This window comes from Blautia sp. AM42-2 (assembly GCF_003480245.1).
In the GTDB taxonomy this organism is placed as follows: Bacteria; Bacillota; Clostridia; order Lachnospirales; family Lachnospiraceae; genus Fusicatenibacter; species Fusicatenibacter saccharivorans.
Genome location: NZ_QUIM01000010.1, coordinates 1 through 55591, shown reverse-complemented (window position 1 = coordinate 55591; position 55591 = coordinate 1). Strand labels below are relative to the sequence as shown.

Genomic DNA, 55591 nt, shown 5'->3' with positions numbered 1-55591 from the left:
AGAAAGAAACACATACCGATATGGAGGAAGTGTAATGGCGGGGGGGGGATGAGTTTTTCATTCCCTTCATTGCTTTTTCATGAAGGGCGCACTTATGGACAACCAGAGGTCGTCCCAATAAGTTTGCCACAAGTGGCAACCGGTCTTCGCTCACGCTTGCCGGGCTCGTTCCGTCGGCGGGGCTTTCAGCCAGACCTGCTCATGCCGCAGGAGGCACTCTTCGCCAGAGGGGCGCATTCCATGCAGGCTGCTATGCGCAGGGCACTCTTACGCAGAGGGCGTTCCGGCAATACTGCTTTTTCTAAAACTGAAAGCAATGTTGCCGGAAATCTATGCCGGATGTGCAGAAAGGGGGAATCCAGACATGGCGATTTTTCATTACACAATCAAAATAGTCGGACGAAGTAAAGGGAAATCTGTTATCTCCGCTTCCGCATATCTCAATGGGGATGTGATGAAAAACGAGGAAACCGGGCGAATCAGTTATTACACTTCTAAAAAAGAAGTGGTCTACACCAGTCTGATGATGTGCGAAAACGCACCTCCTGAATGGCAGATAGTACCAGAAGAAAATATAAAACGCTTTCAAAAATCTGTCCGATACAAAAGGTCAGAAGATAAAGAAGCTGCTTTAGAAAAATTTAAAATCACATTTCAGAAACAACGGTTATGGAATGAGGTATTGAAGATTGAAAAAAGTGCAGATGCCCAACTTGGCAGGTCATTTGAATTTGCCCTCCCCAAAGAATGGAGCAGACAGGAACAGATTCAATATACAGCCGACTATATCAAAAAAACATTTGTGGATAAGGGAATGTGTGCTGATTGGAGTATCCACGACAAAGGGGATGGCAATCCTCATGTCCATCTGCTTCTGACAATGCGCCCTTTTAACCCGGATCATTCTTGGGGGAAGAAAGAAGTCAAAGATTGGGATTTTGTCAGAGATAAAAGCGGAAATATCGTGATTGATGAATCCCATCCGAACTGGTGGCAGGATAAGAAAAACCCTGACCGTCATGGAATCCGTATCCCTGTATTAGATGAAAACGGAATCCAGAAGATTGGTGCAAGAAACCGCCTGCAATGGAAACGGGTACTGACCGATGCTACGGGATGGAACAATCCAAAAAACTGTGAACTGTGGCGGAGCGAGTGGGCAAAGGTGTGTAATGAACATCTGCCTTTGCATAATCAGGTCGATCACCGTTCTTACGAAAAGCAGGGAAAACTCCAGATTCCTACCATCCATGAAGGTGCTGACGCAAGAAAGATTGAACAAAAGTTTCTTGCCGGGCAGGAAATAAAAGGTTCGTGGAAAGTAGCGGAAAATCAAATCATAAAACAACAAAACACGTTATTGCAAAAGATACTGGACACCTTTGGGAAAGTATCAGGTGCATTATCATTATGGAAGGAGCGATTAAATGACATTAGAAGAAAGCCGGGAAATTATACCCTTAATGGAGTCCATGATTGGGCAAATCGAAGAACAGCAGACCTTAATGGCAGAAATGCTTCTGGAAATGCAGAACCGGGACACCCAACTCTCTCTTATGCAGGAACAGAATCAGAAATTGCAAAAATTAAACAGCGAGTTATCCGAGCTGCTCAACATTTTGCCAAATACCGAGGAACTACTTTCCAAGATGGAAGAACAGAAAACGAAGATAGAACTTTTGGAAAACGAAAATCAGCAATGGCAGATATTGGCACAGAAGCTGAACAGCGAAAACAGTTTATTACTGAAACAGAACACCGAATTGCTGAACTGGAACAGCAGGTAGAGAAAGGACGTGATATAGATGAACGAATCCAGAGAATTAAAGAACGCCGAACAGTTGGAAGAACTTCTGCTCTTGACCGAGGAGATACAAGAAGAGTTGGAACAGAAAGACCAGCTTATCGTGGAACTGAAGACGCAGCTCAACGAATCTCTGACCTTGAACGAGAAATTAAACAAAGAGAACAGAGCCGGGAATATTCAAGCATTAAAGAACGACTTGAAGCTGGCAGACAGAGCATTGCGGAGCGAGAAAGAGAAGCTGCGAAGCGCAAACGTCACGATAGAGGAATGTCAAGATAAAATACGATGCTTAACACAACAACGGGATTATGCCCGGACACATCAGAAAATCGTAGAGATACCGGTAGAAAAGCCGGTACTCTATAAAAAATGCGAAGCCTGTGACCGGACAGCCTATCAGAATGCAAAAGCAAGATACGAAACACAAAAAGAGCAACTTGCAGGACAATATAAAGCAAAAACGGTAATGTTCCAAACAACCTTGTTCCTTCTTGCATGGTATTCGCTGACAACCACTCTTTTTCAGGCAGTACAGTCAGATGTGTTCCTTTCCGATTGCAAATCATTCTTCCATGATGCAGCATCATTCATACAAACTTTTATCGGTTGGACGATTGATGCCGGGCAATCTGTGGCACAAATCAGCACAAAAATTCCAAATGAGATTATAGCCGGAATCATATATTGGTTATTGATGATATTGGTTGTTGGAATATGTGTGGCAGGGACAGGGATACTGGCAATACTGATAGAAATAAAGGTTATAGAATTATATAAGAAAAACTGTTGGGATGTTATTACCCTACTGATGATACTGACAAGTGCGGCTGTCATCATTTATTTTGGAGAAGTAATTAAAAAAGCATTATCAATAAATCTGTTGTTCTTTTGGTTAATTTTACAAGGAATATATCTTACAATTCGACGCTATATAAGTCAAGATACTGATTGACTTGATACAAAATATTTGATAAAATATAAATAGAAATACAGCAGATCAAAGTAGGTAAAACTTATGAGAGCAAAGAAAGTGATTGTAGGGGTAGCTATTAGTGCAATGTTAATTTCTTCATCAATTCCAGTAATGGCATTTTCTGTTACAAACGGGAATAAGACATTTGATAAAAAGTGGGAATTGAGCACTACATCTGATGACGGAAAAGGTGTTTTGACTTATGGTTATAATACTCTTGCTATTAATGAAGATTATGCACACGCATATCATTCAACTAAAGATCATTACGCATATGTCAAGAATGGAAATGGTTCTTTTTCGGGTTCAAATGTTGGTAAAGGTAATTGGTCTAAAATTGAGGTTGCTCATAAAGGAAATAGTATTACCTACGGTAATAGCTACTAAACAAAGGTTCGGGATAATGGCTGAGTGGTTGGAATTCCAACCACTCTTTTTTGTGGAGTGTATATAAATGAAGAAAAAAATAAAATATATAGGAATTGTTTTGGTTATTTTGTTCTGTTGCTATAATTTATTTTGGTACTTCGGGAGTTATAAACCATATAACGAATTTCAGAAAGACTTCCCTGAAATAGAAGAATCTGGAGTAAAAATTTACACAGATAAAGATGGATTCCAGTATAGTGTGTCTGTCCCTGATTATTTGCTTTGGAATGGAAATCTTGCGATAGCTGAGTCAGATGTTCGATATGCACTAATTATTTGGATAAAACCATTTCACCAAGGAATAAGTCAAGGCGTGCTATTTAATGACTATAAGGATTTGAATACTCAAATTATGTTGTCAAGTAGCAAAAAAGCTGAAGATCAAGAAGATCAATGGATTGTTGATGAAAATAGCACAATATTGACTACGATATTTGAAAAAGCAAATAAAGTATGGAATCTGGGGTTGAAATAAATGAAAGCAATTAAAAACTTATGTTTGTTTTGTTTCCTGATTTTTGGAATACTTATGCAATCTGAAATATTTCAAGATCAGCTTTGGAACTTTTCTACAGCATATTTTACGTCATCACGCTATGAAGTTGCTAGTGAAGATATGTCGCAGTTTCTGAAAGATGTATCAGAAACTGCAACGGAGAATGATGTACATATTTTTTCTCAGTACAATGAAATCAATAATAAATACCTTTCAACACTTCATATTTATGGCGATGATAAAGTAATCAGACAAACATTAAAAAATACTGCAAACATAGAAGAATCAGAATATACCGCTTTAGTTTCCGGAATTACGAAAGTAAAATTTCATAATCTCTCAGAATTGCAAAGTACCTCTGTGGGTTATGAAAACTTTATCTCATACATAGGAAATGAGGACAATATTATCTCTGCATATCAGAAATTATCAGAAAAATATAGCTTAACTTATCCAGAATATTGGAATTCTACGGAAAAGGACATGATTTTTATTATATGGGGTATGATTATTGCATTGATGATTGTTCTAAATGTAATTGAAGTGGTTAGGCGAAAAAAAGAGGTTGTTGTACGAGTTTCCTTAGGAGAAAGTGCTGGTTTCATAGCATTTAAGGCTGCTTTATTCGATGTAACTTTTGACATTGCATTATTTATTGTTGCAAAAATATTGCTGTCAAATTATATATCGGGAGCATATGAGAATAGACTCGTCACAATTTTATATTCCATTGGAATTATTCTTTCCACTATTCCATATTGTTCTTTTTGCTTTTTTGATATTAGAAAGGCATTCGCAAATGCAACACACAAAAGAGGAGTGGATTTTTTAATTTATTCGTTAAAATTTATAGCAGGGGTAGCCGCTGTTTTTACAATTACCACTAATATTAGTAGTATTCATAATAACCTATTTACAAATGAACATTTGTTAGAAGAATATTATGATGCAAATTATTTTACCGTAAAGACTACTGATTTTAATGCTGAAAAAGAAGAAGCTTTTTGGAATAAACTATACAAGAATGAATATAACACATTAAAGCCTGTAATATGCTTGAATATTTTAAATGATAAAAATGATGTGATATATGTAAATAATCATGCAAAAGATATGTTACAAGGTTTTACGAAGCAGATAAATGCAGTAGAGAATGAATCTTCTGATTTGATTATTTTCATTCCAAAGAATAGATATTTTGCTAAAAACAAGCAATTAGCCTATGACTCCTTGAGCCATGTTTTAAATCATGATAATTTACAACAATTAAATATTCAGTACATAGAGTATAGCGAAACAGAATACTTTTCCTATTTAGATACAAGTAGAATAAATGGTATCGAAAAAAGCAAAAATCCGATAATTATTTATCAGGCAAACAAAGATTTAGCAGTCAATGGTGGGTATCTTGAAAGCTATAAAGCAGGAGCAGTTTTATTTCAATGTGATGAAAAACAGCTAAGAAATATCAGCAAAAAGTATGAAGATATGCTTGGAAATTATCAGCTAGTAATTACAAACGTACATGAACAGTATTTATATAATCACACATTTTTAATAAAACTCGTGGGATTTTTAAGTTCTCTTTGTACGATTGTATTGCTTTTAAATATTATGATTATTGTTACAGTAAGTAGACTAGAGTTCCGAGAAAATGCAATGAAAATTTCCTTGATGAAAATCTTTGGATATAGTTTATTTGAACGGCACAAAACACTTCTTAAAATGATTGTAGTGGAAAATTTTGTGATATTAGTAGGTATGCTTATCTATTCTTTATTATCGGTACAGACTGAAGTAGGAATTAGCATTCTTGTTAGTTCATTTATGGCACTAATAGAATTTACAATTATTTTCTTTAATATCACAATTGTTGAAAAAACAAACATACCGAAATCATTAAAAGGAGGTTGCTTATGATAACAATTGAAAATCTATGCAAAGCATATAATGATAAAATTTTGTTCAAAAATTTTCATTTGGAAATTCCAGATAGCCGTTTTTTGGTAATTAGTGGCGAAAGTGGATGCGGAAAAAGTACTTTACTTAATATGATTGGAGGTATTGAAACTCCTGACAAAGGTTCTATTATTGTGAATGGTTTTGATGTGGCAAAAAAAGGAAAAAAGCAGAAATATTTCAAAGAAGTTGTTGGATTTTTATTTCAAAATTTTGCCCTTTTGGAAAACAAAACAGTAAAAGAAAATCTAGAAATAATAAAAAAATCAGGTAGAACGGATATTTCAATAAATGAAGCTCTTGAAAAAGTTGGTTTACAGAAAGTAATTAACAAAAAAGTCTATCAATTATCTGGTGGCGAACAGCAGAGAGTTGCGTTAGCTCGTTTAATGCTAAAGAAATGTTCGATTGTATTAGCAGACGAACCAACTGGTTCCTTAGACAAAAAAAATAGTGAGATTGTTATGAATATATTGCATGAGTTAAGTGAACAGGGAAAAACAGTTATTGTTGTAACTCATAGTGAAGAAATTGTAGCACAAGAAAAGCATGTTCTATATTTATAATTACCCATAATAGAAGAATATGTTCTTTCGGGAGACACCTCCTCTAAGAACATATTCTTTTGGTTAAAATTGATTATAAAGATACTTTTATTTCAGTATATTCGCTATATTGATGGGATATATATTTGCATATTATTTATATGGATAAGGATTATAACTCTAGTGAGTCTTCTGCATCTACCCACATCTGTAAATTACCCTCAAGATATAATCTTGCATATTCCAAAGGCTCATCCACAGCCAATGAAGTAAGCGCACATTCTGATCCGTATGTGGTTTTTAGATTTTTTTCAGCTTTCCAGCAATCAATGCGAAGCATATATCCGGCACTTGTGTAAACATCAATACTATCGTGATTTATGTTGTATTCTGCATAAATTGTTCTCATCGTATCTTATCTCCATTTTCTTTTAATAATCAGTTATAGAGTTAAATATCGAAAACATTTCAATCAGTTCACCATGTCGTTATTGTTATACTGTGTTATGAAATTTTCTTTCCCTTATTTTTTCCCATATTAAGGTTCATGAAAACCAATGTGAGAATATAACACAAGGGAAAGAGTAAGGGAAAGCTCACTTGCTACAAACTTAGTATTTTCAAGGGTTTGCGAAGAATTTGATAATTAAATATAACAGTTATTAAATTTCCTAAAATATGTGAAATATCAACTGAAATATTTATTTTCATACATCTGTCCATATTCGTCAAAGCCATAATACGCATTACCGATTTTCTCAACGCATTCTTTTAAAACGGTTCCATCTTTCTGATAAAACCATTTTCCATTTGCTTTCACCCAGGTATCATTTTGCATTTCACGCAGGGTTCCATCATCTTGTGCGATATAATTTGTCTCCCCGTCGTTTACAACTTTTCCAGCAGCCATTAAACCTGCATTAAAATAATACATCTTTCCTGCGATCGTATGCACGCCTTCATATCCAGCACCATCTTCTCCAAAATAATACCAGTCACCAGAATATTTTACCCAGCTATTTGTTTTCAGGCTGCCATCCTGACCTGCATAGTACCTGGCAAGTTCGCCTTCATCCGAATACGCCCAAACAATTGTATCAACCTGCATTTTTCCTTCATGATCAAATCCATAATACTTCCCTTCAATTTCCGCCACACACTCTGTCAGTAAATCTCCATTTTCATCCCGATAGCTGTAGCTTCCATCCTCATTGGTGATCCATCCGGCTTCTGTTTCCTCTTCACTCACATCCCCATTTTCATCCTGTTCCGCTGAACTCTCTGAAACAGGATCTTCTGCTTTTTCTGTCTCTGAAACATCGTCTGTTGCTTCTGTTTCTTCTCCGGCTGCCTCTTCTGTTGTTTCTTCTTCGGATGCCTCCTGCTGCTCTTCTTCTGTCTGAAGTTCAGACGACGCTTCTGTCACTTTCTCCGCATCAGCGGCATCTTCCTCCGCGCTCTGTACGGCTGCCGTATCTGCGTTTCCTCCGGTTTCTGCGGACTGTTCCACTGCCTGGGTCAGATTACTTTCTGCCCCCCTCGATGCTGCCTGTACCGCACTCGGATCCATCAGGGCTGCTGCAAGCACAACGGCTGCTACTGCTGAAGATTTCTGTAATAATTCTTTTTTCTTCATTTGTAAAATTCCTCCTCATTCTGGTTTTTCTTACATATTTTTGAATTTTGTAAGTGAACTTATCGGTATGTAATGCATTATACTACGCTTTCTTTGAAATTACTATTTTTATTTGCGCAGATGGTAAAAAAGCCGGCAGCGATCCTTTCCATCCAGGAACACTGCCGGCTTTTCAGCTGTCTTTTTAGTTTTTAAACGAATGAATCGGTGCCGGGATTCTTCCGGTGCGGTTGACGAATGCCTCGCAGGAGAAGTTGTTGACCGGCATGATCGGTGCATAGCCGAGGAGGCCGCCGAATTCTACGGTCTCGCCCACGCCTTTTCCGATGACCGGGATCAGGCGGACTGCCGTTGTTTTCTGGTTGACCATACCAATGGCAAGCTCATCTGCGATGATTCCGGAGATGGTCGATGCTTTCGTGTCTCCCGGGATGGCGATCATGTCAAGGCCTACAGAGCAGACACAAGTCATAGCTTCCAGCTTCTCGATGGTCAACGCACCGTCGTTGACTGCGTTGATCATACCCTGGTCCTCAGAAACCGGGATGAATGCGCCGGAGAGACCGCCGACATAGGAAGATGCCATAACACCGCCCTTTTTCACCTGATCGTTCAGAAGTGCCAGCGCCGCTGTCGTTCCCGGTGCACCTGCGTGCTCGAGGCCGATCTCCTCAAGGATATCCGCAACGGAATCTCCGATCGCCGGAGTCGGTGCCAGGGAAAGGTCAATGATACCAAACGGAATGTTCAGCCGCTTGGAAGCCTCCTGTGCAACGAGCTGGCCGACACGCGTTACCTTAAATGCGGTCTTCTTGATCGTCTCGCAGAGTACCTCAAAGTTCTCGCCGCGTACTTTTTCCAGAGCATGTTTGACAACACCAGGGCCGGAAACGCCGACATTGATGATGGCATCCGCCTCGGTTACGCCGTGGAAAGCGCCTGCCATGAACGGGTTGTCGTCCGGTGCATTGCAGAAAACAACGAGTTTTGCGCATCCAAGGCAGTTGTTCTCTTTGCTTGCCTCCGCCGTCTTCTTGATGATCTCACCCATCAGTTTGACAGCATCCATGTTGATACCGGTTTTGGTAGAGCCAAGGTTGATGGAGCTGCAGACAAAATCCGTAACAGCCAGTGCCTGCGGGATAGAACGGATCAGAAGCTCATCTGCTGTCGTCATACCTTTGCTTACCAGAGCAGAATAGCCGCCGAGGAAATTGACGCCGACTTCTTTTGCCGCACGGTCCAGAGTCTGTGCAATCGTCACGAAATCCTCCGGCGTTCTGCAGGCTGCTGCGCCGACTAAGGCAATCGGGGTAACGGAAATTCTCTTGTTTACAATCGGAATACCGAACTCGCCCTCGATCTCCTCACCTACGGAAACCAGATTTCTGGCAGTCGTCGTGATTTTATCGTAGATTTTACGGTTCAGCTTGTCAAGATTGGAGTCGATACAGTCCATAAGACTGATTCCAAGGGTAATGGTACGAACGTCCAGATTCTCTTTTTCGATCATCTCGTTCGTTTCCTTTACTTCAAACAGATTTATCATGTCGTTTTTCTCCTTCGCTTTAGATACGGTGCATCATATTGAAAATATCTTCATGCTGGCAGCGGATGACAACGCCGATGGAACTTCCAAGCTCCTCCAGATCTTTTGCAAGCTCTGCGTTGGATTTCTCGCTCTTGGAGACGTCCGTTACCATCATCATGTTGAAATATCCCTGCACAATCGTCTGAGAAATGTCTTCGATGTTTACCTGGTTCTCTGCCAGATAATTACATACCTTTGCGATAATGCCCACGGTGTCCTTGCCTACGACAGTGATAATTGTCTTCTTCATGTTTCCATTCTCCTTTTTCTGGTTTTATGTCAAAGCCCCGGAAAAACCGGTAATGGCGGCCTTGCGAAAAACATGGTATGTAGCTCTAAAAATGTATATTTAAACCTCAATTAACGGTGATACTTCGCTTCTTTTAGCGACAGCGAGATGAAAATCACCCGAGTGATACGGATTATCACCCGTTGTGACCTCGCAGGCCACGGTTTCAAAGGCCAGTGCCTCATAATTATTTTCCTTGCTCAGATGGCCGAGCAGCACTTCCTGCAGATTGTCGTGCAGAATCTCGCAGAGGAGATGGCCTGCCGCCAGGTTCGATAAATGGCCTTTCGCCCCGGCGATCCGCTGTTTTAACGGATACGGGTACGGTCCGACCGCAAGCATGTTCTCGTCATGATTTGCCTCTAACAAAACGGCATCCAGCCCGGTCAGATTCTGAACCGTGTAATCGCTGTAAACGCCAAGATCCGTCGCAATCGCAATCGATTTCCCGCCGGATTCCATGCGGTAGCCGACCGGCTCTGCCGCATCGTGGGAGATCGTAAACGGATGTACGGCGATGTCTCCCAGTGTAAACGTGTCATCCGCGTGAATCGTGTGGAAAATCCCCTCCGGAAACTTTCCAAGGCTCTTCGTCTGCTGCATCGCCTGAATTGTTCCATCCGTTGCGTAAATCGGAATACCATACCGGCGCGCCAGCACGCCAAGGCCCTGGATATGATCGGAATGCTCATGTGTCACGAGAATGCCGTCCAGCTCCTTCGCGCTGCGGTCGAGAACAGCCAGCCCCGCCTCCACGCGTTTTCCGCTGATGCCCGCATCGATCAGAAGGCTTGTGGTCTCGCTTCCCGCGAAAATGCAGTTTCCGCTCGAACCACTTGCAATACTACAAAGTTTCATATTTTTTCATCCTATGGTCTAACTGTTTTTTTGTTTCCTCAAAATCGCCGCTGTTGTCGATTTCAAAATCGCAGTGGCTGCTGAATTCATCCTCGGAAAGCTGATTTGCCATGATTTCGCGAACTTTCTTCTCGGAATAGCCGCGTCCTTCGATCAATCGCTCCTTCCGGACTTCTTCATCCGCATAAATATACCACAGTTCATCACAAATTTCATCATATTTTTCTTCGATTAAGAGTGCGGCCTCCACAAAGACGTATTCCGTCCCTGCTTTTTCCGCGGCTGCAATGGCTTTTTTGATATACCGTTTTACCGCCGGATGAACGATCGAATTCAGGGCTTTTAACTTTTCTTCGTCCTGAAAAACGATCTCAGCAATCCGTTTCCGGTCAAGTTCGCCGGTCTCTGTGGTGATCTGTCTGCCGAACAGCTTCACAATCTCTCCATAGCATTCGCCGCCCGGCAGCATCACAAGGTAACCTGCCTCGTCCGCCTGGATCACCGTTGCATCATAATTCTGTCCAAGGTACGTGAGCACTTCGCTTTTTCCAGCGCCCACGCCGCCTGTAATTCCAAAAACTTTCATTCTTTTGTATCCTTTCGCTCCTGGTATGAGTGCGCTATTTCGCCTCGTACCAGTTGTTTCCTGTGTGCATATCGATCTCGAGTTTGACAGCCAGATGTGCCGCCCCGGTCATCTCCTCTTCCAGGATCTGTTCTGCCTTTTCGAGCTCGTCTTCCGGCACTTCCAGCAGCAGCTCATCGTGTACCTGAAGAAGAAGTCTGGTCTTTAACTGCTCCTCTTTCAACCGTTTCGCCACGCGGATCATCGCTATTTTAATAATATCCGCCGCCGTTCCCTGGATCGGCGCATTCATCGCAACGCGCTCGCCGAATGACCGCTGCATAAAGTTGCTCGATTTCAGTTCCGGCATCGGCCGTCTGCGTCCGAACATCGTCACGGAATAGCCTTTCTCTTTGGCATCCTCCACGCAGCGGTTCAAAAACTCATGGATACCCGGATACGTCTCGAAATACTGCTGGATATAGGCCTCTGCCTCTTTCCGGCTGATGCCGAGATCCTGGCCCAGACCGAACGAACTGATGCCGTATACGATACCGAAGTTGACCGCCTTCGCATTTCTTCTCTGCAGCGGTGTTACCTCTTCAAGCGGCACATGGAACACTTTCGATGCCGTCATGCGGTGGATATCCTCCGCCTCGCGGTACGCCTCGATCAGGTTTTCATCGCCCGACATATGGGCCAGCACGCGGAGCTCAATCTGGGAATAGTCGGCATCCAGAAAGACACAGCCAGGCTTTGGCACGAAGGCTTTCCGGATCAGACGGCCAAGCTCCATCCGCACCGGAATGTTCTGCAGATTCGGATCGGTACTGCTGATGCGGCCGGTCGCGGTGATGGTCTGGTTAAATGTCGAATGGATTCTTCCATCTTTCCCGATCACGGCCTGCAGACCGTCGGCGTACGTCGATTTCAGTTTGGCAAGCTGGCGGTACTCCAGAATATCGGCAACAAGTTTGTGATCCGGTGCGAGCTTTTCGAGCACATCGGCGGCAGTGGAATAACCCGTCTTGGTCTTTTTGCCGCCCGGAAGCTGCAGCTTTTCAAACAGAATCACGCCAAGCTGCTTCGGGGAATTGATGTTGAACTCCTCGCCGGCCTCCTCGTAGATCTGTGCCTCCAGCTCTCCGATCCGCTCCGCCAGCTCAGCTCCGTAAACGGAAAGTGCTTCTTTTTCTGCGGCGATTCCATCCGCTTCCATCTGACGGAGCGTAAACACCAGCGGAATCTCCACATTCCGGTACAGATCCCACATGCCCTGCTCCTTCAGCAGCTTTTCCATGTTTTCCTGTGCGGCAAATACAGCATACGCCTGATGACCTGCATACGACTCCTGCTGTTCCGGCGTCATCTTTCCTGCGGTCGGAATCTTGCTTCCGCCGAAGATCTCTTCCACTGCCGGCACATAGCGGTGTACGTACTCTTTTACGATATCATCGTACGAATACTGTGATTTCAATGGATTTAATAAATACGCGGCAATTCCGGCATCAAACAGATGGGCTTCATCGGCGTCCGGCATATCCTTCAGAAATTCTTTTCCGTCCATGACGCAGAAAAGCGGAATCTGCTTCTGCAGCTCAGTCAATTTTTCTTTTAAATAATCTCCGGTCAGGAAACCTTCTGCTGGGAAGTAAACAACATCCGGCTCTCCGCTTCCATACGCAACTGCCATACCGACAAGTGAACGGCTCCGATCTGCCATCGGTCCGTCCTTAGGGGTTTCTTCTGTCAGAAGAGCGGCTCCTGCCTTCTCCTCCTTCGCGATGGTTCCAAAGAGTTCTTCCGCCTCGGAAAAATCCGTTACGGTGCGCAGAAAGACGGCATCCTCTGGTTCTGCATTCGTCTCCTCAAAGCGGCCCAGCAGGTTTTTAAACTCCAGACGTTTGAACATCTCATACGCTTTTGGTGTATAAAAATTCGAGAGTGCCGCTTTTTCACGGTCGAGCTCCACCGGCGCATCGGTATCAATCGTTGCAAGTTTTTTGCTTAATTCCGCCAGATCATAATGATCACGCATCGCCTCTTTTGCCTTGTTCGGTTTGATCTCCTCGAAATGTGCATACGCATTTTCCAGTGTCTCGTACTGCAGCAGGATTTTCGTCGCGGTTTTCTCGCCGACACCCGGCAGACCCGGGATATTGTCTGCGGTATCGCCCATCAGCGCTTTCAGATCGATGATCTGTTTCGGGAGAAGACTGTATTTTTCCAACACCTCTGCCGTGTGGTAATTTTCGATCGTCGTCACACGCTTTACGGTCTTTGGAATCCGGATCAGAATGTGGTCCGTTGCAAGCTGCAGCAGATCGCGGTCTCCGGATACGATCGTAACTTCCATCCCTTCCGCTTCGCATTTGCGGCCGAGCGTTCCTAAGATATCATCCGCCTCATAGCCCTCTCTTGTGACAATCTCAATGTCCATTGCTGCGAGCACTTCCTGGATCACCGGGACCTGTTCGCGCAATTCCTGCGGCATCGGCTTTCTCGTTCCCTTGTACTGGTCATACATTTTGTGGCGGAATGTCGGTGCATGGAGGTCAAACGCCACGGCAAGATACTGCGGCTGCTCCTCATCGAGAATTTTAAACAGAATATTCAGGAATCCATATACGGCGTTCGTGTGCAGTCCTTCTGCATTGGACAGATCCGGTACGCCGTAAAAAGCCCGGTTCAGAATACTGTGTCCGTCCAGTAATACGATTTTATCACTCATAATAATCCTTTCAGCCAGGGTAATTCTATCACTTCAAAATAGTGCAGAGCCAGGAGCACCAGAAACAGAACGAGAATCAGCATCAGCACCCGGAAAAACGTATCTTTGTACCGGCGGTGTCTCGCTTCTTCCTCTTTTTTCTCCAGATCGCGTTCCAGAAGTCCTGTCAGATTGTAGGAATCGGGCGCGTCATCCTCAAAATATGCCATCGCACGGTTCACAATAAAATATGTCTCCAGTTCCTCGTGGCATGTATGGCATTTCCGGATATGGGAAATAAACGGTTCCATCTCTTTCTCCGGCATATTTCCCTGCACGTATGGCTGTATTAATTTTTCTGCTTCTTTACAGTCCATAAAATCCTGCTCTCCTTTTGTATCCGGCCAGTGTTTTTCTCTGGCCGTTTTTTCTGCTATCTACCATCATACACTATTTTCTCATAATTTAAAAGAGACAACCCGCCGAAAATGGGTTGTCTCTTGTTCTCTTATAAGATAACTGTTTTCTAGTGGATTTCCATTATGCACGGACAATGTTCGGGGTCTCTTTTCCTGCCTCGAAATCCAGCGCATTCTGCAGTGTGGTCTCTGCAATCGCACGCAGTGCTTCCTCGGTGAAGAATCCCTGATGTGAAGTGATCATAACGTTCGGGAAGGACAGGAGACGTGCTGTGGTGGAGTGCTCCAGAATCTCATCGGAACGGTCCTCGAATACGTTCGGGGTTTCCTCCTCGTATACGTCAAGGCCGACGCCGAAGAATTTTCTTGCACGGATTCCCTCGATCAGGTCGTCTGTCTTTACCAGACCTCCGCGGGACGTATTGACCAGGATCACGCCGTCTTTCATCTTTTTGATGCTCTCGCGGTTGATCATGTGGTATGTGCTGTCCATCAGCGGGCAGTGCAGGGAGATCAGATCACTCTGTGCCAGCAGTTCATCAAGAGTTACGTACGTAACAAAATCTTTTAAGGATTCATTCTGGTATACATCGTAAGCAATGACTTTCATGCCGAAACCGCGGCAGATTCTTGCCATAGCCGCACCGATTTTTCCGGTTCCGACGATTCCGGCGGTCTTCTGATAGAAGTTAAATCCCATCAGTCCGCCCAGGCTGAAGTCGTTTTCTCTTACTTTCGTATATGCTTTGTGCATGTGGCGGTTGACCGTCATGGCCAGTGTCATCGCATGCTCAGCTACAGCCTCCGGGGAATAACCCGGTACACGGCGTACATCAATGCCGTATTTTGCAGCTGTCTTTAAATCTACGTTGTTGAAGCCTGCGCAGCGCATCAGGATCAGCTTGACGCCTGCCTCATGCAGTGCTTCTACGGTTTTTGTTCCGACATCGGAGTTTACGAAGGCGCACACGGCATCGTAGCCCTTTGCCAGGGAAGCGGTTCTTGCAGCAAGGCCGGTTTTTAAATATTCCACTTCAATTTCTGGAAACTGCTCTTTGGTTCGGTCGAAAGATTCTCTGTCGTAGCTCTGGGTATCGTAAAATAAAATTTTCATAATGTTTTTCCTCCTCGCTTTGCGGTCATCTTATTGTTCCCGCTTACAGGTATTACTATACTTCATTGTTAAAACTTTGTCAATGTATTATTTGTTAAAATTTTATCAATTAGTAAATTTATTTTCAACATCTTTCACAACAGTACAAATTTACTGGATCACCTCGTCCAGGAACCGGGACGGCTCGACTTTTTTTTCAAACCGTTCCTCCACGTAACAGAGCGTCAGCTCTTTCCGGGCGCGCGTCATTCCGACGTAGAACATCCGCCGCTCCTCCTCGATCGCCTCCGCAAGGACTGCTTTCTGATACGGCATTACACCCTCGTTGACGTCAAGAAGATAGACCTTGTCGTACTCGAGTCCCTTGACGCTGTGCAGGGTGGAAACCATAACTCCTTCCGCACTCTCTGCGCGCTGCTTCTGTTTTTCCTTCATCTTCTGCTGGTATTCCTCAATATGTGCAAACCAGCCCTCGATGCTTTTCTGGGTCTTTGCCGCCTCCTGCAGCTCGTCCAAAACGGAAATCAGATCATCCTCTTTCAGATGGCGGTATGCAGCATATTCCTTCACATACTGTTCATAGCCGATCGCATAGCGGATGTAATTGACCGCGCCGAACGGCGATAAATGCGTCAGTGTCGTGATATCCTGCTCCAGTTTGCGGATCCGCTGGCACATCCAGTCTTTTTCTTCGTAATATTCCAGAAGTGCATCGAACGAAACAGTCGCCTCCTCAAAGGCATCCCGCGACAAATAACGGTTCGGGCGGTTGGCAATCTTTAAAAACTCGCCGCGCTTCCGGCTTCCCATCGCAAGATTCAGATACGTCAGCAGATCTTTCGCAATCCAGTGGTCATAGAGATCCGGCAGGGCATCCCGCATCTGGAACGGGATCTGTGCTTCCATCAGTTCCTCTACTGCTGTCCGGCAGCCAAGATTCGTGCGGAACAAAAGCGCCATCTCTTCATACGGACAGCCGTTTTTCTCCGCCTCCCGCAGCTCCTCGGCAACGGCACGCATCTCCTCGCGCGGGTTCTTATATCCCCGGATTACAACCGGAGCGCCTTTCTCGTTGTCGGTGGAAATCGCCTTTTCATACCGCTTTTTGTTGTGGTGGATCAGGCATTGGGACCGCTTCACGATAAATTCCGTACTACGGTAATTTTTATCGAGCACTACCTGCGCCGCGCCCGGGTAATCTTTCGGAAAATTCAGCATGATCTCCGGCTTGGCCCCGCGGAACTGATAAATCGACTGATCGTCATCCCCGACAATAAAGAGGTTATTTTCCGGCAGCGCCAGCATCCGCACAATCTCATACTGCACGGGGCTGATGTCCTGAAACTCGTCAATCAGGATATACTGAAATTTCTGCTGCCAGGCGCAAAGGACCTCCGGCCGCTCCAGAAAGAGACGTTTGCACTGCACCATCAGATCGTCGAAATCGAGTTTTTTGTTCTCCTTCCGCCATTTCTCATACGCCTCATAGATTTCGCGGAACTTTTCCTGCGGCATACAGGCGGAATAGTAATGTTCCAGCGGGATCTGATTGTTCTTCACAGTGCTGATTTCGCGCGCCAGATTTTCCTCGAGATCCTCTTCCTCCAGGTCTCTGGCATAGTGGTTGACCAGCTCGCGCATCAGCCGCCTTTTCTCTTCCTCGCTTAAAATATTGTTGCCGGACATGCGGTACGTATGGCGCAGAATCGCGTAGAATACCCCGTGGAACGTTCCAAAGGTGACCTGGGTACTCGTCTTTCCCATCGCCTTCAAATACCGCTCCTTCATCTCTTTTGCCGCCGCACGCGTAAATGTTACGACAAGAATACGAGAGGCGGAAATGCCGCTCGTTACAAGCTGGCAGGTCCGCCCCGTAATCACTGCGGTTTTCCCCGACCCCGGTCCGGCAAGGACCATCATGGGGCCGGTGGTATGCATCACCGCTTTTTTCTGTGAATTATTATATATCATTTGGATAATTTCTCAATCGCTTTGTCGATGCGGGCAAGAGACTCCTCTTTTCCCAGAACCTCAAGGATTTCCGTTGCGCCGGCCGGTGTCATCTGTTTTCCGGAAAGAGCGGTACGGATCGGCCACATAATATAACCGGTCTTGTATCCTTTTTCTTTTCCGAATGCGCTGAGCATCTCAAAGAGAGCATCATTGCTGAAATCTTCCTGCGCTGCCAGCAGCGGTTTTACTTCCTGAAGAAGTGCAAGGGAGGTCTCCTCGTTTGTCTTCATCTTTTTGTGAGTGTACATCGAAGCGTCGTACTCCGGAACTTCCTCGAAGAAGTCGATGAGGTCTGCAATATCCGGGAATACTTCGATTCTTGTTTTTACCATGGCTGCAATTTTCTTAAAATCGAGCGGACGGTGGATTGTCTTCTGGATATACGGAAGCGCCATCTCATAGAACTTCTCGTCGTCCATTGCCTTCATGTACTCGCCGTTCATCCAGCGGAGTTTTGTCATATCGAAAACGGCCGGAGATTTGCTGATGTGGTGGTAATCGAAGATTTTTACCAGCTCCTCGAGAGAATAGATCTCGCGGTTTCCTTCCGGGCTCCATCCAAGAAGGGCTACGAAGTTGACAATGGCATCTTTTAAGAAGCCCTGATCGATCAGGTCTTCATAAGAAGAATGGCCGCAGCGTTTGGACAACTTCTGATGCTCCTCGTTGGTGATCAGCGGACAGTGTACGTAAACCGGAACTTCCCAGCCGAATGCCTCGTAAATACGGTTGTATTTCGGGGATGAGGACAGATACTCATTACCGCGGACAACGTGGGTTACACCCATCAGATGGTCGTCGATGACGTTTGCGAAGTTGTAGGTCGGATATCCGTCGGATTTGATCAGGATCAGGTCTTCCAGCTCCTCGTTGTTTACGGTGATGTCTCCGTAGATCTCATCGTGGAAGGTTGTGGTTCCTTCGGTCGGCATATTGAAACGGATGACGTACGGTTTGCCGGCTGCCAGATTGGCCTCTACTTCCTCTTTGGAAAGACCAAGGCAGTGTTTGTCGTAGATCGAGATTTCTTTTCCGCCTACGTTACGCTTGCACTGGCTCAGGCGCTCTGCGTCACAGAAGCAGTAATAAGCGTCACCCTGCTCTACCAGCTGTTTTGCGTATTTCAGGTACAGACCTGCTGCATTACGCTCGCTCTGTACGTACGGGCCGCAGCCGCCGTCTTTGTCCGGTCCCTCGTCGTGTACCAGGCCGGTCTCTTTTAAGGTACGGTAGATGATATCAAGTGCGCCTTCCTGGAAACGCTCCTGGTCGGTATCCTCGATACGGAGCATAAAGGTTCCGTCATCGTGTTTTGCGATCAGATACGCATACAGGGCAGTACGCAGATTTCCTACATGCATCCGGCCTGTCGGGCTCGGTGCAAATCTTGTTTTTACATTGCTCATTTTTCTTTTCTCCTGATTTCTGGTTTTTCTGGAACAATCCTTTTGTCTGTTCCCTTCCACCATTTATTTAGAATGGAAAACAGCCCGGCGTTTCTTCCGAGCTGCACCATCCTTCCACTTTTGCCAGCGGCAATGCTCTTTTTCAGACCTCTACGCCGTGCTGTTTCAAATATTCCATAAAGTCGCCGACGGTAGAAAGGTCTGTCAGTTCGTCGGTGTCGATTTCAATTCCGTACTCGTCTTCTAATGCCATAACCATCTCGTAGAGATCCAGGGAATCTGCACCCAGGTCATCTTTAAAAGAGGTATCTTCGTTGATGCTGTCTGCATCACAGTTGAGCTGTTCTACTAAAATTTCTTTTATCTTTTCTAACATTGTTCTGCTCCTTCCTGCCTCTACCCGGCAGCCAGTATTTCTTTCGAAAAAAGTGTATCTGTTATTCCGGCATTTGTCAATAGATTTTTCTACTTTTACTGTTCTTCCGCCTGTGCCTCTCCTTCTCCGCTCTTTCCATCCTGGAACACAATAAAGCGGGAGACGCACAGGGCAATGCCGATTTCCGTCAGGATAAAGAGCACCGATGTTCCTCCGTAACTGATAAATGGAAGGGTAATTCCCGTTGCCGGCATCAGTTTCAGAACAACGCACAGGTTCAGAATAACCTGAATGGAAATATGTGCAAAAACGCCGCTCACCATCAGCATTCCATACGCGTCCGGCGCATTCTGTGCAACCACAAACAGACGGTACAGCAAGTAGCCAAACAGCAGCAATACAAGAAGCGCGCCAAATATTCCAAGCTCCTCGCAGATGATCGAGAAGATCATATCGTTCTGTGCTTCCGGAATTGTTGTAATCTTCTGCGTACTGTTGCCAAGTCCTTTTCCGAGAAATCCACCGGATCCAATCGCATAAAGTCCCTGCAGAATCTGATAGCTGCCTCCAGAAAGCCATTCATAGATACGATTCGACCGGAAGTCACCGCCTATTCTTTCAAAGATCTGCAGATTATTTTTTAAAATGATAATCGCAAGAACGCCAATTACCGCCGCGCCCGGAATCACACGCGCATAAAATTTTACCTCCGGGTCCGCCAGAAACAAAATGACGCAGGCGATGAGTCCCAGAATAATGGCGGTACTCAGGTTGTCCGTCAGAATCCACGCAGCCAGCGCCTGCAGCACGCCAAGTCCAAGGACAATCGCTTTGGCGCGGCTGGTACGCATATTTTTTCCCATCTTCAGGATAATGTATGGCAAATACAGAATCAGCCCCAGCTTTCCAATCTCCGCAGGCTGAAGACTGACACCGCCGATCCGGAGCCATCTTCTCGCCCCGTAGGCTTCATAACCAAGCGGCGTAAACCTTACCGCCGCCATCAGAAGGAGACTTCCCCAGTATACCAGTGCTGCAATCCGCTGGAACCATACACTATGATAATCTACAAACTTCGACAATATCACAATCCCCACCAGAACAATAGCAGAAAGCCCCGCCTGATGCGTGAAATAATACATATCATTTCCTTTGAATGTGCTGGCCGCCTCGTAGGCGCTCGCGCTGTACAGCATAATCAGTCCGAAGCTGACCAGCAAAATAGTGCAGGCCAGCAGGTTATAATCATAAAAATCCGAAGGAAGTTTTTTCTTCCTCTTTTTCTTCTTTTCTTTCTTCTGGGATGGCATGTTTACTTTCTCTGCCATGAAGTTTCCACCTCCATTGTTTTACTCCATTTATTTCAGTGCATAGCCAAGCAGACTGACAAAGCCCGGATTTCGGTCGGTTGTTCCGAGGATAACCTTACGCACCAGCTCCGGATCGTCCGTGATAATGTTGTCCACGCCGCAGTTGACCATCCGCTGCATATCTCCCTGATAATTCAGCGTCCAGGCACAGACTTCTTTACCAAGACTGTGCGCATGCTCTACAAAGCTTTCTGTGATGTACGTATATTTTACAGAAAAGAAGTCCGCCGCGTCCATATCCTCCAGGCCTCCGTACGACATTTTCATCGTATACCCGGTCTTGATATCCGGATTGATTTTCTTTGCCTGCCTGAGGAAATTGTAGTTCATGGAAGTCAGCACACACTGATCCACAAAGTCATTGTCCTCGATGATTTTCACCACTTTTTTGACAATATTCTGGTTGTGGCCGTTGTATTTTACTTCGATATTCAGGTTGATTTTTCCTTTCGCGTACGCGATGACTTCTTCCAGCTTCGGAATCTGCTCGCCGCGGAATTTTTTGTTGAATCGTACACCGGCATCGAGCTGGCTGATTTCATCGTAGGTCAGGGTCCAGATGCTGGCATTCAGACCGGTTGTCCGCTTCAGATTTGTGTCGTGCATAAGGACAATCTCACCATCACTCGTCTCCTGTACATCGATCTCCGCGTAATCCGACATGCTGTCCACTGCATATTTGATCGCGCTCATCGTATTTTCCGGTGCTTTTCTGGCTCCGCCCCGGTGCGCTGACACCGAAATATACTGGGAGGAAGCCGTTGCCTCTGCACGTGTTGCGCGCATGGCATATACAAGATAAACCGTTTCTCCCGCCAGCATGGCGATCGTGAGAACCACCGCTGTTACCGGACCACAGAAGGTGCGTACCAGCTTCGAACTCGGCTTTTTCGTTGTCCGGCTCTTCTGGTAGCCCTTTCGGGAGGAACGGATAAAAATCAGATACAGATACGTAATGCTTCCGACAAGGCCGAACGCTCCGCCGATCAGACTCATCGTCGATTTGACCCAGTCACCGTAGACGATGACGGTACTGACAACGGTAGACGGCGTTTTCACCAGCTTTGCATAGGCAACGACAGCCGTTCCGAAAATCAGATACAGAACCCACGTAATCAGAAAAATCATCACCTGGAAAGAGACGTTGATGCCAAGCTCACGCAGCACGCGTTTTTCCAGTGTCTGGCGCACCCGCAGATGAGTATTTTTCTCTTTTTCCGTCATCATGCACCGGAAAGGGATGGTGTAGGAAAACGCAAACGAGAACGCGACAAGCAGAATCGTCAGCACCAGCGGGATCCAGTATGCCGGGAAGGCATTGAAAATCTTCGTCAGGGAAACCTGAAGCAGTTTCATACTGCGGATGGCGCTGTAGCTGCTGTGCAGCCAAAGGTACGGGAAGCTCGCTGCCATGTAGAAAAACCAGGTCCACGGGCGGGCGCGCACAAACTGTGCGGCTCCTCTTCCGCCGGCAAGCATCATGACAGGAACGGAAATCCGTTTTCGTTTCCAGGAGGCCTCCAGAGCCGCCATGACAGCATAGATTTCAAACAGCATACAGAAAAAGAAAACAAGCAGAATTCCAAAAATCAGCAGAAGGGTCAGCGGATGCAGCATGATCTTGTTGAAGTTTTCCGATGTCATATAACTCGTTCCCAGCTGTTTTAAGGAAAAGTTGATCGCCGCATTGGCGAGTCTTGAAACCAGCTGGTTGGAAAACAGGCGGTAGACCGTCTCAAATATCACGATGCTAAGCAGGTTTTTCTGCAAAAGTTTCCATGCCATATTCAGATAAATTCGTATCATTCCTGCATTTTTTACTGCCTTTTTTCTCATCTGCTGTTGTTCTCTCCTGTCAGCCGCAATTCCCCCCGATGAATCTGTATGCAAAAATTACCTTTATTTTTTCTCTTTTGTATTTTACATTTGACACTTCGAGTCTTTTTTGAAGCTCTTTTTCTTTCTGTTCATTTTAAACTATCTTCCAGTATAACACAAAACCGGGTCTTTGAGTATTCTTTTTTCTATTTCTGGTTGCACCACTTCTGTAGTTTTTTTACCATGGCGGATGGGCTGCTTACTGTGCCGTCGATCGGCGTGCCGAGTTTTTTCTGCCAGGCGAGGATTGTCTGCGGACCGATATAGCCGTCCATGCCGGCCGATGCCCATTTCTGCATTTCTTTTACAAGGGCCGATCCGCCTTTTGGCGTACTGTCCCACTCGGCGGCTGTGATGCCATCACAGAATTTCCGGTTGACGGCCAGCTGATTGCTGATTTTTCCATCCTGCGGTGTGCCGAAAAGTTCCTGCAGACGGCGCGTCAGATTTTCGCCCCAGATTCCGTCCTCTGCGACTGTCTTTCCGGATGACTTTGCTGTCTCTGCCGATTTTTCTTTTGCGGGACCGGCATAACGGCAATACGCTGTATGGCAGTTGACCCAGCCTGCCCCTGAGAGAAGCCGTCCCCAGCTTGTGTTCTGGATTTCCGTCACCGTGTAGCTTCCCTGATCCCGGATCGTTCCGGCAATCCTGCTGTCCGCATCCGGTGCCTGACGGATGTTGAGGGCCGCTGTCTGCACCTGATAGATCCCGGGCGCATACGTTTTTCCTGTTCCGCTGCCTGCTGTTCCCGTTCCTGTGCTCCCTGCACCGCTTCCGATCATCCGCTTCATGCGGTCCCAGTCACCGCGGTTCATGATCTGGCTCGGACAGTATTTGCTGCAGATGTCATAATGACGATAGACTCTTTCCAGCGGAATCCCCGTCTCCCGCATGATCTCCCGCACCAGTGCCGCAGTATTCTCAAATGCTTTTTCATAATTATACCCGGCCTGCACACACATCTCCACACCGATGCTGTTCTTGTTGCCGTACTGCTGAAACAGATTTTTTCCGCCGTAATTAATGCCGACATGCCAGCACCCCCGGCTGTGCGGTGCCGCCTGGTAGGCTGTGTCACCGTCATCGACGTAATAGTGTGCGGAAATGTTCTGGAAATTCCCGTCATGCTGTGCTCTCGCATGTGCCCGCGCATCGGCACCTGCTGCGAAGTTGTCGGTGTTGTGGACTACGATACATTTGGGATTGTTTTCCGCATACGTATTCTGATTGCCAAGATACGACCGATCAATTCTCATATTCTCCCCTTTCTGACGGTTCCGACTGCTCCGGCATAACACAGATTTTTTGAAGCGCCGTTCACTCCGGCTTATGGATCTGCTTGATAATCTGATTCACATAATTGCTCAGCCCCGCCACCAGAATCCCCTGTGTGACCGCCGTAAAAACCGCCATCGCCCCTTCCTTCGCCGTCTCAATCTCACTCGTCGCCATCACCCAAACCGCACACAGCACCATGCTGATGCCGCCTAAGATCAGCGGAATGTACTTATTCTTCACCGCCTGCGCCTGCCGCAAAGCAACACCGAAAAAATACAGCACGAACGCAACGACGATGAGTTCGGGCTTTACATAATTCATTGCTTCCATGGAACATCCTTTCTGACTTTTCTGTTTTTGAAAGTCTTTTTTCTATATTATGATGGGATAATGATTTACGACTGGATAAGATTTTCTTACTGTAAACCCAAAAAATCCCACCTGTTTTTCAGATGGGATTTTCCAGTGGTGTGCTGTTCTTTGATTTTTAATTTACTATCTTGTGCAGCAATTCCCCTGACCTGCCCCTGGCTGCGGTGCCGCACAGAAAGTCTTTGCATCAAACGACGGATTAAACGCATAAAAGTTCTTCGAATTCAATTCATCCTGTACAGAACGCAGTGCTTCACCAAAACGCTGGAAATGCACAACCTCACGTGCCCGCAGGAAACGAATCGGATCTGCAACTTCAGGATCTTTTACCAAACGAAGGATGTTATCATACGTTGACCGGGCTTTCTGCTCCGCAGCGAGGTCTTCGAACAAATCTGTCAAAGGATCACCTTTCGACTGGAACTCACAAGAATTAAACGGAACTCCGCCAGCCGCCTGCGGCCAGATGCCAGTTGTGTGGTCTACATAGTAATTGGCAAAACCAGAGTTCTGAATTTCTTCCAGAGAAAGATTGCAGGTGAGCTGATGAACGATCGTTGAAACCATCTCAAGGTGTGCGAGTTCTTCTGTCCCGATGTCATTTAAAACACCTGCTACAATCCGATTTGGTGCCGTAAAACGTTGAGACAGATACCGCATGGAAGCTCCCATCTCTCCGTCGGGGCCACCGTATTGACTCATGATAATTTGGGCGATTTTGGGGTTTGGTGTCGTGATGTTTACAGGATACTCGAGGCGTTTTTCATAATTCCACATCCGTCAGCACCCTCCTTTCCGGTTGACTTCCCACGGCCATGGCTGCATAACCCATTCGAAAGAACGGCTCATGCGGTCGTTGGCGGTATCGATCGTGAGCGGGCCGTACTGTTCGGCGTACTGTTTCAGTGCTTCTTTTCGAAGCTCCACTTTTTCCCGGAAAAAGGCAAGTGCATCTTCATCCTCCGGGTGGGTGTCGAGGTAAAGGTTCATTTCAACAACAGCAAAGCTGACCTGATCAATCCATGCGAGCAGCTTTTCACGGGATGGCATCTGCGGCATCATAGGCACTCTCCTCCTCCCTTTCCACAGAATGGTTTACAGAGTTCCGGAAATAAGGTTCCATTTTTTAATGCAGCGGAAAGATCATAGATCTGTTCAAACCGCTGCATCGGAACGTACGCCATTGCAGGTATCATATGATCTACATGCTGCATTTTCCGCGGGAAATTCCTTGGTTCCATCTTCAGTTCCATATTGTTTGAAGCGGCGCGGCGGTTCTGCATATTGTTCGCACCGCAGCAGCCGCGATTCATACGGGATGAATCCATACCATGTTCCTCTTTCATTTTCTGTTCTTTATAGAGTATGAAGAAAATAAGAAAGTGTCAAAAAAGGCAGCGGTTTCTCTTCCGCTGCCTTTCTGTCATACTAATGAAATTTTCATCAAAACTGCATCTCATACAAATGCGCATAAATCCCGCCCTTCGCGAGCAGTTCCTTATGTGTGCCTTCCTCCGCAATTCCATTCTCCGTCAGCACCAGAATCCGCTTTGCATTCCGGATTGTGGACAGCCGGTGCGCAATCACGAAGGTTGTCCTGTCTTTCGCCAGAAGTTCCAAAGATTTCTGGACGACTTTTTCGCTTTCGTTGTCGAGCGCTGAGGTTGCCTCGTCGAAAATCAGGATCGGCGGGTTTTTGAGGAATACGCGGGCGATAGAAAGCCGTTGTTTCTGGCCACCGGAAAGTTTTACGCCGCGCTGGCCGATATCGGTGTCGTAGCCGTCCGCCAGCTCCATGATAAATTCATGTGCATTGGCCGCTTTCGCTGCGCGGATGACCTCCTCGTCGGTCGCATCCGGTCTGCCATAGCGGATGTTGTCGATGATCGTTCCCGCAAACAGATACACATCCTGCTGCACAATACCGATCTCATCGCGCAGATCCTTCAATTTCACATCGCGGATATCCTTTCCATCCAGCAGAATCCTTCCTTCTGTCACATCGTAAAAACGCGGAAGCAGAGAACAGAGTGTCGTCTTTCCGGCGCCGGAGCTGCCGACCAGTGCCACATAGTCGCCGGCCGGGACATGCAGATTCACATTGCTTAACACGTTTTCCTTCGACTCCTCATAATGGAACGAAACGTTTTCAAAGGTTACTTCTCCCTGCACATTCTTCAGTGGCAGTGCATCCGGCTTGTCCTGGATGTCCGGTGCGATGCTCATAATTTCCAGGAAACGTTCGTAACCGGAATAACCATTCTGGAACTGCTCCGTAAAGTTCACCAGCTTTTTCACCGGATCTGTACAGTTGTTGATGTACAGAAGAAAGGTAACCAGATCCGCCGCCCCAAGCTTCCCGCCTGTCATCAGCAATGCGCCGACAATCAGCGAAATAACGGTAATCAGCGTCGAAAAGGCTCCCATTCCCGAATTGTAAATTCCCATATAGCGGTAGCTGACCTTCTTCGAATCGACAAAACGGTCATTTCCCGCATTGAACTTACGCATCTCCTCTGTCTCATTTCCAAACGATTTGACAACACGGATCCCCGAAAGGCTGTCCTCGATCTGACTATTGATATCCGCAATTCTGCGGCGGTTTTCCTTGAATGCACTCTTCATGCGGCTGTTCATTACCAAGGCAAACAGCAGCATCACCACAATAACCACAAGCGGCACACATGCCAGCATCGGATTTACCACAAACAGGATAATCATCGCGCCGATCAGTTTGATAAACGAAATGACAATATCCTCCGGCCCATGGTGTAAAAGCTCACTGATATCGAACAGATCGCTTGTGATGCGTGACAGCAGATGGCCGACCTTCTGGTTATCGAAAAAAGCAAACGAAAGCTTCTGATAATGGCCGAAGATCTCGTTCCGCATATCATGCTCAATCCGCGCCCCCATCACATGGCCGTAATAGGCAATATAAAAGTTACAGTACATTTCAACCAGAACCATAGCAATCATCAGAATACCAAGGCGGATAATCTCACCCGTTGCCTGCTCCAGCGGCTTTTCCACAACCGTACTCGTAATATACCGTACAATCAGCGGAATCACCAGTGTAATGGCTGCTCCAAGCATTGCAAAAAACATGTCGGTAAAAAACAATCCCTTATATGGAATGTAATACCGCGCCAGCTGGCGGATTCTTCCCTTCTCTTTTCCGGTTTCTTTTTCTTTACTCATCCTGTCCTCCCTTTCCGTTGGAAACCATTTTATAATCTTTTCGGAACTCAGACGGTGATACGCCGCATGCCGTTTTAAATGATTTCATGAAATGCTTATCATTTTCAAATCCAACCTGTTTGGCAATTTCCGTAATTTTATCTTCTGTTTGAATCAACAGACGCTTTGCCTCCGCAATGCGGATCTCCTTCAGATAGTTCACAAAATTCACACCGGTATGTTCTTTAAACGCTGCTGAAAACAGCGAATAATTCATACAAATATGGTTAGATACCATTGCCATATTCAGATCTTTTGCATAATTTTCCCGAATATATGAAATTGCCTCTTCCATTTTTTCTTTTCCGGCTGTCTGACTTTTCAGGCTTTCCCTGTAAACGTGTATCCATTCTTCAAACGCATCCAGAAACAGATCTGCATCACGGTACTGCAGAGGACGCGGACATTTTTCCTGTTTTTCCGGCATGCGGTAAAAAAGATCCAGTTCTTTGCAGATTGCTTCCGTCACTGTCAGAAGCTGATAGGGGGAGACCCTCTGATGCGCCGCCTCAAAATACCAGTTCCGCATTTTTCGCAGCACAGTATCTGCCCGGTCCGTTGGCACCTGCAGAATAAATTTTTCCTGAAACTGTGCCAGCTCCGGCTTTTCCTCAAAACATTTTTTCTGATATTCTTCCACAGGATTTTTCTGTATAAATGCCATTTCCCGGGCCAGCAGTGCTTCCTGGTATGCCTCTGGAATTTCCATCACAGAACGATGTTCTTTTCCCACTCCGAGACAAAATCTCTCATCTTTTTCTTTCATGATCCGCTCTGCCTCCGGTTCCGGCAGAAGATACAGAACTCCTCCTTCTACGCCTTCCAGCAGAATTCCGCTGCATTTCGAAAACCGTTCCCCATTTGCCTTGCTGGTCAGCAGGATCCGGAAGCTGTCGTTTCCGATGTGGCGCCGGATCCTGCTTTCCATATCCATCCATTCTTTTTCTTCGGCCATTTCTGCATTCATCATCAGATAACGGAGCTGATTTAAAAAGCACCGTTCTTCCTCTTCTTCCGTTTCCCGGGTCTCCGAAAGCTCTCGTTCCAGATTTTCCAGAAGCTGTTCTATCGTCTCCCGCTTGATCGGTTTTAAAATATAGTCCCGAACTCCATGTTTCATCATTTCAACCGCATAGGAAAATTCATCATAGCCACTTAAAACAATAACAACAGGTTTCTGTGACAGCTCCTCCATTTTGTTGACCAGTGTCAGACCGTCCATTTTGGGCATACGGATATCAGTGAACATGACGTCCACCCTCTGTTTTCTCAAAATCTCCAATGCCTCTTCTCCGTTTCGACACTCCAGAATCTCCTCCACCGGCACGCTGCTTCGCCGGATCATCGCCACGATTCCCTGTCGAATCAATTTTTCATCTTCTACAACCAGCAGTGTATTCATTTTCTTTTTCTTCCTCTTTCTCGTCACCCTCTTGATCCATCGGAGAATATTTCCCCCTCGTGATGGGAAGATGAATGCTCACCTTCGTATAGCAATGCTCTTTTGTATAAACTGACAGTCCATACTCTGTTCCAAATTGAATGTGGATTCTGTCCTGTACATTCCGAAGCCCGATTCCATGTTTCGGCTGTGTATCTGAATTCAGGCGCATTCTTAGTTTACGTCTCAGAATTGCAAGCTGCTTTTCTGACATGCCTATTCCGGAATCTGTGATTTCAATCTCAAAGCTCTTTTCATGCTCTATTCCTTTGATTTCAATGACGGCGTCTGCATCCAGCTCCTCAATTCCATGTGTGATTGCATTTTCCACAATCGGCTGAAGAGACATCTTGGGGATATCCTGCCGATACAAATTTTCCGGTATCTGAACAGATAATGTAATTGTGAAATCATACCGCAGATTCATCAGTTCCACATAGTTCTGAATATAATTCATCTCATCCTGAACGGTTACCAGAAATTTATTCCAGCGCATATTGTAGTGCAGCATTTCACCAAGTGCTGTTACCGCATCGGAAATCGTATACTCTTCATCAATCTCAGCCATCATCTTAATGGATTCCAGAACATTATAAATAAAATGAGCGTTAATCTGGTTCTGCATTGCCCGGATTGCCGTATCTTTCAGCGCTGCCTCCCTTTTGATGCTTTCCTCGTTCTGTTTCTGAATTCTCTCCAGCATTCCGTTGATACCATAGCTCATTTCCCGCATCTCTTCTGCGCTGTAACAAACCTTTATCTTTGTTGTTCCATTGTCAATCTGACGCATCTCACACAGGACGTCATAAAACTCCTTCAGCAGGCCACGCACAATCAGATTGACCACCACAATCAGAAGCAGCCCGAAGCCGGCAAATTCAAGCAGCATTCTCTGCTGCTGTTTGATCATGTTTCCGGTTGCATCATCCAAATTGGTCAGTGTTACAAACATTCCATTGAGTTTATCGACTTTCCGAAGCACAATTGCAACGTTTTTCCGGTCAATCACCGCGCTCTGCTGACTCTCTTTTCTGTCACGGATTCCTGCCCGGAACAGAATCAGCCCCCGATAGGACTGCCATTTGCAGGCTGCCGCTGTTTTTCCGCAGTCATATAAATTCCAATTTTCATCAACAAAGCAGGCCCAGCTGCTGTCACCGGATCGATAAATTTCGGGAAATATGTCTGCCATACGCATGGATACCTCGATCACGCCAAGCCTTCCTCCGCTTTGATCCCGCAGTTCCCGTACATAAGTCATCAAATGGGAACCTTCTTTTTTTGTACCGGAGATAATATTTTTTTCCTGTATGTCAAAAAACCACTGTCCTCCGCCCTGATAGCTTCGGTACCAGGCGCAGTTTTTCATCTTTTCCTTCTGGTACAGGATCGGCTGCTGCTCCAGAAAACCATCTGCCATGGCAAAAATATGGATCTGGTACAGATCTGGCATTGCCTCCTGCATTTTATCGATTATGCTGATGCTGTTGTTTCGAAATTGCTGATAATAGCTCTCCGAGATCTCCTCTCCCCTCCTGAGATGAAGAAGATATTTTTCCAACGGTTCATACTCCTGCAGCGTATCTACAACCATTGAGCAGGCATTCGCTTTTGCATTCACCTCCGCACAGGTAAGATCTATTGCCGTTACTGCTTCATTTACCCCATGATCTATGGCATTCTTTTTGATACTCCTAAACCCAAAGCACATCATGCCAAAAAGCGGAATAAAAATAAAGATCAACGTTGTTACGGTAAATTTTTGGTTCAGTTTCAGTCCGCGAAACCAGTTTCGCATTTTTCATCCCCCAGTTTTCTTTTCGGTTCTGTAACCTTACTAATTTTACCAGTTTTTTCTTTAAAAAGCAATTTTTTCAGAAAAATTATTGACAAAAAGAGAAGACGGTACACTTTTTTTCCGTGCACCGTCTCTCTTTTCGCAAGACTCATATATGACGCAAAGCATGATTCCAGGGAAACAGCTTTCGTACCATTGTTATACTGTTGTCAGATCCCACGGTTCATAAATCTTTGGAACATCGCTGATCAGACGTTTGGTATACGCTGCTGTCGGGTGAAGAATTACTTCTTCTGCCGGTCCCGATTCCACAAATTTTCCATGCTCCATAATATAAACATTATCGGATACATAGTAAGCAAGACCAATATCGTGGGTGATGAAGATAATCGTCATATTAATCTCATCACGCAACTTCAGCAGCATATCCAGGATCGTTGCACGTGAGCAGGCATCAATCATAGACGTCGGCTCATCGGCAAGCAGAATCTTTGGTTTCAGAAGGAAAATACGTGCAATCATCAGTCGCTGCATCTGGCCTCCTGACAGCTCAAATGGATATTTGTTTGTCAGTTCTGCGTATTTTAAGTTTACAAAGCTGCAGGCCTCTGTCATCAGACGTTCTTTTTCTTCTTTCGGCAGATTCTTGTCACCGCGCATATTAATGCAATCCAGCAGAACAGAATCTACACGTTTAAACATATTGTAGGAAGCAAACGGATCCTGGAAAATCGCCTGAATTCCCTTCCAGTACTCTTTTTTCTTCTTTCCGTTCGAGATGTCTCTTGGTTTACCCTGGAAATCAATTTCACCTTCCGTTACGCTGATCAGCCCGAGCAACATCTTCGAAAGGGTTGTTTTTCCGGATCCGGATTCTCCTACGATAGAAACAAATTCACCTTCATGAAAATCGAAATCAACATGGTCTACAGCGACCGTTTTTGCATCGCCAAAGCCAAACACTTTCGTTACGCCTCTTCCGGAGAGGCATGGTTTTAATTCTTTACCATCACGCATTTGCATACACCTCCCGAACCTTTCTCTCAGACATCAGGCAGCGGTACTCTCTTCCGTTCGGCAGTTCGATGACCTCTGGTTTCATACCGCGGCAGGTTGGCTGTGCATAAGGACAGCGGTCTGCGAAACGGCAGCCCTCCGGCGGATGCTTCAGGTTTGGCGGAGTTCCCGGAATTGCAGTCAGCTTCTGTTCTCTTACACCTTCCTCCGGAACGATGATCGATCCCATCAGACCTTTGGAATATGGATGCAGCGGATCGAATACCATTTCTTTTGCGGTACCTTTTTCTACAATCTGTCCAGCATACATAACCATAATATCATCGGTTACGTTGTAAAGAAGCGGCAGCTCGTGTGTGATGAAGATCATGGATTTGATAAATCCTTTTTCCATCAGATCACGCATCATTTTAATAACCATTTTCTGGGAAGTTACATCCAGCGCGGATGACGGCTCATCGGCGATCAGTACCTTCGGAGAAAGAATGGTCGAAATTGCGATAACGGTTCTCTGTTTCATACCTCCGGAAAGCTCAACCGCATGCTTCTGCAGTACCTCCTCCGGCAGGCCTAAGATCTGAAAACGTTCTTTTGCCAGATCATAAATATCCTTTCTCGGCATTTTCGGATCATGCGCATGAATAACGTCTTCTACAAATCGGATGATTTTCTGTGTCGGGTTCAGAGCATTCATTGCTGCCTGCGGAATGTAGGCGATCTCATTGCCCAGAATATTTTTCCGGACATCGTCTGGTTTCATTCCGGAAATTTTTCTTCCATCTACGATAATATCGCCGCTGATGTAGTGAAGCGGTGCGAAATAATAGCCCATCAGGGACAGTGCCAGCGTCGATTTACCACAGCCGGACTCACCTGCTACACCGAGGGATTTTCCCTCCTCAATCTTCAGGGAGACTCCGTCTACGGCGTATACATCTTCATGAAAACGAGTTACATATTTCGTTTTCAGATTGTTTACTTCCAGCATTACTTTTCCCATAGCTGCCTCCTTAGTCTCTTAACTGCGGGTTGAATACCTGGTCAAGACCGGTGTTCATCAGGTTAAGAGAGAATGAAATAAGTGCGATTACAAGAATGACCGGGAAATATGCCCACCATGCACCATTTAAGTGCGCATTGTACTGGGTTGCCCATTGCATCATAAGACCAAGTGTTGCCGTCTTTGTGGTTGCCGGTCCAAGTCCGATCATAGAAAGCTGTGCCTCAGCCAGAATTCCGGAGGAAATCTGGAGAATGAAGGCCATGACAACGTAGGATGCAACGTACGGAAGGATGTCGGTAAGGACAATCCGCAGCATGCTGTGGCCGGACAGCTTGGAAAGGTTTACATGGTCACGGTTTCGAAGAGAAATAACCTGGGAACGTACGGAACGTGTTGTCCACGGCCATGCGGTAATTCCGATCAGGAGTGCCACCATCATGATTCCCCTCTGAGACTCACCTACGCTGTAGGAGATGAGGATCAAGAGAACGAAGGATGGGATAACGGTGAACAAGTTGGTAAAGAACAGAATCAGGTTGTCCACAAAACCTCCAAGGTAACCTGCAAGAAGTCCGAGGAACAGTCCGATCACGGTTGCAATGATTCCCGCAACCAGACCAATTTTCAGGGATGAACCTGTTGCAGAGATCAGCTCGGTCAAAACATCACGACCAAAGTTATCTGTACCAAGAACAAAGTTCTGACGGTTAATGACATCTTTTTCATTGATGTACTGCTTGCTGTCGATGCTCTGAACCTCTTCCAGCTCACCGGTCTCTTCATTTTTCTCGGCAATAATAGTTGGAACATCTTCTAAAATACCATCGATCTCTTTGTCGAGACGCTGATATTTTTTCTTTTTTGCTGCGATAAGGCCTTTCTGTTCTGCATTTGGGTCATATTTTTCCTCCCAGAGAGCAATCAGACCTTCTGCATCGGTAACATCGATTTCACTGGCATCTACACCGCCGTATTTTTCCAGCCATTCTGCCATCATAGAACGGTTGTCCATTGTCAGTTTGCTTTCAACGATGGATGCGGTTGCATCAACATTCATCTTATACGTTTTGCCGGAATTTACAGTGTCCTGAATCGAAAGATAGGTACCCGGTTTGAAAAAGTTTCCGTTTCCGATCATTGCCAGCGGATCTTTTGCCACAACAAGCGGATAGATGATAATAGTCAGGAGAATTGCCAAGAAGATTACAAATCCTGTCACGAATTTTCCTGAATGAAAAATCTGTTTGATTGTATTTTTCATAGCGTATTCTCCTTTCTAATCCTGCTGGGATGCTTTGACACGTGGGTCAATGACTGCATACAGAAGTTCAACAAGCAGGTTGGCCAGCAGAACCATGATAGTAATGATTAACGTACAGGCAGAAAGCAGCGGATAATCCTGGCCGGTAACTGCTGAGAGCATCGTTGTTCCAAGTCCCGGATAACTGAATACCATCTCAGCTACCAGGTTACCGCCGATCATGGTACCAAGGGACATTGCAAGACCGGTGATCTGCGGAAGCATTGCGTTACGGAACACATATTTCACAATCGTATGATCCTTGATTCCAAGGAAACGACTGTATTTTACATAGTCGGCATTCAATTCATAAATTGACATTGAACGCATACCAATAGCCTGGCCGCCGATTGTGATGATTACGATAGACCAGAACGGCAACTGGTAATGTGAAAGCACAGATTTCATAAAAGCAAGGCTCATATGCGGAATCATACTGCTCGCATAGCCGCCTGCTGCAGGTGCAATATGTAATTTCAGTGAGAAAATAAATAAAAGTACGGTTGCCATACCAAAGGCAGGTACGTTACTGATAAACAGGAATGCCGGAAGGATTGCCTTATCGAAAACACCTTTCATGTAAGCTGCAATTGCACCAAGCAGGTTACCAAGAATCCATCCAACAATAATGGCCGGAAGCTGTAAACATATGGTCCACAGAACCGAACTGGAAATAATATCGGATACGGTACGCGGATACTGGCTGAAAGAAATGCCGAAATCACCGCGAAGTGCATTTTTTACCCAGGTAAAAAACTGGACATACATTGGTTTGTTAATACCAAATTTCGCTGCATAGTCTTCATATACTTTCTGAATTGCAGTCGCATCGGTCATACCTTCTACCGATTTGGACGCAATAGTTGAAACCGGATCGCCCGGCATCAGACGCGGAAGAATGAAGTTCAGCAGCACTGCAAAGACTAACGTCAAAAGATACCACATGATCTTCTGCGTATAATACTTTTTCATTCCTTTCATAGAGGAACCCTCCTTCTGATTTTGTAAAAGCGGCCGGAGCACCCCGGCTCCGGCCGCCTCTGTTACAATTCAGTGTGTGCTTTCTTTCTGTTTGGCAAATCAGCCGTCAATCAGTTCCAGATTGTACAGTGCTGCTACGCCATAACCATCGGTGCAGTCCATCGGAGGAACATTGGTTCCATCGTCTTTCTGCGGATAGTTGGTCCATACGGACTCGTTTACTTCGTGGAATACCTGCGGTCTGTACATCAGCGGTACACACGGGCAATCTTCCAGCATAATCTTGGAAAGTTCTGTATAGTAATCTTTCAGTTTTGCATCATCGGTCTCATGAGGAATTGCTGCAAGGATTTCATCTACACGGTCGTTCTGATAATGACCGAAGTTACCACTGAAGTTAACCTCAAGATCGTTGTAATCAGAGCTCATGAAGAAACGGCATCTCATGTACGGGTTGGCAACCGATGTACCAGGGCCGGACTGCATGGTGATTTCGAAGTTTCCGGTACTGTAATCCGTGCTGTAGTTTGCTGCTTCCGGGAAGTAGGTCTCAATGTTGATACCAATATTCTTTCCTGCTGCTGCTACGATTTCAAGGGTTGCATTCCAGTCAGACCATCCTGTCGGGCACTCAGCCTTATAGGAAAGGTTCTTTCCGTTGTACTCACGGATTCCGTCTCCGTCGGTGTCTACGATTCCGGCATCGTCCAGAAGCTTCTTAGCACCTTCTACATCGGCATTGGACCACTGATACTCTTTTAAGGCATCCTGATCCACCATAGCCTGCTCAGCATCGGTCGGGTTCATGACAGAACGCGGAACATCTGCGAAGGTAGGAGACTGTCCGGACATTGCTGAAGAAATAACCTGATCGTAGTCAACTGCCATAGCGATTGCCTTACGAACAGCTACCTGATCCAGTCCTTCTACTTCTGTATTAAAGAACAGGGTAGGCATTGTCATACACAGCTGATACGGTGCTTCATCAACATAGGTAGAAATCGGAAGATCCTGCTCTAACCACAATTTCTGAAGGTCTGTGATGAATATCTGTGCCACATCAATATCACCATTCTGGAATGCGGTGGTAGCTGCTGCGTTATCTTTAAAGATCGGGTGAGAAATATATTTCGGAACCGGAAGCTTACCCCACATGGAATCTGCCTGTCCCCAATAATTATCATCGCGGATCAGAACTACGTTCTGGTCATTGTCAAAGTATTTTTTGTACGGTCCGGAAGTTACCAGATCGTCCATCTTATCCATTTTAATTGCTTCAGCATCGTTGTTGTTTCTGTCAGCTACGGTCTTCAGATAGTTTTCCTGCATGATATAAAGCATTGGAAGATATCTTTCCGCAAGAACCGGGTTAACTGCTTCGCCGGAGTCATCGGTTGTCAGTTTGAAGACTACGGTACTGTCATCCTGTGCAACAACATCTGCAATGTAGCTCTTCATTTCAGCGCCGGTAGAAGAATTGTAATCTACATGTGCATGATAGGTAGCTGCTACATCTTTTGCAGTAACCGGTGTGCCGTCATTCCATTTTGCGTCAGCTTTGATTTTCACTGTGATCTCGGTACGATTGTCGTTCCACACTGGATCTCCGTCTGCAAGCAACGGATACATTTTTGCATCCAATGGATTCCACATATAAAGAGTTTCATAAACAAGTACACGTGAAGCATCGCCCTGTGCTATAACCATTGCATTGTTTGAGTTTGCGGACATTGGGTTGTAATCGTTGACGGTACCCCACTGCTGTCCTGCGAAGTAAAGAGTTTCATTTCTTGGAAGCTCTCCTACCACATCATCTGAACCTGTGGTATCTTCGCTGGAAGCATCTGCTGTGCTGGAAGATGCTGCTGTGGCATCGCTTGATGCATCTGCTGTTCCGCTGGAGGATGCTGTTGCTCCTCCGGATGAACCGGTGCTTGTACTTCCACTGTCTCCACATCCAGCAAGCATCGTTCCTGCCATTGTCACTGTCATTAACAGTGCAAGGACTTTCATGTTACGCTTTTTCATACTTTTTACCTCCTTAAGGTTTTCGTTCTTGCTTGATGAGTTCATTATACACAAAGGCTGTTAGAAAAACAGTGTCTATTTTTTGTTTTTGGTGTTCTTTTTTTGTTTTGCGTTGGTTGAGTTGCTTATTTTTTCCTTTATAATTTTCTTTGTTCTGCTCACTTTTCACATATTCATTTTCGCAACATCTGCACTATTTCGTCATTATGATTATTTGTACCATTTTTCCGTCTTTTCCGCCATTTTTCCGTTCGCTTTTTCCATCTGTTTATGCTATGATGAATATCGTATCAATTTCAGGAGGTTTTTTCTATTATGAATACTGTTTCTCATAAGTACCGACAGTCAGCGCTTCTGCTTCTGACCGCTGCGATCTGGGGTTCTGCCTTTGTCGCACAGCAGACCGGTATGGATTATGTCGGACCTTTTACGTTCAACGCGGCACGAAACCTGCTCGGCGGACTTACGCTTCTTCCGCTGATTGTCTTTTTCTCCTCGCGTAAAAAGCGAACCCTACCGCCAGATGCTTCGTCAGAAAATGGCACACAGCCAAAAACACTCTGGGCGGGCGGTATTCTCTGCGGCATCGCACTGTTTGTCGCCTCGACCCTGCAGCAGATCGGCATCCAGTACACAACCGTCGGAAAGGCCGGTTTTATCACTGCACTTTACATCGTCCTTGTTCCGGTCTGCGGCCTGTTCCTCCGAAAACGAGTACAACCGAAGGTCTGGCTCGCAGTTCTCATTGCCGTTGCCGGTCTCTATCTGCTCTGCATGACAGACGGATCCTTCTCTTTGCAAAAGGGTGATCTTCTTGTGCTTGCCTGTGCGCTCGGATTTACCATACATATTCTGGTTATTGATCATTTTTCTCCGCTTGTCGACGGCATCAAAATGTCCTGCATTCAGTTTTTTACCTGTTCGATCCTGTCCGCTGTCTGTATGGTTCTCTTTGAAACCGTAAACATCTCCGATCTTCTGCACGCCTGGATGCCGATTCTCTATGCCGGAATTCTCTCTTCAGGTGTCGGCTATACCCTGCAGATCATCGGGCAGAAAGGATTAAATTCCACCATGGCTTCTCTGCTGATGAGCCTGGAATCCGTTTTTTCCGTTCTCGCCGGTTGGATTTTCCTTCATCAGGCACTCTCCGGTCGCGAGCTCTCCGGCTGTATTCTGATGTTTGCAGCGATCGTGCTGGTACAGCTTCCGGGCTTTTCCAAAACCAACGCTGTTTCCTGATGCCATTCCTTTTTCAGTGTAAGAAAGATTCCCGTTTTGCGAGCTTCTTTCTTACGACAGCTTGCTTTGATGACATAATTTCCCTCCGCCGCAGTGTGATCCTGCCCGGAGGGCTTTTTTATGCCTTCCGAAAATTTAACCGAATCTAGTAAGTCCCCTGCTTCCATTTCGAATATCCGCTTGCCCAATATTTTCATAGCATAAAAATACAAAATTCTGCATATTGATTGCAGGATTTTTTAATTCGTGCTACACTGTTTTTATTGTACCAATAAGCACTTATTTTATTAGGAGGTTCTGTCATGCCCGTTTTTGATTTCAGCAATTCCCCGGAAAAAGCAAAAGTTTCCGAATGTACGTATACTGTTTTCCGCACAAACGCACCGTTTACTTCTCCGGATCAGCCGATCCTAATTCTGGATACAAAAGAGAAGGCCTTCCCGCATCATCCCTGCGGTATTTTCACAAACCCGGCAAAACGGACATCGTTCGAATTTAAAGAGGAAGAAGAAACCTTCATCGCCGACATTCTCCAGATCGATGCCCGTTTTGTCAGCCTTTTAAAATGGCTCGGTGAAAACCATATCAATGTCCGCCTTTCCGGCACACAAACATCCGACGGTTATGCAGTTTACAAAATCCGCGAGATCGCTTTCGGTGGCGGCGCAAAGCTTTCGGCTGAGGATGGATTTTTACAGTTTATGATTGAGCGTCTCCTCGCCAGCAATGCACCGGAAGAAGAAGTTGAGGATGAGGATCAGGAGGAAACCGGTGACAGCATGAAGCTCACCAGCATCCAATCCATCACTGATTTTATGAACTGTGCCGGAAGAACGCTGCCGGATAATATCCGCCTTTGGGCTCGTCGAAACCTCGCTGTTGCCCGTTCCCACGAAGTCTCTCCCGAAGAACGTCGTCACGCGCAGCGCGCCCTCTCCATGATGATGAATATTCAATGGAAAAGCAACTATTTTGAAGCCATTGATCCAGTGGAAGCACGCCGGATCCTCGATGAAGAACTATATGGCATGGAACGTGTGAAGCAGAGAATTATCGAAACCATCATTCAGATTAACCGGACTCATACGCTGCCGGCCTATGGTCTGTTACTGATCGGTCCTGCCGGAACCGGAAAATCGCAGATTGCTTATGCCGTTGCGCGTATCTTAAAATTACCGTGGACCACACTCGATATGAGTTCGATTAATGACCCGGAACAGCTGACCGGAAGTTCCCGCATCTACGCAAACGCAAAACCGGGAATCATCATGGATGCTTTTTCCATGGCTGGTGAATCCAACCTCGTCTTTATCATCAATGAGCTCGACAAGGCTGCCTCCGGCAAAGGAAACGGAAACCCGGCAGATGTTCTGCTGACCCTTCTTGATAATCTTGGTTTTACCGATAACTATATCGAATGTATGATCCCGACCGTCGGTGTATACCCGATTGCAACCGCAAACGACAAGAACCAGATCAGTGCTCCGCTGATGTCCCGCTTCGCTGTGATTGAAATTCCGGATTACACACCGGAAGAAAAGAAAATCATTTTCTCCCGCTATGCACTTCCAAAGGTGTTAAAACGTATCGGTATGAAAGAAAAAGAATGCATTCTGACGCCGGAAGGACTCGATGCCGTAATCTCCTGCCACGAAAACACAAGCGGTATTCGTGATCTTGAGCAGGCTGCTGAGCATATCGCAGCAAATGCGTTATATCAGATAGAAGTCAACCATGTTTCCTCTGTTACCTTTGATGCAGAAATGGTACGTGAACTGCTCTTGTCCTGCTGATCTGCCTTATTTTCTATTTTGAAGGCGTATCAGGGTACGGCGAAAACCAGTGACGCAGCAATTCACGCTCTGTGGTGCTGAAATTTTTTGCATTATTTTAGAGTGTGCTGTAAAATAGTTTCCTGTCCCATCAGTCTGTACTTTCGGGCAGGAAACTATTTTATTTCTCCAGATATTTTCATAAAAGAAAGCCCCTGACACTTTCATGTCAGGGGCTTCCTTTCGGTCAATTCAGAAAATTTATTTCTGCGGACCAGCGGAAACAAGTGCTTTACCAGCAGCGTTTCCTTCATATTTTGCAAAATTCTTGATGAATCTTTCAGCCAGATCCAGTGCTTTGGTCTCCCACTCGGAAGCATCAGCATAGGTATCGCGAGGATCCAGGATAGCCGGATCAACGCCCGGAAGTTCAGTCGGAACTTCGAAGTTGAAGTACGGAATAGTCTTCGTCGGAGCTTCGTTGATAGCACCGCTTAAGATTGCATCGATGATTCCACGGGTATCACGGATGGAGATACGTTTTCCGGTTCCGTTCCAGCCTGTGTTAACCAGGTATGCTTTTGCTCCGCTCTTCTCCATTTTCTTAACAAGCTCTTCTGCATATTTGGTTGGGTGCAGCTCCAGGAATGCCTGGCCGAAGCATGCAGAGAAGGTAGGAGTCGGCTCGGTAATTCCGCGCTCGGTTCCTGCAAGTTTTGCAGTAAATCCGGACAGGAAGTAGTACTGAGTCTGCTCTGGTGTCAGAATAGATACTGGCGGAAGTACGCCGAATGCATCTGCGGACAGGAAAATAACATTCTTAGCTGCCGGTGCAGAAGAAATCGGGCGAACGATGTTCTCAATGTGGTTGATCGGATAAGATACACGAGTATTCTCGGTTACGCTCTTATCATTGAAGTCAATTTTGCCTTCCGCATCAACAGTAACGTTCTCAAGCAGAGCGTCACGTCTGATTGCGTTGTAGATGTCCGGCTCAGACTCTTTGTCCAGGTTGATAACTTTTGCATAGCAGCCGCCCTCGAAGTTGAATACTCCGTTGTCGTCCCAGCCGTGCTCGTCATCACCGATCAGAAGACGTTTCGGGTCTGTGGAAAGTGTTGTTTTTCCTGTTCCGGAAAGTCCAAAGAAGATTGCAGTGTTCTCACCGTTCAGGTCTGTGTTTGCAGAGCAGTGCATGGAAGCGATGCCTTTCAGCGGCAGATAGTAGTTCATCATGGAGAACATACCTTTCTTCATCTCTCCGCCGTACCATGTGTTGATGATAACCTGCTCACGGCTTGTGATGTTGAATACTACTGCTGTCTCAGAGTTCAGACCCAGCTCTTTGTAATTCTCAACTTTTGCTTTGGATGCGTTGTATACAACGAAATCCGGCTCGAAGTTCTCAAGCTCTTCTGCTGTAGGTTTGATGAACATGTTAGTTACGAAATGTGCCTGCCAAGCTACCTCAACGATGAAGCGGATAGCCATACGGGTATCTTTATTTGCACCGCAGAATGCATCTACAACGAACAGTCTTTTGTTGGAGAGCTCTTTTTTTGCGATCTCTTTTACTGCTGCCCATGCTTCCTGGGTTGCCGGATGGTTATCGTTTTTGTACTCATCAGAAGTCCACCATACAGTATCTTTCGAATTCTCGTCCACAACGATGTATTTGTCTTTCGGTGAACGGCCTGTATAGATACCGGTCATAACGTTAACTGCACCAAGCTCTGTCTCCCGGCCTTTTTCATAGCCTTCCAGCTCTGGTTTTGTCTCTTCCTCAAATAACTGCTCATAAGAAGGGTTGTACACAATTTCTGTGGTACCGGTGATGCCATACTTTGTTAAATCGATCTGTGCCATCTTGTAATTAACCTCTTTCCTTTGATAGTAATACTGCTTCATTCTGCAAAATGCAGAAATTTGAAGGTATCCTTTTTAAGAAACCGGACCAGCCGGCCTCTTCTACTCTAATTATACATAAAAGGCCAAAAAAATCAACTGAAAATCTTCCGTTTTTTTACAGAACGTGTCCCAAAATCTGTAAAAATTTTATAAACTTCGATTTTTCGAAATTTTCTGACAATTGCACTTTTGTACACTTCATCCTGCAAATTGACATTTTTTGATTTTTTATGTTATAATATTAACAATTATGTTCGGAAAGAAGTTTCTTTATGTATTACGATCTGACCCGCGGGAAAATCTCCCGCTCTCTTATCCTGTTTGCCCTGCCGATGATCGCAGGAAATCTGTTGCAGCAGTTTTACAACATTGCCGACACCCTGATCGTCGGACGCGTTCTCGGAAGCAATGCGCTCGCCGCCGTCGGCTCCTCCTATACGCTGATGACGTTTCTGACTTCCATTTTTCTCGGCCTGTCGATGGGCGCCGGTGCGCTCTTTTCGATTTATCAGGGACGAAAAGATCTTTCTTCTTTAAAACTTTCAATTCTCCACGCGTTTCTGCTGATCCTTGCCGTTACGCTCGTGCTGAATCTCGCTGTTTATGCAGGCATCGAGCCGATCCTTACGTTTCTTCGCGTCCCGGATGAAGTCCGTCCCGGCATGCGGACGTATCTTCTGATTATCTTTGCCGGCCTTATTGCAACATCCGTATACAATTTCTTTTCCTGTATGCTGCGCGCGCTCGGAAACTCTTCTGTGCCGCTGATTTTTCTCGCTGTCTCTGCTGTGCTGAACATTGCACTGGATCTGCTCTTTGTCGCTGTACTGCCGTTCGGCATCGCAGGCGCGGCGCTCGCTACGGTTCTTGCGCAGTATGTGTCCGCCGTCGGTATTCTGCTCTATGTGCTGCTCCGCTGCCGCATGTGGCTGCCGTCAAAAAAAGAATGGCGTTTCAGCCATTCCATTTTAAAAGAGATTCTGAATCTTTCTTCGATGACCTGCATTCAGCAGTCGGTCATGAATTTCGGCATTCTGATGGTACAGGGGCTCGTCAACAGCTTCGGTCCGGCGGTCATGGCGGCATTTGCGGCCGCGGTGAAAATTGATACCTTTGCCTATCTGCCGGTGCAGGATTTCGGAAATGCCTACTCCACTTTCACCGCACAGAATTACGGGGCCGGAAATCACGAGCGGATCCGGCGCGGCACGAAAGATGCTTTTGCACTGAGCGCTGCTTTTTCCATCGTCATTTCTCTGCTTGTCAATCTGTTCGCGCATCCGCTGATGCAGATTTTCGTGAAAGCATCAGAAATGGAGGTCGTCGCGATCGGCGTACAGTACCTGCGGCTGGAAGGCTCGTTCTATCTCGGCATCGGATGGCTGTTTCTGCTGTACGGGTATTACCGCGCTGTCAAACGCGCCGAGATGTCGGTTGTTCTGACCGTCATTTCGCTTGGCATGCGTGTGGCGCTGGCATACCTTTTCTCCGCCACGGCGCTTGGCGTTGCCGGAATCTGGATCGCCATTCCGATCGGCTGGGCACTGGCTGATATGACCGGACTTTTCTTCCTGCGGCGTGCATTCCGATCGCAGAAGCCTGCATAAGTTCCGAATCTTATATCGCAGTACGGTTTTCTGCGGATAAACTGCGGAACTGCCCCGGCGTCTGGTGCATGCGTTCCTGGAAGACTCGGTTAAAATAGCTGATATTTCGGAATCCGCAGTCGCTCGCAATCTTGCTGATCGCCTCCTCGGTGGAAAGCAGCAGCCGGCAGCTCTCGGCAATCCGCAGGTTATTGACATACGTCACGGCGGAAATATGCATAATCGACTTAAAGAAGCGGCAGAAAGCGCTCTCACTCATATGAAACTGGCTCGCCAGTTCCGCGATTTCGAGATCCTCACAGAAATGAGCATTCATGTATGTGAGGATCTCTTTCATTCTGCTGACACGGTAATTCGTCGAGGCATCCGTTTTTCCGCCGTTCTTTTCTGCCGCACTGTAATATCCCTGCCAGATTTTCAGAAGTTCCGCTTTTAACAGCAGCTCCCAGCCCGGTTCTTTTCTTTCCTGCAGATTTCGGATCTCCTGCATGGCCTGTGCCGTTTTTTCTGCAAGGCGTGTTCCCCGCTCTGTCTTGGATGGAAAACGGATCTCGGAGGACAGCACTGGTTCGATATACTGCTGCTGGATCCGGTCAAGCGATGTGCCGGACAGAAAACGCGGCTGGAATACAACGGCAAGAAACGTAAATTCCTGTCCGTCGATTCCCTCTACCTCATGCAGACGGTTTGCATTGACAAAGGCGGTCTCCCCTTCCCGCAGGAGAAAGGTTTCGGTATCCATATGAAAAACAGCTTCGCCCTTTACTGCATAAAAGAGCTCCACTTCCTCATGCCAGTGGCAGTACACCCGCACGGTACTCTGCAGGTCTGTCTCGAAAACGTGAATGCTCAGCGGAAAAAGCTCATCACCGTGGGACTGTGTTTCTTTTCGGTAATTCATCTGTGAGAGCATATTTTTGTCTCCTCTCTTGTTTTGCTCTGCTGCCCCAATTGTAACACGAACTTTGCGATTCCGGCAAGTTTCCATGTTCTGCCGGCGAATCGCCCTTCCATGACCGTATTTTTCCTTCTTAAATAATAATAATTATCATATTTTATCAGCTTATTGACATTTCTTTTCATCCGCGCTATATTTTAGATACCCCGATAGGGTATGTGATTTCAAATTTTTCATCAAACTCCAGGAATACAGTCTGGCACGCTTTCGTTTCGCTGTATTCCCGGAAGAAAGCAGGTATTGTATGATTAAAACAGTCTTAAAAATTGATGGTATGATGTGCGGCATGTGCGAATCCCATATGAATGATGTAGTCCGCAAGAGCTGCTCTCCAAAGAAAGTAAACTCTTCTGCAAAAAACGGCGAGACCGTTGTCATCAGCGAAGCGCCGCTCGATATTCCGTATCTGAAACAGCAGATCAAGGACATCGGATATGAGCTGGTTTCGTATACGAGTGAGCCGTATGAGAAAAAGGGATTTTTCCATTTCGGACGATAAACGGATTTCATGCCCTTCCTTTTGCAGTTTGTGCGTCGGAAAAAAGCACCGTTTCAGAAGTTTATTTCCTTTTGGAAATCTGCCTCTGAAACGGTGTTTTCTATTTTTTATCTATGATTTGATCAGCCGCAGCAGCATCCGCAGGACGGCGGCGTTTCTTTCTCCTCTTTTTTCGGAGATTCTGCGCCCAGATCGTACCAGGTCGGGTCGATGTCGAATCTGCGGTTGTTTCCAAGATAGATCGGATGGGTCGGGTCTGAGGACAGGTAGGCGCGCTCGGTCGAAACCTTCCACTGTGCATCCCAGTCAATCTTCGGAAGTGCCAGATCGTAGTGTGTGCTGGCGCGGAAGCCGTCTTCCTCTCCCTCAATTCTTCCCTGGCGGATGATGGCTGCAAAATCTGTGTGATGTGCAAATGCCGGGATCTCCCACAGCTCTTTTGCGTAGCCCCACAGGTTTTTGTAAGTGTAGAGCGGACGCTTCGTCTCGCCGAGCTGTGTGGTATAGCGGATGTCCAGACGGGCAAGTGTCACGTATAGGCGGATATCGGAATCGGTTACGTAATCACCGAAGATAAAACGATTGGTTTCCAGCCGTTTTTCCAGGCGGTCCATCGCAGCGTAGAATGTGTTCACACCGTCGAAATGGCCTTCGTTGCTTCTGGAGAAGGAACTGCGGTATACCGCGTTGTTGATATTATCGAAGAGCCAGAGATTCATCTTGTCAATCTCTTCCCGCAGCTCCACCGGATACAGCTCCGGCGCGCCTTTTTTGTGCCATGGGCGGAAGTTGACCTCGAAATAAGTGGTCAGCCAGTTGTAATCGTTGTTGACTACCTTTCCCGTCGTTGTGTCGATCAGCGCCGGAACGGTCGTTCTTCCCTGGTAATCATCATCAGCACGGTAATACGCCTCAGAGAGGAACTGATCACCGAGCACCGGGTCGATGTTGTTTTCATTGTAAACGTATTCCCAGCCAAGGTTTTTCTCATGCGGGGCATGTTCTACCATATTGACGGAAATCTGATCTTCCAGGCCCTCCAGCTCTCTTACGATCGCCGCGCGGTTGGACCAGTGGCACAGCTTTGCCCAGACGAGACGGTATCTCTTATTACCTTCTGCCTTCAGATCGTTTTCACCGTCGCCGAACGGAGTCGTGAAGTGATTCGGCTGTCTGCGGAAATAGCCGTTTTTGTCGATCTCCGATACGGTTTCTTTTGGTCTTACGCGGATTTTTCTTCCATTTACAATCTCATAATCATAATTCGCCATTGATTTTCTGCCTCTCTTTCGCGTGTTCTATCGAATGAATTTTTAAATAGGAAAGCTTTTGTTTTCCTATTATTTCGCTATGTTTTCTATTCATTTATCATACCATATCTGTCTGGTTACGTCTAATTGCTAATTTTTTGGAGTGGCTATAGGATTTTCTTATAGTAAAAGGCCAGTGCCGCATTCTCTGCAAATGAGCACTGGCCTTGTTTTCGGCGCTTTTTGTTTTTCAGATTTTTCCTTCCCGGCGCAGATACGCCAGAAAGCCGTTGCATCCCTCCACGACATCGCGGTACGTCGCCTCAAAATCTCCCGTATACCACGGATCCGCAATATCGCGGCCGGAACCGGTGAAGGAAAGAAATTTGTAAACCTTTCCATCCGGATCATTCTTCAGCATCCGGTTCAGATTGCGGATATTCGCGGTATCCATGCCGATGATGTAGTCGGCGCGCTCGTAATCCTTCCATGTAATCTGCTTTGCGTGATGCGGCACGAGCGGAATGTGCTCCTCGCGCAGTTTATTGACTGTCCCATAGTGCGGCGGATTGCCGATCTCCTCACGGCTGGTGGCGAAGCTGTCGATTTCAAAATTGTGGGCAAGGCCGAGGGAAGTTACTTTGTGGGTGAATACGCTCTCAGCAAGAGTCGAGCGGCAAATATTGCCATGGCAGATAAAAAGTACTCTAATCATAAAATTCTCCTGTTCTGAAATACCCTGTAATGCCGAGTTTTGCGTTGGTTTATCGGCTTTTCCGGGCATCATCTTTTTTCTTGTTTATAACTACACTTTTTACAAAATACTTCAAAATGGTGCAATTCAAAGCAATGTGTAGTAGTCAAATCGTAGTCAGTTAAGGGGGTTCAGACTACTGACGGGGGTGTGCATTATTTAACGAAGGAGGGTGCTGAGATAGGCATACTCTTGTATTATCGTCTATAAAAACTAAAACATCAATTTGGGGCTGTTGCTCTAGTTTCAGTTACACAAACTTGAAATTGTAAATCTTAAAAAATGGTTTTCAAGTAATTTATCCAGTCGGATAACCCTTCTTGATTAAACTCCAACAAGGCTTTCGAATATATATGAAACGCTTCTGAATCGCTTTCTTCCATAAAATGTAATGCTTTTTTGGGACCATAATAGTGTATGCCTTTTATATCAAAATATATTTCAAGGCTGTCACACAATAACCAATGCCAACGATAGTAACCTTCAACATCTCCTCGCATTGTGCGTAACAGCATCTTTTCACACCATTTAATTTCCTGCGAAACATCTTTTGCCGTTTTTAAGGGAATATGTTCTATATAGTCAAGTACATTCTTTTTTAGCCATCCACCCATTCCGTTTTTATCCAGTATGATTTTCCCATCCCACACCTGTGCAAACTCAGCCGGGTCGTACTCCGACAGGAACTGATCCGGCGGATAAATAAATACATCAAGAACAACGCCATCAACAAAAGATGAATCATGCAGTTTTTCTTTTCCTGCAATAATAAGTGCATCAAAGTCACTATTCAGATTTGCACTTCCGTCAGCAAAAGAACCATAGACAATTATCGATTCCGGTTGATAAGTCTTTTTCAAATAGTCTATTATTTTGTCCGTACTTTTCATTACATTCGCCTCCTCAAATACCGATTTCTCAGTTTCAAAAACTGGAATTTAGTTTTGCATGAGTTTTACATACTCCGCAACCAAAAAGATGTTTTTCAAATCTTCCTCATCTAATCCACGGTAGACAAACAAATCATCGTGCAGTGGCATTACTTCCTCGATATTTTCGCTTTCAATATGAAATTCTCCTGTGCTTAAATCAATGCCGACAAGAGCATTGCCTGTCTTATAGCTTTTTATATTAGGAAGCACACCTTTGGGCAATTTGTTGCGAGAGAATGCATTCTCTGTGATATTGAGTGCAACTATTTCTTGAAAAGCTGCATCGTTAAATATTTGATGGGCATATTTATTTCTGAAATATTGGTCTACTTCTGTTCCTGTTTTTCGGTTTGGCTTCATCGCTGCATGGTGTGCTTCAAAAATTCGTTTCCACTCTGCAAGCATTTCTGCTGTTGGTTTAACGGTTAGCATTTTGTTTCCTCCTCTACAACTTCCGATTGAGATTTCACCTGTTTTAAGAGATTTAATAACTGTTATATTTTGTTATTAAATTCTCCGCAACCCCTTGAAAACACTGAATTCATCACTGGTGAACTTTCCCTTATTGTTTCCCTTGTGTTATATTGTCCCACCAGTGTTTACGAACTCTGATAAGGGTAAATACAAGGGCAAGAAAATCCTATAAAACAGTATAACACAAAATAAAAGTGACATGGTGAACTGATTGAAATGCTTCTGATTTTTGCAACAAATGATTGATTTAACGATAATGAGATTTGATACGATGAGAACAATATTTGCAGAATACAATCCCAACCGTTGCTAATACAGAAAGTAAGCCCGCTGCTGCGAGAATTATCTGCAACTGCCCCAGATTGATGTTTGGCAGGTTACAGTCAGGTAACGCTGGAAAAAACTAATTCCTGAATTTGATTCTTTTTTCATGATATCTGCTCTCCTTAAATTATTTACAACAATCCCCGTCACCGCATCCAAGGCAAGTAAGGGATTCTATAAAGTGTTTGTAATTCATCAATGTCTCACAATTCAAAGAATAGTGATGCCATTTTCCTTCCTTACGATCCTTCACAAGGCCGCATCCTACCAATATCTTCATATGATGGGATAAAGTTGGCTGGGTAATTTCAAATCTTTCCAAAAGTTTACACCCGCACTTTTCTCCATCCGACAGCATCTGTACAATTTCCAGCCGGTTCGCATCACCCAAAGCCTTGCATATCAAAGCCACATCCATTGCATTCATATTGACACCTCACATTGATCATTGTCTATGTTCAATATAATATATACATAGATATTTGTCAATGTATGTATTTTAAAAAAGAGATTCAAGTTTTTGATTCTCTTCATACATTCATTATAGCTTTTATCATCCATTTTATTTGCCCCAAACAGCCGCTGCATTCGACCTTACAAGCAGTTCTTCCACAGGCAGACCAATCGGACAAATATCATGACAAGATAACGACTTCCCGCATCCCTCAAAATATTTCTTCTTATATTCAGCAGAAATCTCATTCAAATGAGTGCTTTCCTGTTCTTCATTCAGAATCCGAAATGCGTTGACTGCAGCAACAGCGCCTGCGAAAGTCCCATTTGCAGAGAAGTTAGGACACACTTCAAGGCAGCAGCCACACATCAGACAGCGTGCCGACTGGTATCTCGGTTCATGTGTCCACGAACTCATATAAGCTTCACTTTCAAGCCAAAGGTTCAGTTTTTTCAAATTTTCAAACAGATTTGACCGGTCAACGATCAAATCTCTTACAAGCGGAAATTTGCTTAAAGGTTCCAAGGTAATTGTAGAACCTTTTAATGTATGTAGAAATGTAGAGCATGCCAGCCTCGGACGTTCGTTAATCAGCATGGCGCAAGCCCCACATTTTCGCACCATACAGCTACATTCCCAGCTGATGGGAGTAACTATATTCCCTGAGTTATCTTTCAAAGGGGTTCTACTGTTCAATTCCTTTAGAACAGTGGCAACAGAGCTGTTTCTGCTTCCGTCAAACTCAAATTCCTGCCAATAACTGTCTGCTTTCTGACTCTCCTGCCGCCTGATTCTTATTTTATATACCAAGTGAATCACCGCCTTTCTGGAACAGGTACAAAGGAAATCTGTATCTGCTTTCCATCAAATCTGGCTACCGTTGTTTTAAGGTAATCATCGTCATTGCTCTTCGGATAATCCTCCCGCCAGTGTGCACCACGGCTTTCTTTTCTTGCAAGAGCACTCTTTAGAACTGCCATGCCAAGCAATGGAAGATTTCCTGTCAGCGCTTGTACCGTTTGAATCCCATTTAACAACGTATTCTCATTTCTGACAACGCCCATAGTCTCCTGCATCACTTTGTTTAATTGCTTTATTTCTGAAATTTGGGACGCTGGTGGAAAATCTATCTGTGTCGCACAAGATAGATCTACTACATCTGCCTGTTCGCATGCTGATTTTGCCGCAACACGTCCTCCGTATAACGCTCCTAACAGAGAATTTCCACCAAGACGGTTGGCACCATGATATTGGGCACAGCATTCTCCGGCAGCGTAAAGATTCTGAATCGGCGTTCTGTGCTGCTCATCCACCAGAATGCCTCCCATAAAATAGTGAATTCCCGGTAAAACAGACACCGGTTCCTTTCGTATATCTTTATGCAGATAGGTCATACAATCGTCTGCCAGACCAGATAGCTTATTTGAAATAATCTCCTCCGATATTTCCGTCATGTCAAGAAATACCTCTGATTCATGGCTGACCTTCCATATCTCTCTGGCGGTAATATCTCGTGGCATCAGATTTCCAAGCTCCGGGTATTTTTCCTCCATGAAATACCATTGTTTTCCATCTTTCATGGCAAACAACCTGCCACCTTCCCCTCTGGCCGCCTCGCTGATGAGCATGCGTTTTCCACCACATTTCACAGTTGTCGGATGATACTGGATCATCTCGCCATTTGCCAGAGGAACACCAAGCCGGAACAATTCTGCGGTGACTTCTCCTGTATTGCTCAGCGAACCCGTTGTATTTCCAAACAATCCGTGCATACCACCGGTGGCAACAATAACCGCATCCCCCGGTAATTCCACAGTCTCCTGACTGTATTCATCCCTGATTACGCAGCCACAACAAATATTGCCACACAGACGAAGTGTTAGGAAAGAATGATGGCTGAACCGTTCTACCATACCAGATGCTTCTTTCCTGCGAACAGCGTCTATCATAGCTGTCATGATCTGCTTCCCGGTATCGCTCTGTGCAAAAGCAGTCCGTTTCTTTTTCTGCCCGCCAAAATTTCGCAGATCCACATCATCATAGCCACTCATGTTAAATTTAACTCCAAGTTTTAGCAGCCAGTGCACCAGCTCCGGTGCTGCCTGTGTCATTTCCCAAACTGCATTTGGATCTGCCAGACCACATGCTGCCTTTATTGTATCTGTAAAATGTTCTTCGGGACTGTCGTTTTCATCTTTTGTATTCAAAGCTGCGTTGATACCGCCCTCCGCCATAACAGACTGTGCCCGCTCTGACGGAAGGGAGGAAACCAGTTTTACATTGCATCCATTTTCCGCTGCCTGCAAAGCCGCTGAAAGTCCTGCCAGTCCAGCACCTATAATAATAATTGTCTTACTCATAGATATTGCCACCCAATATAATAGAAAATAACTGCGCCCGCTATAAACAGAAGGAGCACCGAAAGAATCAAATAAATATCACCCCTTCGTTCTTTATAACTGATGATTCCCAGCGATACGAGCAATGGGCGGATATTGATAAAAATATGAACAAAGATTGCCGCCACGAACAAAAGCTGAGTTACCATCTTTACCGTTGTAAAAGGGAACAAAATATATGTCCCATTCTGCACCTTTCCAAACAAGCCAATATGGAAGAACAGCAGGATCAGTATTGCCAGCCCACTGGCTCGTCTCGCCCAGAATATGGCGTTCTGTTTCAGATACATTTTTCCGGATTGCTTCGCTGTCTGTAAACTCTGAACTGTCAGGATGACACCAATCACCGTATGCACAACAAGAATACCAACACCAATCCATGCAAGAAGTTTCCCTGCACTACTTCCAACTCCGTTCAGCATAAAGCTTCCCATGATTCCATGAATCATAAAAATGAGAAGCATTAAAACAGACAAAATCGTATTCCATTTTCTCATAAATTCTCGCTCACCTCATTTCTTCGCTGTCCATGATCATATAGTCCATCTGTGATAACGTTGTAACGTCAATAAAATCATCCGATGCCAGGAATACATCATACTTTCCACTTACCACTCTTGATAGCATCATTGTGTTACTGTACTCTTTCAGATCTACGAAAAAACCGGCCTGTTTCAACCTGTCACAGAGTTTCTTAGCATAACTGACAAGCGGATAATCCGTCTCAGATACATATAACCGAAAACTAATGTCCGTTTTCATGAGATCTGTTTCATTTGTTTCCGAATCGTCCAGTGCCAATTCTTTTAATTTATTCCGGGTGTTCTCGTTGTCGAGACCATCTGACATCATATTAATACCGAGAACATAGGAGCCTTCCAACTGTGCGGCGGCTTGAGCCGCCTTTTTTGACTTCGGTGTTGCTCCTGTGACTGCATCAATCATAGAAGGCGGTGAGTGCAAAAGTGCACCGAAACCTGCAAGAAAAACAATTGTAACTGCTAACAGAATCAATTTCCGTTTCACATTGCCACCTCGTTTCTTATTTTTTTAAAATCCTCATTGCGTTCAAGACGGCAATTATGGTAACGCCTACATCACCAAATACAGCTTCCCACATTCCCGCAATACCAAGAGCGCCAAGAATCAGGAACACACTCTTAATCCCAAGAGCAATCACTATATTCTGCATGACAATCTGTTTTGTCGCTTTTGCTACTTCAATCGCGTGCACCAGCTTAGACGGTTCATCTGTCATCAGAACTACATCTGCTGCTTCAATGGCCGCATCCGAACCAAGCCCACCCATTGCAATACCAACATCTGCACGGGCAAGGACAGGAGCGTCATTGATACCATCACCAACAAAAGCCAATTTGCTTCCCGGTCTCTTTTTACTATCTAAAAGCTCAACCTTTTCCACTTTTTGGTCAGGAAGCAGCTGTGCATAATATTTATCCAACTGCAATTCTTCTGCAACAGACTTCCCAATTTTTTCATCATCACCGGTAAGCATGACTGTTTTTTCCACGCCGATATGTTTCAGGTCAGAAATTGCTTTTTTACTGTCCGGCTTCACTTCATCTGTTATCAAAATACATCCTGCATATTGACCATCTACAGCCAAATAAACTTTTGTACCTGCTTTTTCACAGGTTGTGTACTCTATACATTCTGTATCCATAAGTTTCGTATTGCCAGCAAAAACTTTCTTTTCCCCTGCCATTACACTGATTCCATATCCTGAAATTTCCTTATAATCAGAAATCACTGACTGATCAATTTCTTTTTCATAAGCAGCAAGAATGGATTTTGCAATAGGATGGTTAGAAAAACTCTCTGCCTCTGCCGCATACTCCAGAACCTGTTCTTTTGAAAATCCATTTGCAGGCAAAATATCCGTCACATTGAAAACACCTTTTGTAAGTGTTCCGGTTTTATCGAACACAATAACGCTGACATTATTAAGTGCCTCTAAATAATTGCTTCCTTTTACAAGAACACCTCGTTTAGATGCTGCACCAATGCCGCCGAAGAAAGTCAGCGGGATTGAAATGACCAATGCACATGGACAAGATACCACAAGGAAAACAAATCCTCTGCGAATCCACTCTGTCCAGCCTCCGCCAAGAATGATCGGTGGCAGAATCGCCAGAAAAGCTGCTAAGATTACAACCACAGGTGTATAATAACGTGCAAATGTAGTAATAAAATTTTCTGTTGGTGCTTTTCGGCTTGACGCATTTTCCACAAGATCAATAATCTTTGAAGCCGTAGATTCACCAAATGCTTTTGTTGTCTTAATCATTAAGACACCCGTCTGATTCATACAACCGGAAAGTGCTTCGTCTCCTTTATGAACACTTCTCGGAACTGATTCTCCTGTTAAGGCCCTTGTATCCAGCATAGAATCTCCATCCAATACCACACCGTCTAATGGAATTTTTTCACCAGGCTTTACAATAATAATCTCACCAATGGAGACATTTTCTGGAGATATGGTAATCAATTCCCCATTTCTTCTTACTGTAGCAGAATCTGGACGTATATCCATTAAGTCTGATATAGATTTTCTGGAACGCTTAACAGCCAATGACTGAAAAAATTCACCTACCTGATAGAATAGCATAACAGCAACTGCTTCTGGATATTCACCAATGACAAAAGCCCCAATCGTAGAAACACTCATCAAAAAATGTTCATCAAATACACGCCCCTTTGAAATGTTCCTCACAGCCTGCCATACAACATCTCCACCAAGAATAACATAAGAAACAACGAGAAAAGCTAACTCGATAGGCAGTGGCACTTTCGCAAAAACAGTCAATGCCATACCAATGGCATAGATTGCTGCACCAGTCGCTAAACGAACTGGCAACTTCTTATCCTCATTGTTATAGGATTCATTGGCCTCCTGCTTTTTTTCCGGTATATAAGATTCCTGTACAATTTCAGAAACTTCCACATCTGGCTCATGGCTATGAACAATCGTTTCAATCTGACTGGCTATCGTATCTGCGGCTGTCTGAGTAACATTGATTGTAAGCGTCTGCTTCATCAGATTTACCACTGAGGATTGCACTCCATCCAACTCTCCGACTTCTTTTTCAATTTTTGCGGAACAATTTGGACAGTCCAACCCTTTTAATAGAAATATGCGTTTCATGATAATCTCCTTATAATTTGTTTAATTGTTCAATTACTCAACTATAATGTTAAAAAATATTATTTCTGCCAAAGATGCTCAAATCCCTTGTCAATAATCTCTTTCACATGATCATCTGCCAGTGAGTAGTAAACTATCTGTGCTTCTTTACGGAATTTTACCAGATTCGCAAGGCGTAATGCCTTTAACTGATGCGAAATTGCAGATTTTGTTACCCCCAGTAGCACTGCAAGATCACATACACACATCTCACTCTGTTCCAGAGCGTGTAAGATTTGTACTCTGGTACCATCTCCAAATAGCTTAAATAAAGAAGCCAACTGGATATAATCATCTTTTGGCTGCATCTTGGATTTCACATCATTCACAATATCCTCATGAATTACATCGCAATTACAAATATAAGACGTTTTTGGCATATATTCACCTCCAAATAATAATAGTTGAACAATTGCTCAACTATTATTATACTTATTTTTAAATTCATGTCAATAAGCTGATGTTAGTTCCCCATAAATTTTACAATTAAAACCAGCTCTTTATTCTTTTCTTAATCTTTTTTCCCAGTATACCGTTTTGGCTTTCTTGTCACACTTCCAGTAAATTCCAAATTTGTAACGCTGAGTTTATATGTAATTGTCATGGTTTCCATATTTTTTAGAACACATACCATTTCATTCGTTAATTCCGGCAAGCGTTTTAAACACGGAAGTTTCCTTTTGGCATTTGCATATACATGTCTTGCGTCAAAATAGAACTGATTATTTGTAAGAATAGATTTTTTTGCATTCTTATAAAAATCCTTGGTCGAAAGTCTTGTCTCCACTCCTGTTAAATGTAGAAAGTGATCTATTGGAAAAGAAACTTCAAAATATTCATCTCCACAAACATACAGAAAGTAAGCGCAAAATATTGCTACGTTACTCATGAATTACGCTTGCACCAAAATGATAGATG

51 protein-coding genes are annotated in these 55591 nt (G+C 45.1%); 10 read left to right on the top strand and 41 right to left on the bottom strand.

What is annotated here, in order from left to right; all coding sequences use genetic code 11:
* Window positions 1-364: 364 nt before the first annotated feature.
* The 6 genes from DW915_RS11495 to DW915_RS11470 all read left to right on the top strand — a co-directional run bounded on the left by DW915_RS11495 (window position 365) and on the right by DW915_RS11470 (window position 6230).
* Window positions 365-2086 (top strand): MobA/MobL family protein, encoded by a 1722-nt coding sequence (locus DW915_RS11495; protein WP_040893156.1) that lies wholly within the window; start codon window positions 365-367, stop codon window positions 2084-2086.
* The gene (locus DW915_RS11490) at window positions 2025-2759 is read left to right on the top strand and encodes a DUF6040 family protein (protein ID WP_005608347.1); all 735 of its coding nucleotides are present in this window, start codon (window positions 2025-2027) and stop codon (window positions 2757-2759) included. The genes DW915_RS11495 and DW915_RS11490 overlap by 62 nt, the downstream gene beginning before the upstream one ends.
* A 63-nt stretch (window positions 2760-2822) precedes the next feature.
* Window positions 2823-3167 (top strand): broad-spectrum bacteriocin mediterrocin MdcF, encoded by a 345-nt coding sequence (gene mdcF / locus DW915_RS11485; protein ID WP_008402210.1) that lies wholly within the window; start codon window positions 2823-2825, stop codon window positions 3165-3167.
* A 67-nt stretch (window positions 3168-3234) separates the two neighbouring features.
* A complete protein-coding gene (locus tag DW915_RS11480; RefSeq protein WP_004843525.1) occupies window positions 3235-3684 on the top strand; it encodes a hypothetical protein in 450 nt (149 codons plus the stop codon).
* Window positions 3685-5625: a DUF1430 domain-containing protein gene (locus DW915_RS11475; RefSeq protein ID WP_005608344.1), complete on the top strand. Its 1941-nt coding sequence runs from the start codon at window positions 3685-3687 to the stop codon at window positions 5623-5625.
* Entirely contained in the window at window positions 5622-6230 is a 609-nt protein-coding gene (locus tag DW915_RS11470; RefSeq protein WP_005608342.1) for an ATP-binding cassette domain-containing protein, read from the top strand. Before DW915_RS11475 ends, DW915_RS11470 begins: the two co-directional genes overlap by 4 nt.
* 151 nt (window positions 6231-6381) lie before the next feature.
* Here the strand turns inward: DW915_RS11470 and DW915_RS11465 are convergent, their stop codons facing one another.
* The 27 genes from DW915_RS11465 to DW915_RS11335 form a co-directional block, all read right to left on the bottom strand.
* Complete coding sequence (locus tag DW915_RS11465) at window positions 6382-6618, bottom strand: DUF6061 family protein (protein ID WP_004843528.1); 237 nt, start codon at window positions 6616-6618, stop codon at window positions 6382-6384.
* 279 nt (window positions 6619-6897) lie between these two features.
* On the bottom strand, window positions 6898-7845 hold the full coding sequence (locus tag DW915_RS11460) for an N-acetylmuramoyl-L-alanine amidase family protein (RefSeq protein WP_118742165.1): 948 nt from the start codon (window positions 7843-7845) through the stop codon (window positions 6898-6900).
* Between the two features lie 184 nt (window positions 7846-8029).
* On the bottom strand, window positions 8030-9394 hold the full coding sequence (locus DW915_RS11455) for a PFL family protein (protein ID WP_055267333.1): 1365 nt from the start codon (window positions 9392-9394) through the stop codon (window positions 8030-8032).
* A 19-nt stretch (window positions 9395-9413) separates the two neighbouring features.
* Complete coding sequence (locus DW915_RS11450) at window positions 9414-9686, bottom strand: ACT domain-containing protein (protein WP_022462719.1); 273 nt, start codon at window positions 9684-9686, stop codon at window positions 9414-9416.
* 99 nt (window positions 9687-9785) lie between these two features.
* Window positions 9786-10583, bottom strand: a complete 798-nt coding sequence (locus DW915_RS11445; protein ID WP_055218850.1) for an MBL fold metallo-hydrolase — start codon at window positions 10581-10583, stop codon at window positions 9786-9788.
* Entirely contained in the window at window positions 10570-11169 is a 600-nt protein-coding gene (gene coaE / locus DW915_RS11440) for a dephospho-CoA kinase (protein ID WP_022462718.1), read from the bottom strand. Before coaE ends, DW915_RS11445 begins: the two co-directional genes overlap by 14 nt.
* Window positions 11170-11203: 34 nt before the next feature.
* Window positions 11204-13879 (bottom strand): DNA polymerase I, encoded by a 2676-nt coding sequence (gene polA / locus DW915_RS11435; protein WP_118742164.1) that lies wholly within the window; start codon window positions 13877-13879, stop codon window positions 11204-11206.
* A complete protein-coding gene (locus DW915_RS11430; RefSeq protein WP_022462716.1) occupies window positions 13876-14235 on the bottom strand; it encodes a zf-HC2 domain-containing protein in 360 nt (119 codons plus the stop codon). Before DW915_RS11430 ends, polA begins: the two co-directional genes overlap by 4 nt.
* Before the next feature lie 163 nt (window positions 14236-14398).
* Complete coding sequence (locus DW915_RS11425) at window positions 14399-15391, bottom strand: 2-hydroxyacid dehydrogenase (RefSeq protein WP_022462715.1); 993 nt, start codon at window positions 15389-15391, stop codon at window positions 14399-14401.
* 150 nt (window positions 15392-15541) lie between these two features.
* Window positions 15542-17362, bottom strand: a complete 1821-nt coding sequence (locus DW915_RS11420; protein ID WP_022462714.1) for an ATP-dependent helicase — start codon at window positions 17360-17362, stop codon at window positions 15542-15544.
* Complete coding sequence (gene gltX, locus DW915_RS11415) at window positions 17359-18810, bottom strand: glutamate--tRNA ligase (RefSeq protein WP_022462713.1); 1452 nt, start codon at window positions 18808-18810, stop codon at window positions 17359-17361. Before gltX ends, DW915_RS11420 begins: the two co-directional genes overlap by 4 nt.
* A 142-nt stretch (window positions 18811-18952) precedes the next feature.
* Entirely contained in the window at window positions 18953-19186 is a 234-nt protein-coding gene (gene acpP, locus DW915_RS11410; RefSeq protein ID WP_022462712.1) for an acyl carrier protein, read from the bottom strand.
* A gap of 95 nt (window positions 19187-19281) precedes the next feature.
* Window positions 19282-20514, bottom strand: coding sequence for an FtsW/RodA/SpoVE family cell cycle protein (locus DW915_RS11405; protein ID WP_243033825.1), 1233 nt, complete (start codon window positions 20512-20514; stop codon window positions 19282-19284).
* Between the two features lie 30 nt (window positions 20515-20544).
* Window positions 20545-22392, bottom strand: a complete 1848-nt coding sequence (locus DW915_RS11400) for a glycerophosphodiester phosphodiesterase (protein WP_118742163.1) — start codon at window positions 22390-22392, stop codon at window positions 20545-20547.
* 188 nt (window positions 22393-22580) lie between these two features.
* A complete protein-coding gene (locus DW915_RS11395) occupies window positions 22581-23693 on the bottom strand; it encodes an N-acetylmuramoyl-L-alanine amidase (RefSeq protein ID WP_118601377.1) in 1113 nt (370 codons plus the stop codon).
* Between the two features lie 61 nt (window positions 23694-23754).
* Window positions 23755-24045 (bottom strand): phage holin family protein, encoded by a 291-nt coding sequence (locus DW915_RS11390; RefSeq protein ID WP_022462708.1) that lies wholly within the window; start codon window positions 24043-24045, stop codon window positions 23755-23757.
* A 165-nt stretch (window positions 24046-24210) separates the two neighbouring features.
* Complete coding sequence (locus DW915_RS11385) at window positions 24211-24864, bottom strand: manganese catalase family protein (RefSeq protein WP_118742162.1); 654 nt, start codon at window positions 24862-24864, stop codon at window positions 24211-24213.
* A 3-nt stretch (window positions 24865-24867) separates the two neighbouring features.
* Window positions 24868-25149: a spore coat protein CotJB gene (locus DW915_RS11380; protein WP_022462706.1), complete on the bottom strand. Its 282-nt coding sequence runs from the start codon at window positions 25147-25149 to the stop codon at window positions 24868-24870.
* Window positions 25146-25415: a spore coat associated protein CotJA gene (locus DW915_RS11375; protein ID WP_238033462.1), complete on the bottom strand. Its 270-nt coding sequence runs from the start codon at window positions 25413-25415 to the stop codon at window positions 25146-25148. The genes DW915_RS11380 and DW915_RS11375 overlap by 4 nt, the downstream gene beginning before the upstream one ends.
* A 115-nt stretch (window positions 25416-25530) precedes the next feature.
* On the bottom strand, window positions 25531-27288 hold the full coding sequence (locus tag DW915_RS11370; protein ID WP_117761784.1) for an ABC transporter ATP-binding protein: 1758 nt from the start codon (window positions 27286-27288) through the stop codon (window positions 25531-25533).
* Window positions 27281-28729: a response regulator gene (locus DW915_RS11365; RefSeq protein WP_055218831.1), complete on the bottom strand. Its 1449-nt coding sequence runs from the start codon at window positions 28727-28729 to the stop codon at window positions 27281-27283. The genes DW915_RS11370 and DW915_RS11365 overlap by 8 nt, the downstream gene beginning before the upstream one ends.
* A complete protein-coding gene (locus DW915_RS11360; RefSeq protein ID WP_117761785.1) occupies window positions 28701-30566 on the bottom strand; it encodes a sensor histidine kinase in 1866 nt (621 codons plus the stop codon). Before DW915_RS11360 ends, DW915_RS11365 begins: the two co-directional genes overlap by 29 nt.
* Window positions 30567-30764: 198 nt before the next feature.
* Window positions 30765-31583, bottom strand: coding sequence for an ABC transporter ATP-binding protein (locus DW915_RS11355; RefSeq protein WP_022462701.1), 819 nt, complete (start codon window positions 31581-31583; stop codon window positions 30765-30767).
* Window positions 31576-32583, bottom strand: a complete 1008-nt coding sequence (locus tag DW915_RS11350) for an ABC transporter ATP-binding protein (RefSeq protein WP_022462700.1) — start codon at window positions 32581-32583, stop codon at window positions 31576-31578. The genes DW915_RS11355 and DW915_RS11350 overlap by 8 nt, the downstream gene beginning before the upstream one ends.
* Before the next feature lie 10 nt (window positions 32584-32593).
* Entirely contained in the window at window positions 32594-33847 is a 1254-nt protein-coding gene (locus DW915_RS11345) for an ABC transporter permease (protein ID WP_055218827.1), read from the bottom strand.
* Between the two features lie 15 nt (window positions 33848-33862).
* Complete coding sequence (locus tag DW915_RS11340; RefSeq protein ID WP_118666835.1) at window positions 33863-34867, bottom strand: ABC transporter permease; 1005 nt, start codon at window positions 34865-34867, stop codon at window positions 33863-33865.
* A 99-nt stretch (window positions 34868-34966) separates the two neighbouring features.
* On the bottom strand, window positions 34967-36895 hold the full coding sequence (locus DW915_RS11335) for an ABC transporter substrate-binding protein (RefSeq protein ID WP_055268028.1): 1929 nt from the start codon (window positions 36893-36895) through the stop codon (window positions 34967-34969).
* A gap of 315 nt (window positions 36896-37210) precedes the next feature.
* Here DW915_RS11335 and DW915_RS11330 point away from each other — a divergent pair, with 315 nt between their 5' ends.
* Window positions 37211-38137 carry a DMT family transporter gene (locus tag DW915_RS11330; RefSeq protein ID WP_118742161.1) on the top strand — a complete coding sequence of 309 codons (927 nt, stop codon included), beginning with the start codon at window positions 37211-37213 and terminating at the stop codon, window positions 38135-38137.
* Window positions 38138-38439: 302 nt separating this feature from the next.
* Entirely contained in the window at window positions 38440-39930 is a 1491-nt protein-coding gene (locus DW915_RS11325) for an AAA family ATPase (protein WP_118742160.1), read from the top strand.
* A 240-nt stretch (window positions 39931-40170) separates the two neighbouring features.
* Here the strand turns inward: DW915_RS11325 and pckA are convergent, their stop codons facing one another.
* Window positions 40171-41775: a phosphoenolpyruvate carboxykinase (ATP) gene (pckA, locus tag DW915_RS11320; protein ID WP_022461055.1), complete on the bottom strand. Its 1605-nt coding sequence runs from the start codon at window positions 41773-41775 to the stop codon at window positions 40171-40173.
* Window positions 41776-42089: 314 nt separating this feature from the next.
* Here pckA and DW915_RS11315 point away from each other — a divergent pair, with 314 nt between their 5' ends.
* Window positions 42090-43424: an MATE family efflux transporter gene (locus DW915_RS11315; RefSeq protein WP_118660331.1), complete on the top strand. Its 1335-nt coding sequence runs from the start codon at window positions 42090-42092 to the stop codon at window positions 43422-43424.
* Window positions 43425-43434: 10 nt separating this feature from the next.
* On the opposite strand, the gene DW915_RS11310 is transcribed toward DW915_RS11315, so the two are convergent.
* Entirely contained in the window at window positions 43435-44337 is a 903-nt protein-coding gene (locus DW915_RS11310; protein WP_158581057.1) for an AraC family transcriptional regulator, read from the bottom strand.
* Window positions 44338-44626: 289 nt separating this feature from the next.
* Between DW915_RS11310 and DW915_RS11305 the strand changes: the two genes are divergently transcribed.
* Complete coding sequence (locus DW915_RS11305) at window positions 44627-44881, top strand: heavy-metal-associated domain-containing protein (protein ID WP_022461058.1); 255 nt, start codon at window positions 44627-44629, stop codon at window positions 44879-44881.
* 122 nt (window positions 44882-45003) lie between these two features.
* Here DW915_RS11305 and DW915_RS11300 read toward each other — a convergent pair whose 3' ends face one another.
* The 12 genes from DW915_RS11300 to DW915_RS11240 all read right to left on the bottom strand — a co-directional run bounded on the left by DW915_RS11300 (window position 45004) and on the right by DW915_RS11240 (window position 55562).
* Entirely contained in the window at window positions 45004-46152 is a 1149-nt protein-coding gene (locus DW915_RS11300; protein WP_118742158.1) for a glutathione S-transferase C-terminal domain-containing protein, read from the bottom strand.
* A 229-nt stretch (window positions 46153-46381) separates the two neighbouring features.
* Window positions 46382-46846 carry a low molecular weight protein-tyrosine-phosphatase gene (locus DW915_RS11295; protein WP_118742157.1) on the bottom strand — a complete coding sequence of 155 codons (465 nt, stop codon included), beginning with the start codon at window positions 46844-46846 and terminating at the stop codon, window positions 46382-46384.
* A gap of 314 nt (window positions 46847-47160) precedes the next feature.
* Entirely contained in the window at window positions 47161-47775 is a 615-nt protein-coding gene (locus DW915_RS11290) for a nucleotidyltransferase domain-containing protein (protein ID WP_117805425.1), read from the bottom strand.
* A 48-nt stretch (window positions 47776-47823) separates the two neighbouring features.
* Window positions 47824-48249 (bottom strand): hypothetical protein, encoded by a 426-nt coding sequence (locus DW915_RS11285; protein ID WP_118742156.1) that lies wholly within the window; start codon window positions 48247-48249, stop codon window positions 47824-47826.
* 493 nt (window positions 48250-48742) lie between these two features.
* The gene (locus tag DW915_RS11275) at window positions 48743-49042 is read right to left on the bottom strand and encodes an ArsR/SmtB family transcription factor (protein ID WP_118742155.1); all 300 of its coding nucleotides are present in this window, start codon (window positions 49040-49042) and stop codon (window positions 48743-48745) included.
* 135 nt (window positions 49043-49177) lie between these two features.
* Window positions 49178-49888, bottom strand: coding sequence for a succinate dehydrogenase/fumarate reductase iron-sulfur subunit (locus tag DW915_RS11270; RefSeq protein WP_330422685.1), 711 nt, complete (start codon window positions 49886-49888; stop codon window positions 49178-49180).
* Window positions 49885-51429, bottom strand: a complete 1545-nt coding sequence (locus DW915_RS11265) for an FAD-dependent oxidoreductase (RefSeq protein WP_118742154.1) — start codon at window positions 51427-51429, stop codon at window positions 49885-49887. Before DW915_RS11265 ends, DW915_RS11270 begins: the two co-directional genes overlap by 4 nt.
* Window positions 51426-51965, bottom strand: coding sequence for a hypothetical protein (locus DW915_RS11260; protein WP_008703787.1), 540 nt, complete (start codon window positions 51963-51965; stop codon window positions 51426-51428). The genes DW915_RS11265 and DW915_RS11260 overlap by 4 nt, the downstream gene beginning before the upstream one ends.
* 10 nt (window positions 51966-51975) lie before the next feature.
* The gene (locus tag DW915_RS11255; protein ID WP_117814576.1) at window positions 51976-52494 is read right to left on the bottom strand and encodes a DUF6921 family protein; all 519 of its coding nucleotides are present in this window, start codon (window positions 52492-52494) and stop codon (window positions 51976-51978) included.
* Window positions 52495-52510: 16 nt separating this feature from the next.
* On the bottom strand, window positions 52511-54634 hold the full coding sequence (locus DW915_RS11250; RefSeq protein WP_118742153.1) for a heavy metal translocating P-type ATPase: 2124 nt from the start codon (window positions 54632-54634) through the stop codon (window positions 52511-52513).
* Window positions 54635-54693: 59 nt separating this feature from the next.
* Complete coding sequence (locus tag DW915_RS11245) at window positions 54694-55053, bottom strand: ArsR/SmtB family transcription factor (protein WP_005330964.1); 360 nt, start codon at window positions 55051-55053, stop codon at window positions 54694-54696.
* Between the two features lie 131 nt (window positions 55054-55184).
* Entirely contained in the window at window positions 55185-55562 is a 378-nt protein-coding gene (locus DW915_RS11240; protein ID WP_118742152.1) for a PBECR4 domain-containing protein, read from the bottom strand.
* Between the last annotated feature and the right edge of the window lie 29 nt (window positions 55563-55591).

Coding starts and splice junctions, on each gene's coding strand:
- DW915_RS11495 (WP_040893156.1), top strand. CDS start 365: ATGGCGATTTTTCATTACACAATCAAAATAGTCGGACGAAGTAAAGGG.
- mdcF (WP_008402210.1), top strand. CDS start 2,823: ATGAGAGCAAAGAAAGTGATTGTAGGGGTAGCTATTAGTGCAATGTTA.
- DW915_RS11480 (WP_004843525.1), top strand. CDS start 3,235: ATGAAGAAAAAAATAAAATATATAGGAATTGTTTTGGTTATTTTGTTC.
- DW915_RS11475 (WP_005608344.1), top strand. CDS start 3,685: ATGAAAGCAATTAAAAACTTATGTTTGTTTTGTTTCCTGATTTTTGGA.
- DW915_RS11470 (WP_005608342.1), top strand. CDS start 5,622: ATGATAACAATTGAAAATCTATGCAAAGCATATAATGATAAAATTTTG.
- DW915_RS11465 (WP_004843528.1), bottom strand. CDS start 6,618: ATGAGAACAATTTATGCAGAATACAACATAAATCACGATAGTATTGAT.
- DW915_RS11460 (WP_118742165.1), bottom strand. CDS start 7,845: ATGAAGAAAAAAGAATTATTACAGAAATCTTCAGCAGTAGCAGCCGTT.
- DW915_RS11455 (WP_055267333.1), bottom strand. CDS start 9,394: ATGATAAATCTGTTTGAAGTAAAGGAAACGAACGAGATGATCGAAAAA.
- DW915_RS11450 (WP_022462719.1), bottom strand. CDS start 9,686: ATGAAGAAGACAATTATCACTGTCGTAGGCAAGGACACCGTGGGCATT.
- DW915_RS11445 (WP_055218850.1), bottom strand. CDS start 10,583: ATGAAACTTTGTAGTATTGCAAGTGGTTCGAGCGGAAACTGCATTTTC.
- coaE (WP_022462718.1), bottom strand. CDS start 11,169: ATGAAAGTTTTTGGAATTACAGGCGGCGTGGGCGCTGGAAAAAGCGAA.
- polA (WP_118742164.1), bottom strand. CDS start 13,879: ATGAGTGATAAAATCGTATTACTGGACGGACACAGTATTCTGAACCGG.
- DW915_RS11430 (WP_022462716.1), bottom strand. CDS start 14,235: ATGGACTGTAAAGAAGCAGAAAAATTAATACAGCCATACGTGCAGGGA.
- DW915_RS11425 (WP_022462715.1), bottom strand. CDS start 15,391: ATGAAAATTTTATTTTACGATACCCAGAGCTACGACAGAGAATCTTTC.
- DW915_RS11420 (WP_022462714.1), bottom strand. CDS start 17,362: ATGATATATAATAATTCACAGAAAAAAGCGGTGATGCATACCACCGGC.
- gltX (WP_022462713.1), bottom strand. CDS start 18,810: ATGAGCAATGTAAAAACAAGATTTGCACCGAGCCCGACAGGCCGGATG.
- acpP (WP_022462712.1), bottom strand. CDS start 19,186: ATGTTAGAAAAGATAAAAGAAATTTTAGTAGAACAGCTCAACTGTGAT.
- DW915_RS11405 (WP_243033825.1), bottom strand. CDS start 20,514: ATGGCAGAGAAAGTAAACATGCCATCCCAGAAGAAAGAAAAGAAGAAA.
- DW915_RS11400 (WP_118742163.1), bottom strand. CDS start 22,392: ATGAGAAAAAAGGCAGTAAAAAATGCAGGAATGATACGAATTTATCTG.
- DW915_RS11395 (WP_118601377.1), bottom strand. CDS start 23,693: ATGAGAATTGATCGGTCGTATCTTGGCAATCAGAATACGTATGCGGAA.
- DW915_RS11390 (WP_022462708.1), bottom strand. CDS start 24,045: ATGGAAGCAATGAATTATGTAAAGCCCGAACTCATCGTCGTTGCGTTC.
- DW915_RS11385 (WP_118742162.1), bottom strand. CDS start 24,864: ATGTGGAATTATGAAAAACGCCTCGAGTATCCTGTAAACATCACGACA.
- DW915_RS11380 (WP_022462706.1), bottom strand. CDS start 25,149: ATGATGCCGCAGATGCCATCCCGTGAAAAGCTGCTCGCATGGATTGAT.
- DW915_RS11375 (WP_238033462.1), bottom strand. CDS start 25,415: ATGGATTCATCCCGTATGAATCGCGGCTGCTGCGGTGCGAACAATATG.
- DW915_RS11370 (WP_117761784.1), bottom strand. CDS start 27,288: ATGAGTAAAGAAAAAGAAACCGGAAAAGAGAAGGGAAGAATCCGCCAG.
- DW915_RS11365 (WP_055218831.1), bottom strand. CDS start 28,729: ATGAATACACTGCTGGTTGTAGAAGATGAAAAATTGATTCGACAGGGA.
- DW915_RS11360 (WP_117761785.1), bottom strand. CDS start 30,566: ATGCGAAACTGGTTTCGCGGACTGAAACTGAACCAAAAATTTACCGTA.
- DW915_RS11355 (WP_022462701.1), bottom strand. CDS start 31,583: ATGCGTGATGGTAAAGAATTAAAACCATGCCTCTCCGGAAGAGGCGTA.
- DW915_RS11350 (WP_022462700.1), bottom strand. CDS start 32,583: ATGGGAAAAGTAATGCTGGAAGTAAACAATCTGAAAACGAAATATGTA.
- DW915_RS11345 (WP_055218827.1), bottom strand. CDS start 33,847: ATGAAAAATACAATCAAACAGATTTTTCATTCAGGAAAATTCGTGACA.
- DW915_RS11340 (WP_118666835.1), bottom strand. CDS start 34,867: ATGAAAGGAATGAAAAAGTATTATACGCAGAAGATCATGTGGTATCTT.
- DW915_RS11335 (WP_055268028.1), bottom strand. CDS start 36,895: ATGAAAAAGCGTAACATGAAAGTCCTTGCACTGTTAATGACAGTGACA.
- DW915_RS11330 (WP_118742161.1), top strand. CDS start 37,211: ATGAATACTGTTTCTCATAAGTACCGACAGTCAGCGCTTCTGCTTCTG.
- DW915_RS11325 (WP_118742160.1), top strand. CDS start 38,440: ATGCCCGTTTTTGATTTCAGCAATTCCCCGGAAAAAGCAAAAGTTTCC.
- pckA (WP_022461055.1), bottom strand. CDS start 41,775: ATGGCACAGATCGATTTAACAAAGTATGGCATCACCGGTACCACAGAA.
- DW915_RS11315 (WP_118660331.1), top strand. CDS start 42,090: ATGTATTACGATCTGACCCGCGGGAAAATCTCCCGCTCTCTTATCCTG.
- DW915_RS11310 (WP_158581057.1), bottom strand. CDS start 44,337: ATGCTCTCACAGATGAATTACCGAAAAGAAACACAGTCCCACGGTGAT.
- DW915_RS11305 (WP_022461058.1), top strand. CDS start 44,627: ATGATTAAAACAGTCTTAAAAATTGATGGTATGATGTGCGGCATGTGC.
- DW915_RS11300 (WP_118742158.1), bottom strand. CDS start 46,152: ATGGCGAATTATGATTATGAGATTGTAAATGGAAGAAAAATCCGCGTA.
- DW915_RS11295 (WP_118742157.1), bottom strand. CDS start 46,846: ATGATTAGAGTACTTTTTATCTGCCATGGCAATATTTGCCGCTCGACT.
- DW915_RS11290 (WP_117805425.1), bottom strand. CDS start 47,775: ATGAAAAGTACGGACAAAATAATAGACTATTTGAAAAAGACTTATCAA.
- DW915_RS11285 (WP_118742156.1), bottom strand. CDS start 48,249: ATGCTAACCGTTAAACCAACAGCAGAAATGCTTGCAGAGTGGAAACGA.
- DW915_RS11275 (WP_118742155.1), bottom strand. CDS start 49,042: ATGAATGCAATGGATGTGGCTTTGATATGCAAGGCTTTGGGTGATGCG.
- DW915_RS11265 (WP_118742154.1), bottom strand. CDS start 51,429: ATGAGTAAGACAATTATTATTATAGGTGCTGGACTGGCAGGACTTTCA.
- DW915_RS11260 (WP_008703787.1), bottom strand. CDS start 51,965: ATGAGAAAATGGAATACGATTTTGTCTGTTTTAATGCTTCTCATTTTT.
- DW915_RS11250 (WP_118742153.1), bottom strand. CDS start 54,634: ATGAAACGCATATTTCTATTAAAAGGGTTGGACTGTCCAAATTGTTCC.
- DW915_RS11245 (WP_005330964.1), bottom strand. CDS start 55,053: ATGCCAAAAACGTCTTATATTTGTAATTGCGATGTAATTCATGAGGAT.
- DW915_RS11240 (WP_118742152.1), bottom strand. CDS start 55,562: ATGAGTAACGTAGCAATATTTTGCGCTTACTTTCTGTATGTTTGTGGA.